43 protein-coding genes (1 of these 43 running past the window's edge) are annotated in these 57671 nt (G+C 45.6%); 12 read left to right on the top strand and 31 right to left on the bottom strand.

All coding sequences use genetic code 11. The annotated features are described in order from the left end of the window. Positions 1-1638, bottom strand: the 5' portion of a protein-coding gene (locus tag Q1V85_RS16000; RefSeq protein WP_300601492.1) for a histidine kinase. Its footprint begins 99 nt before the window's first position; only the first 1638 of its 1737 coding nucleotides appear in the window; the start codon lies at positions 1636-1638; the stop codon falls past the left edge of the window. Between the two features lie 156 nt (positions 1639-1794). Next, entirely contained in the window at positions 1795-2352 is a 558-nt protein-coding gene (gene ruvC, locus Q1V85_RS15995) for a crossover junction endodeoxyribonuclease RuvC (protein WP_300601490.1), read from the bottom strand. Between the two features lie 26 nt (positions 2353-2378). On the opposite strand from ruvC, the gene Q1V85_RS15990 reads away from it, so the two are divergent. Beyond that, positions 2379-3380: a lysylphosphatidylglycerol synthase domain-containing protein gene (locus tag Q1V85_RS15990; protein ID WP_300601489.1), complete on the top strand. Its 1002-nt coding sequence runs from the start codon at positions 2379-2381 to the stop codon at positions 3378-3380. Beyond that, positions 3367-4194 carry a DUF3108 domain-containing protein gene (locus tag Q1V85_RS15985; RefSeq protein WP_300601487.1) on the top strand — a complete coding sequence of 276 codons (828 nt, stop codon included), beginning with the start codon at positions 3367-3369 and terminating at the stop codon, positions 4192-4194. The genes Q1V85_RS15990 and Q1V85_RS15985 overlap by 14 nt, the downstream gene beginning before the upstream one ends. Positions 4195-4393: 199 nt before the next feature. Here Q1V85_RS15985 and Q1V85_RS15980 read toward each other — a convergent pair whose 3' ends face one another. The 10 genes from Q1V85_RS15980 to hemA form a co-directional block, all read right to left on the bottom strand. Beyond that, positions 4394-5254: an MBL fold metallo-hydrolase gene (locus tag Q1V85_RS15980; RefSeq protein WP_300601486.1), complete on the bottom strand. Its 861-nt coding sequence runs from the start codon at positions 5252-5254 to the stop codon at positions 4394-4396. 85 nt (positions 5255-5339) lie between these two features. Then, entirely contained in the window at positions 5340-6641 is a 1302-nt protein-coding gene (locus Q1V85_RS15975; RefSeq protein ID WP_300601485.1) for an MFS transporter, read from the bottom strand. Between the two features lie 120 nt (positions 6642-6761). Continuing rightward, complete coding sequence (locus Q1V85_RS15970) at positions 6762-7289, bottom strand: STM3941 family protein (RefSeq protein WP_300601484.1); 528 nt, start codon at positions 7287-7289, stop codon at positions 6762-6764. A 4-nt stretch (positions 7290-7293) separates the two neighbouring features. Next, a complete protein-coding gene (gene hemB, locus Q1V85_RS15965; protein WP_300601483.1) occupies positions 7294-8277 on the bottom strand; it encodes a porphobilinogen synthase in 984 nt (327 codons plus the stop codon). A gap of 153 nt (positions 8278-8430) precedes the next feature. Further along, entirely contained in the window at positions 8431-9390 is a 960-nt protein-coding gene (hemF, locus tag Q1V85_RS15960; protein ID WP_300601482.1) for an oxygen-dependent coproporphyrinogen oxidase, read from the bottom strand. Positions 9391-9469: 79 nt separating this feature from the next. Continuing rightward, entirely contained in the window at positions 9470-11347 is a 1878-nt protein-coding gene (locus Q1V85_RS15955; RefSeq protein ID WP_300601480.1) for a M1 family metallopeptidase, read from the bottom strand. Positions 11348-11367: 20 nt separating this feature from the next. Then, a complete protein-coding gene (hemE, locus tag Q1V85_RS15950) occupies positions 11368-12402 on the bottom strand; it encodes a uroporphyrinogen decarboxylase (protein ID WP_300601479.1) in 1035 nt (344 codons plus the stop codon). A gap of 25 nt (positions 12403-12427) precedes the next feature. After that, positions 12428-13117, bottom strand: coding sequence for a uroporphyrinogen-III synthase (locus tag Q1V85_RS15945; RefSeq protein WP_300601478.1), 690 nt, complete (start codon positions 13115-13117; stop codon positions 12428-12430). Beyond that, positions 13107-14102, bottom strand: a complete 996-nt coding sequence (locus Q1V85_RS15940; protein ID WP_300601477.1) for a hydroxymethylbilane synthase — start codon at positions 14100-14102, stop codon at positions 13107-13109. Before Q1V85_RS15940 ends, Q1V85_RS15945 begins: the two co-directional genes overlap by 11 nt. A 13-nt stretch (positions 14103-14115) precedes the next feature. Beyond that, positions 14116-15366 carry a glutamyl-tRNA reductase gene (gene hemA / locus Q1V85_RS15935; protein WP_300601476.1) on the bottom strand — a complete coding sequence of 417 codons (1251 nt, stop codon included), beginning with the start codon at positions 15364-15366 and terminating at the stop codon, positions 14116-14118. A 379-nt stretch (positions 15367-15745) separates the two neighbouring features. Here hemA and hemH point away from each other — a divergent pair, with 379 nt between their 5' ends. Beyond that, the gene (gene hemH, locus Q1V85_RS15930) at positions 15746-16771 is read left to right on the top strand and encodes a ferrochelatase (RefSeq protein WP_300601475.1); all 1026 of its coding nucleotides are present in this window, start codon (positions 15746-15748) and stop codon (positions 16769-16771) included. 13 nt (positions 16772-16784) lie between these two features. Here hemH and Q1V85_RS15925 read toward each other — a convergent pair whose 3' ends face one another. The 3 genes from Q1V85_RS15925 to Q1V85_RS15915 are packed head-to-tail and all read right to left on the bottom strand — an operon-like array spanning position 16785 to position 20297. Further along, on the bottom strand, positions 16785-17696 hold the full coding sequence (locus Q1V85_RS15925; RefSeq protein WP_300601474.1) for a hypothetical protein: 912 nt from the start codon (positions 17694-17696) through the stop codon (positions 16785-16787). A 6-nt stretch (positions 17697-17702) separates the two neighbouring features. Next, entirely contained in the window at positions 17703-18122 is a 420-nt protein-coding gene (locus Q1V85_RS15920; RefSeq protein ID WP_300601473.1) for a hypothetical protein, read from the bottom strand. A 12-nt stretch (positions 18123-18134) separates the two neighbouring features. Beyond that, complete coding sequence (locus Q1V85_RS15915; protein WP_300601472.1) at positions 18135-20297, bottom strand: ATP-binding protein; 2163 nt, start codon at positions 20295-20297, stop codon at positions 18135-18137. Between the two features lie 409 nt (positions 20298-20706). Between Q1V85_RS15915 and Q1V85_RS15910 the strand changes: the two genes are divergently transcribed. Beyond that, entirely contained in the window at positions 20707-21261 is a 555-nt protein-coding gene (locus Q1V85_RS15910; protein WP_300601471.1) for a CopD family protein, read from the top strand. 491 nt (positions 21262-21752) lie between these two features. Here the strand turns inward: Q1V85_RS15910 and Q1V85_RS15905 are convergent, their stop codons facing one another. From Q1V85_RS15905 to Q1V85_RS15850, 12 genes are all read right to left on the bottom strand, one after another. Then, positions 21753-22247, bottom strand: a complete 495-nt coding sequence (locus tag Q1V85_RS15905; protein WP_300601470.1) for a cytochrome C oxidase subunit IV family protein — start codon at positions 22245-22247, stop codon at positions 21753-21755. Positions 22248-22333: 86 nt separating this feature from the next. Then, positions 22334-23206 carry a cytochrome c oxidase subunit 3 gene (locus tag Q1V85_RS15900; RefSeq protein WP_300601468.1) on the bottom strand — a complete coding sequence of 291 codons (873 nt, stop codon included), beginning with the start codon at positions 23204-23206 and terminating at the stop codon, positions 22334-22336. Positions 23207-23236: 30 nt separating this feature from the next. Beyond that, positions 23237-23812, bottom strand: a complete 576-nt coding sequence (locus Q1V85_RS15895; RefSeq protein ID WP_300601467.1) for a heme-copper oxidase subunit III — start codon at positions 23810-23812, stop codon at positions 23237-23239. Between the two features lie 39 nt (positions 23813-23851). Then, positions 23852-24751 carry a heme o synthase gene (gene cyoE, locus Q1V85_RS15890; RefSeq protein ID WP_300601466.1) on the bottom strand — a complete coding sequence of 300 codons (900 nt, stop codon included), beginning with the start codon at positions 24749-24751 and terminating at the stop codon, positions 23852-23854. A gap of 72 nt (positions 24752-24823) precedes the next feature. Next, complete coding sequence (locus tag Q1V85_RS15885; protein ID WP_300601465.1) at positions 24824-26629, bottom strand: cbb3-type cytochrome c oxidase subunit I; 1806 nt, start codon at positions 26627-26629, stop codon at positions 24824-24826. A 41-nt stretch (positions 26630-26670) separates the two neighbouring features. Beyond that, positions 26671-27765, bottom strand: coding sequence for a cytochrome c oxidase subunit II (locus Q1V85_RS15880; protein WP_300601464.1), 1095 nt, complete (start codon positions 27763-27765; stop codon positions 26671-26673). Positions 27766-27821: 56 nt separating this feature from the next. After that, complete coding sequence (locus Q1V85_RS15875) at positions 27822-29060, bottom strand: quinol:cytochrome C oxidoreductase (protein WP_300601463.1); 1239 nt, start codon at positions 29058-29060, stop codon at positions 27822-27824. 35 nt (positions 29061-29095) lie between these two features. Further along, positions 29096-29752, bottom strand: a complete 657-nt coding sequence (locus Q1V85_RS15870; RefSeq protein WP_300601462.1) for a cytochrome c — start codon at positions 29750-29752, stop codon at positions 29096-29098. An 88-nt stretch (positions 29753-29840) separates the two neighbouring features. Next, positions 29841-30428 (bottom strand): DUF3341 domain-containing protein, encoded by a 588-nt coding sequence (locus Q1V85_RS15865; protein ID WP_300601461.1) that lies wholly within the window; start codon positions 30426-30428, stop codon positions 29841-29843. A 133-nt stretch (positions 30429-30561) separates the two neighbouring features. After that, positions 30562-32007: an NrfD/PsrC family molybdoenzyme membrane anchor subunit gene (nrfD, locus tag Q1V85_RS15860; protein ID WP_300601460.1), complete on the bottom strand. Its 1446-nt coding sequence runs from the start codon at positions 32005-32007 to the stop codon at positions 30562-30564. Positions 32008-32096: 89 nt separating this feature from the next. Continuing rightward, positions 32097-35261 carry a TAT-variant-translocated molybdopterin oxidoreductase gene (locus Q1V85_RS15855; protein ID WP_300601458.1) on the bottom strand — a complete coding sequence of 1055 codons (3165 nt, stop codon included), beginning with the start codon at positions 35259-35261 and terminating at the stop codon, positions 32097-32099. Between the two features lie 71 nt (positions 35262-35332). Continuing rightward, positions 35333-36628: a c-type cytochrome gene (locus tag Q1V85_RS15850; RefSeq protein WP_300601457.1), complete on the bottom strand. Its 1296-nt coding sequence runs from the start codon at positions 36626-36628 to the stop codon at positions 35333-35335. 524 nt (positions 36629-37152) lie between these two features. Here Q1V85_RS15850 and Q1V85_RS15845 point away from each other — a divergent pair. Together Q1V85_RS15845 and Q1V85_RS15840 are read left to right on the top strand one after the other, a co-directional pair. After that, complete coding sequence (locus Q1V85_RS15845) at positions 37153-37725, top strand: phosphoribosylglycinamide formyltransferase (protein WP_300601456.1); 573 nt, start codon at positions 37153-37155, stop codon at positions 37723-37725. A gap of 197 nt (positions 37726-37922) precedes the next feature. Beyond that, positions 37923-38696, top strand: a complete 774-nt coding sequence (locus tag Q1V85_RS15840; RefSeq protein WP_300601455.1) for a hypothetical protein — start codon at positions 37923-37925, stop codon at positions 38694-38696. Positions 38697-38702: 6 nt separating this feature from the next. Here Q1V85_RS15840 and Q1V85_RS15835 read toward each other — a convergent pair whose 3' ends face one another. Genes Q1V85_RS15835 through Q1V85_RS15820 form a run of 4 tightly spaced genes read right to left on the bottom strand, consistent with a single transcriptional unit; the run spans position 38703 to position 45753 of the window. Continuing rightward, positions 38703-39401 carry a DUF4998 domain-containing protein gene (locus Q1V85_RS15835; RefSeq protein ID WP_300601454.1) on the bottom strand — a complete coding sequence of 233 codons (699 nt, stop codon included), beginning with the start codon at positions 39399-39401 and terminating at the stop codon, positions 38703-38705. Between the two features lie 12 nt (positions 39402-39413). Then, positions 39414-40625: a DUF5000 domain-containing lipoprotein gene (locus Q1V85_RS15830; protein ID WP_300601453.1), complete on the bottom strand. Its 1212-nt coding sequence runs from the start codon at positions 40623-40625 to the stop codon at positions 39414-39416. Between the two features lie 46 nt (positions 40626-40671). After that, positions 40672-42579 (bottom strand): RagB/SusD family nutrient uptake outer membrane protein, encoded by a 1908-nt coding sequence (locus Q1V85_RS15825; RefSeq protein ID WP_300601452.1) that lies wholly within the window; start codon positions 42577-42579, stop codon positions 40672-40674. A 24-nt stretch (positions 42580-42603) separates the two neighbouring features. Then, positions 42604-45753 carry a TonB-dependent receptor gene (locus Q1V85_RS15820; protein WP_300601451.1) on the bottom strand — a complete coding sequence of 1050 codons (3150 nt, stop codon included), beginning with the start codon at positions 45751-45753 and terminating at the stop codon, positions 42604-42606. Positions 45754-46284: 531 nt separating this feature from the next. On the opposite strand from Q1V85_RS15820, the gene Q1V85_RS15815 reads away from it, so the two are divergent. From Q1V85_RS15815 to Q1V85_RS15790, 6 genes are all read left to right on the top strand, one after another. Further along, positions 46285-46818 carry a sigma-70 family RNA polymerase sigma factor gene (locus Q1V85_RS15815; RefSeq protein ID WP_300601450.1) on the top strand — a complete coding sequence of 178 codons (534 nt, stop codon included), beginning with the start codon at positions 46285-46287 and terminating at the stop codon, positions 46816-46818. Between the two features lie 67 nt (positions 46819-46885). After that, complete coding sequence (locus Q1V85_RS15810) at positions 46886-47986, top strand: FecR domain-containing protein (RefSeq protein ID WP_300601449.1); 1101 nt, start codon at positions 46886-46888, stop codon at positions 47984-47986. 182 nt (positions 47987-48168) lie between these two features. After that, positions 48169-51513 (top strand): SusC/RagA family TonB-linked outer membrane protein, encoded by a 3345-nt coding sequence (locus Q1V85_RS15805; RefSeq protein WP_300601448.1) that lies wholly within the window; start codon positions 48169-48171, stop codon positions 51511-51513. A 36-nt stretch (positions 51514-51549) separates the two neighbouring features. Beyond that, a complete protein-coding gene (locus Q1V85_RS15800) occupies positions 51550-53103 on the top strand; it encodes a SusD/RagB family nutrient-binding outer membrane lipoprotein (protein WP_300601447.1) in 1554 nt (517 codons plus the stop codon). Positions 53104-53241: 138 nt separating this feature from the next. Continuing rightward, entirely contained in the window at positions 53242-55779 is a 2538-nt protein-coding gene (locus Q1V85_RS15795) for a phosphocholine-specific phospholipase C (protein ID WP_300601446.1), read from the top strand. Between the two features lie 115 nt (positions 55780-55894). Further along, entirely contained in the window at positions 55895-57475 is a 1581-nt protein-coding gene (locus Q1V85_RS15790; RefSeq protein WP_300601444.1) for a D-aminoacylase, read from the top strand. The last annotated feature ends 196 nt before the right edge of the window (positions 57476-57671 follow it).

Genomic DNA, 57671 nt, shown 5'->3' with positions numbered 1-57671 from the left:
TAAAGATATCCTGTTTTTGGACAGTGCCGATCCGGTGCCCAGGGCGGTGTTTACATTAAAACCTTTTCCATTATCCCCGATTGTAACCAGGACGCTTTTACCTGCTTTTTCAAATTTTATTTTAATCCTTCCGCTGTCAACTGCCTGCATGGCATGTTTTACTGCATTTTCTACAAAAGGCTGTAAAAGCATTGTTGGGATTTCCGTATTTGTCTGATCAATGTCTTCTTCCACAGAGATGGAATAGGCAAACCCGAAGCGCATTTGCTCCATCTGTAAATAATCGTTCAGCAATTTAACCTCATCTTCAATCGTGACCAGGTCTTTTTCCGCATCCTCCAGCACTTTCCGGGATAAACGGGAAAATTTTGTTAGATAACTATTTGCCGCGGCATTATCATTTTTGTTTACGAGATTTTGAATTCCGGACAAAGCATTGTATACAAAATGCGGATTGAGCTGAGCGCGAATCGATTCAAGTTTCAGTCGTGCCTCTTTTGTCAATTGCTCCTGCCTTTGTAATTTCTTTTTTTGTCGTTTCTTTTTGATCAGTATATAGGCTATTACCGGAAGCGCCAAAACACCAAACCCACTTAATAATATGAGTATCTCTAAAATATTGTTTTCCGGAGGCAAGACACGGTATTCGATGGTTGTAACTTTATCAGGAAAGGAACGAACTGATTTGCTAGAGCCCGCAGACTGCATAAACCCTGGAACCACAAGTATTTTATACGTTCCCACGGTATTAATAAATTCAATCGGCAGCGAGGTTTGATAGGCATCGCCTTTGCTCCAGTTAATGGCACCTTTCTCAAAAAGATGATCAAAAAATCCAGTCAAGGGCTTAAACTTTTTCCATTTTGTCTTAAGAGCAATAGTATCCACCCGCCCACGTATATCGCGAATAATATACGTTTCAAAAATCAGGGGGGTGTTATTGGTAATGAGAAACAGGTTGCCCCCTGTTATGTCTGCTTTCTGATCCTTCTCCTTTCTATAAAGCGTAATATATCGGAGGCCAACGGTTGCACCGGAAACCGTTGAAACAGCAGATCCATCGCTGGCCGTTTCTTTTCGCTCAAATCGTTCTTCGTATACACCAAAAATCGAAGGTGCTTCAATAGCTTTTGTACTAACATCTTGGGTCAAAATATTTTCCGGATCTTCCACATTATAAAGCTGAATAGTAACAACGTCGTTATTACAAATAACCGGGCCCATAAAAATATTGGTTGTGAAAGTACCGTCGGGCTCATTTTGCTTTGTCATTTTTCCGTTAACCGGGCTCCATTGTGTTGAATCGGATGAATTTTTTCGCAAAACCCGGTACCGCATATTAGAAACCGGTATTGAAGACGCTACAAAAAAAGACAGGTTAACATTTTGCGTATTGGGGAAATAGCTGAAATTTTTTTGTTCTTCAACCGGGTGCAGCGGATAGTAATGAGTAGCATTTGTGTCTGCAGGTAAGATTGATATCCGGAATAAGCATTTACCGGTTTTATTAAAGGCAGCTACGCCCCCTTCCGTTTGCGTTTGTTTATAAGTAAGCCCGGAAGGGAATTGGATGTTTATCTGGGAATTTGCCCCACAGCACAGGAAACTGCTCATTCCTGTGGCAATTATGATCAACATTTTATTTCTCATAAAAAAATTTCCAGCTAAACTATTTTGTTTACGCTCCTTTAAAAAGCAGCAACTAGTATTTGGAAGGTATAAAACAGGAATTGATCTATTTTTAATAGCTAACCTCAACCTGCATTATAGCAGTCACTAAAACCGGGTACTTTATCATTTTATCCGTCCCGGGTTCTTCTTTATAAAATCTTCCCAGCCTTTAAAGCCGGCGGCGATTTTTATGGGACTGCTGATCTGGTAATGATGACAGAGGGCTACGGCCAGTGCATCGGTAGCATCAAAATGTTCCGGGGCCTCTTTGAGCGAAAGGATCTGTTGCAACATTTTCCATACCTGTTCTTTGGCCGCGTTCCCGTTGCCGGTTACGGCCTGCTTTATTTTCCGGGGCGAATATTCCGTAACGGGAATATTAAAATGCATGGCGGCGGCAATAGCCACCCCCTGCGCCCGTCCCAGCTTGAGCATACTTTGTACGTTCTTGCCAAAAAACGGGGCTTCAATCGCAAATTCATGGGGCTGGTAGGCCCGGATCAGTTCGGTTACTTTTTCATGGATCCGGCTGAGCCGTGCATAACTATCCAGCCGGGCGGGAAATTTTATGGCATGCATTTCGCGCATCTGTATTTTTTGACCAGTACAGGCAATAACACTGTAGCCCATTATGAGTGTACCGGGATCAATACCCAGGATTATTTTGGCGGCTGTTTGCAAAGGGGATGCTATTTTTACCAGGATTCATGAAGATCAACAAAAATATCAAAATATTCTTCAATTATTTCCTAGGGCCGCTGCTGTTTATCTGGCTGTGCTGGTCTATTTATAACCAGGTGAGCCTGCAGGAAGGGTTAAGCGAATCCTGGGCGCAGATCAGGGCCTCTCTTACCAGCTCAAAGATCCTGTACCTGGTGGCCGTAATCATTTTAATGGCCGTTAACTGGACGGTGGAAGCCTGTAAATGGCGCATTGCGATTAAAAGTGTGCAGCATCTGTCTTTTTTACGTGCGCTGAAAGCTACCTTGTCGGGTGTATCATTTTCCGTTTCTACTCCCAATAGTATTGGCGATTACGTGGGACGGATCCTTTATATAGATGAGGGTAAGCGTATTAAGGCTGCAACGCTTACGGTGGTAAGCAACCTCAGCCAGTTGCTTGTTACCATATGGATGGGGCTCTTTTCCCTTTATTTCTTAAAAGAACCGATCGTTACCGCCGGGATCATTTCAGTTTTGTGGTTTGATGCCCTTTTTTATATTGTGGCATTCTGCGCGGTGCTGCTGCTGCTTTTTTACTTCCGCATTTCCTGGATGGCCAAATGGATCAGCCGCATACCCTCGGGGAAAAAATTTTCATGGTCCATAGAAGCCCTGGAACATTTTAATGCAACGGTACTGCTCCGATTATTGTCTTTATCTGTAACACGGTTTTTTATTTTTATATTGCAATATTTCTTATTATTTCAGTTATTTGAAGTAACGGTTTCTTTTTGGCAGGCCTGGACGGGCGTAAGTGTATTGTTTCTGATCCTGGCCATTATTCCCACCATTGCACTTTTTACAGATCTGAGTGTAAGGGGGAGCCTGAGCCTGACAATATTAGGATTATTTAACGCTAATCAATTGGGTATTAGCTTAACTTCGGCAAGCATTTGGTTAATTAACCTGGTTATACCCGCACTCATCGGAAGTGTGCTGGTATTGGGTATTAAAAGCATATTTAAAAGCAAAAATGAAAACGCTTAGTTTATTTCTGGTTCCGTTCTTTATGTTGGTTGCAGATGGCAATAAAAAGGCGGTTGCTCCCGCAGCCCCGGAGGTTTTCGCTGCGCCGGCATGTTCGATCCCCAATACGGCCTTCCAGGCTGGTGAAAAAGTGGGATTTACAGTGGGCTATAGTGTGGCCGGAGCCTTTGTACCGGCAGGTTCGGGATCTTTTTTTACGACCATGGAAAGGCTGAACGGCCGCTCCGTATACCATATTACGGGAACCGGACGCACACTTTCCTCTTACGAATGGGCGTATAAGGCTTACGACACCTACGAAACGTATGTAGATGTGGAAACCTTTCAGCCGCTGCAATTTGTGCGCAATATCAATGAAGGGGGCTATAAAAAATATCAGAAGGTCAGCTTTATTAAATCGGCCAATACCGCTGTCAGCAATGAAGGTACTTTTAATGTACCGGCCTGCGTGCATGATGTGGTAAGCTCTGTATTTTATGCCCGTAATGTAGACTACAACAGTCTGAAACCCGGCGATAAAGTACCCTTTAGCGTGTTTTTAGATAATGAGATTTTTGGTATGTATATCCGGTACATGGGTAAAGAAACCATCACCACTAAATACGGGAAATTTAAGGCGATAAAGATCAAACCGCTTACCATTAAGGGAACCATTTTTGAGGGTGGGGAGAAGATGACCGTATGGGTAACCGATGATGCCAACCGCGTTCCCATCCGCGTGGAAAGTCCGATTATCGTAGGTAAGGTGAAGATTGAAATGACCAGCTTTGAAGGACTTAAAAACCCGATGACGGCGCTGATCAAGAAAAGCTGATCAGGCTTCGGCAGTTACAGGGAGCAGTTCCAGGTTTCTGGTTTCACGTTTAAAGTTTCAGGTTGAGTTTCGTTTCTGCTTGATATGAAATGCTCAATTTCCGGATCTTATAATCTTTACAGGAGTGAAATTATTGAACAGGAACGGAATCTTCATTTTCAAATTTCCACACCTTCAAATTTTCAAATTCCAAAATTTCCTATAGCTCGCTCAGCTTAAAGAACTGATCCGGACGGATGCCTCTTTCCGTATTCTTCAGCGTACAACATTCCTGTTGCGGATCGTGCTCAAAAAACAGGATGTATTCCTTGTTTACGGCTTCCTGCAAAAACGCTTCTTTTTCGGTCATGGTCATTAGCGGGCGGGTATCGTAAGCCATTACATACGGCAGGGGAATATGCCCCGGGGAAGGCAGCAGATCCGCCATAAATACGATGGTCTTTCCTTTATACTGAACCTGGGGCAACATCATCGCTTCCGTATGTCCATTCGCAAACCGGATATCAACCTGTTCCAGGAACGGTGCTGATGCGAGGTCTTTTCCATCACCTTCCTTATCCAGGATAAATTTCAACTGACCACTTTCCTGTATGGGCAGGATATTCTCTTTCAGGAAGGAGGCTTTCTCTCTTGGATTGGGGTTTGTAGCCCATTCCCAATGCGCCTCGTTGCTCCAGTAAACGGCATTCTTAAAGGCCGGCACCAGCCGGTCTCCTTCTTTTTCTATGGCACCGCCGCAGTGATCAAAATGCAGGTGTGTTAAAAATACATCGGTAATATCATCCCGGTGAAAACCATATTGCGCCAGCGACTTATCGAGGTTGTCGTCTCCATGCAGGTAATAATAGCCAAAGAACTTTTCGCTCTGTTTATCGCCCATACCGCAATCTACCAGCACCAGCCGGTTACCCGTTTCTACCAGCAGGCTACGGGTGGCCCAGCTGCACATATTATTTTCATCGGCAGGATTTAACCCGTTCCAGATGCTTTTAGGCACTACACCAAACATGGCACCACCATCCAGCTTGAAATGACCGCAATTGATTGTATATAGGTTCATGTTTTTTTAGTGAGAAGTGAACTGTTTTTAGTTTATAGCCTTCAGCAACGGACTTAACTGAAAACTGATCGCTGATGGCTGACGGCTAATTCCCCGCCTTCCGTTGTTTTACCAGTGCGGAGTACAGCCAGAAAAAGCCAATCGCAAAGAAAAGGATCAAAGACAATACCGAATTTTTCATGCTGCCGGTTTGTTCTTCAATAAAACCAAAAGCAAAGATACCAATTACAATGGCCAGCTTTTCGGTGAAGTCATAATAACTGAAAAAAGAGGCGGTGTCCTTTGTATCGGGCATCAATTTAGCATAAGTGGATCTGCTGAGCGATTGAATGCCGCCCATCACCAGGCCCACAGCAACCGCCAGTCCATAAAACAGGTACTCCCCATTACCGCCGCCTTCCGCTACCATCGCAGTAAGGTATGCCGCAATACAGATCAATATCCAAAAAATGACCACACCCATCAATACCCTGATATTTCCATACCGGGCCGAAAGCCGGGACATATACCAGGCGCCGGCTACGGCCACCAGCTGTATCATTACAACGGATATGATCAGCCGGTCGTCCGGCAGCCCCAGGAGTTTGCTGCCAAACAGCGTGGCGGCCAGCATTACCGTTTGTACGCCCATGCTGTAAAAAAAGAAACCACGCAAGTACCGTTTCAGCACCGGCATTTGTTTTACCTGCAGGTACACTTTTTTTATTTCGATAAATCCATCCTGCAAAACCCTGCCACCGATCTTAGCCGGTTGCGCCGATTGCGGGAGCCGGGCAAAAGTGATTTGTGCAAAGCCGAACCACCAGATACCCACCAGCAAAAAAGTAAGCCGGGTAGCCAGGCCTTTGTCGGGCATCAACACAATGAGTAAAAAACCTACCAATTGCATAATGACACTTCCTACATACCCATAAGAAAATCCGCGCGCGCTCACCCGGTCCTGGTCTTCAGGCGCTGCTATTTCCGGCAGATACGCATTATAAAACACCAGGCTGCCCACATAGCCCATCGCCGCCAGCATAAAGGCGGCCACGCCCAAACCCAGTGTATCACTTGTAAAAAAGAACAGCACCGCAGAGCCCAATGCGCCCATGTAACAGAAAAACCGCATAAAGTTTTTCTTGTTCCCCCGGGTATCTGCAATAGAGGTAAGTATGGGATAAAGAATGGCTACAAACAGGTAAGCAGCAGCCAGCACATAATCATACAGGGAGGAATTTACAAACTGTCTTCCCAGGAAATGTACCTTATGATCATTGGAATTATTGCCGGTAACCGCTAAAAAATAAATCGGAAAAAAAGTAGTGGTAATAACCAGGTTGTACACAGAGTTGGCCCAATCGTACATGGCCCACCCGTTGATCACTTTCTTAGAAGCCGTTTGCATGGAATTTGTTTGTATAAAAATACGGGATTTGAAGCGATCGGCGGATCCTGGTTAACAGGAAATAGCAGGAGAAAATGTGCGAATTTGAAAATGGTTGAAGAACTCCCAGGGGAAAACAGCCTATTTGTTACGCCCCTCTTTAAATGCGTTTTCCAGTAACTGCAACAGTTCTTCAAACCCGATGTTTAAAAACTGTGCTGAAATGCCTACCGGTGTTTTGTATAGCTGGTAATTTAGTTCCATGGCCCGCTTCTTAACCGGGTTTTTCTGTTGCTGAAGATATGCTTCTGGATTCTTAATCTCCAGCATAATAAATGGCTGATCCGTTACCCGCTCTGTCCGGATGTTTTTTATATCCTTCCATAATACCCTTCCGGCTGCGATCCCGCTCGAGTTATCGGTAATGCCTTCTTCATCAATGATCAACCCGGCCTTTTTATCCTGTAGCTTTTGAACAAACAGGATAATCGCCACCCCAAAAAAACCGGTGCAGATATAACCGATGATCCGGATCATTGTGGGATCGTCGCTTCTGATAAATAAAAAGGGCTTTATCACAAAAAGAATCCCAAGCAATACGAACACTGCCGCACCCACCAGGTTGCGTATGATCTTTTTTTTATTTACCGGTATGGTTATCGTTTGCATCTTATCAGGACTGTAATAAACGAACGGCGTCTTTGGCAAAATAAGTGGCGATCAGGTCGGCACCGGCTCTTTTTATAGACGTTAAGCTTTCCAGGATAGCCTTCTCTTCATCGAGCCAGCCGCGCTCTGCCGCCGCCTTAATCATGGCATACTCACCACTTACATGATAAGCACTTACCGGAACTGTTACGGCATTTTTTATTTCCCGGATAATATCCAGGTAGGACATGGCGGGTTTTACCATTACAATATCGGCTCCTTCCGCTACATCTTTCAGCGTTTCATTAATCGCCTCTGTACGGTTGGCATAATTCATCTGGTAGGTTTTCTTATCTCCAAAACCCGGCGCACTGTCCAACGCATCCCGGAAAGGGCCATAAAAACAGCTGGCATATTTTGCGGAGTAGCTCATGATACCCACACCGGAAAACCCGTTTTCTTCCAGCGCGTTGCGAAAGGCACCAATTCGTCCGTCCATCATATCGCTGGGCGCAATGAAATCGGCACCTGCCACTGCATGTGAAAGACTCATTTTTGTAAGCGCTTCCACCGTTTCATCATTCAGGATATAGCCATTCTTTACATCCACAATACCATCATGTCCGTATTCCGAATAAGGATCCAGTGCCACATCGGTCATGACCACCATTTCCGGAACCGCATCTTTTATTGCTTTTACTGCCTGCTGCATCAGCCCATCCGGGTTCCAGCTTTCCTTACCCGTGTTGTCTTTCAATGCATCATCGCATTTTACAAACAGCAATACGGAACGGATGCCCAGGCTCCACAACTCCTTTACTTCTTCTACGGTCTTATCAAGAGAGCGTCGAAAATAGCCCTGCATAGAACTGATGGCTTCCACCACATCTTTACCCTCTGTAACAAAGACAGGTAAAATAAAATCACTCGCCCGTAATTGTGTTTCTGCAACCATCTCCCGGATGGCAGCGGTTCTTCTTAAAATCCTGTTTCTATGTTGTAGTATCATAATTTATGATTTATGATCTATGATGTCTGATTTATGATCTTTTATATGCCGCGTACTCATATTTATACAACGGGGTCACTATCATTAATCAGCATAAAAAATCATTTTTTAATTTTTGCTTTGTTTGTTTTATCTGTACAGCCATCACACATCTCAAACCCATTCCCTCGGATGTTTACAGGCCTGTAATAATTTATCTTCCAGGCTTCCGGGCTCCGGCTCGTAGTTATAGATAAACCGTACCGTAGGGGGTAAACTCATTAAAATGCTTTCTGTACGGCCGTTTGTTTTCAGTCCGAAGATCGTTCCCCGGTCGTGGATCAGGTTAAATTCTACATAACGGCCCCGCCGGATCTCCTGCCATTTTTTATTTTCAGCATTCCAGGAAGTGTTCTTTCTTTTTTGCACCAGGGGCAAATAGGCATCCAGGAATGCGTCTCCATTGGCTTTTTGAAAGACCAGCAGCTGTGCCGCTTCCTCCTCACTGTTCAGATAGAGATGGTCATAAAATACACCGCCAACACCGCGCATTTCATTTTCCCGGTGTTTGTTGGAAAAGTATTCATCGCATTGCTGCTTATATTTCGGGTACAACTCCAATCCAAACGGGTCCATCGCATGCTTTAACGTGGAATGGAAATGGGTCACATCTTCTTCAAACAAATAATAAGGCGTCAGATCCGCACCGCCGCCAAACCAGCGATGGGTAACCGTACCTTCCCCGTCATGGGCTTCAAAATAGCGCCAGTTGGCATGGGTAGTAGGTACAAACGGATTTTCGGGATGCAATACCAGGCTGATGCCACAGGCAAACCAGGTTCCTTCAGCCTCACGCTGGGTAGAGGGGGAAATAGAAAGTACTTTTTGCATTTTTTCAGTAATATGTCCATATACCACCGAAACATTTACACCTGCTTTTTCAAAAACGGCTCCATTTTCCATGACGCGGGAATGCCCCCCACCGCCCTTTCCGTTTTCACCGCGCTGCCAGTTATCCTCTTTAAAAGCGGCCCGGCCATCCTCCGCTTCCAGCGCTTTGCAGATACGATCCTGCAGACCGTATACATATTCGATCCACTGCTGGCGAAATGCGTTTGTTGCTTCTTTTTTCATCCGTATATTTTTATTTACCCCCCATTTTGCAGAACGATCTTTATCGATCGGATAATATGTATCCGTTATACGGATCATTTCATAACCGATAAGTATTGTCTGCCGGAGTTGCATCCATAAAAATGCCTCCGTCAATGGTAACCTGCTCTATTTTGCCATTACTGGGCACCGAAAACGTGACCGTCTTTTCTTTATTCTTCCAGATTGCCGGTGTATAATGAAAGCTTTTTTCCTTTCCATTTTCCAGTTTCAGGATCACATCAAAAGGTACTGCAAAGCCGCCTGTATTTTCCAGAGTAATGGTCGTATTATGGGTGCCCTGCCGGGCTTCTTTTATTTTAAGATCGATGTAATTATTGCTAAAGAACCAGTTTTGCCAAAACCAGGTAAGATCCTGTTTTGCGGCGGCATTGATGGAATAAAAATAATCCCACGGCACGGGATGTTTCCCGTTCCAGTTATTGATATAACTGATCAGTGCTTTCTTGAAAGGCATATCGCCCAGCAGGTCTTTTAAAGCCAGGTAAGAAAGGGAGGCCTTTCCATAGGAATTTCTTCCGTACCCGGCTCCTGATAACTGGGACGACATGGTGATCAGGGGCTGATCCATTTCTGTTGCAGGGTTATTGATCCAGTTCTTTATCCGGAAACTTTTAAACGCACTGTCTGCCGTATGTTTTCCATTCTCGGAAATACCAATCAGGTATTCGAAGGTGGTGGCCCAGCCTTCATCCATAAACGCATAGCGGGTTTCATTAATGCCCATATAAAAAGGGAAGTAGGTATGCGCCACTTCATGATCCACCGTTAGCCGGGAATCCATCAGATCTCTTAAGGACGCATCATTTACCATCATGGGATATTCCATATCTGCGTATCCCTGGATGGCCGTCATTGTCGGATAAGGATAGTTTATACCCGGCAGGTTATCCGAATACCACCGGATGGCGTATTTGGTCCACTCTACATAATTTCTAAAATCACCGGCGGTATCCTTATAGGCCGCCTGAACACTTACCCTTTTTAACCCGTTACCATCGGCCAGGGCCACACTTCCTGCATCCCATACAAAATGGTTGCTGGTGGCAAAGGTGAAGTCGGTCACATTCCTGGCTGTAAATTTCCATTCATTCCATTCACTGAAATTGGTCACCGCCCCCTGTTCCATATCTTTGGCTGTGGCCACATGAATGACTTTATTACTGTTCATCGATTCCCGGAAACGCTTAAACGCCGCCGGCTGTAATACTTCTTTTGCGTTCTCCAGAGTGCCTGTTGCCCAAACCACATAGTTGGTCGGCACTTTAACGGAAACGGTATAATCATTAAAATCATTATAAAACTCACCGCCATCGGTATGTGGCAGCAGGTCCCACCCGTTATAATCATCATACACCGAGATCCGCGGATAGAAATAGGCACAGAAAAACGTATTCGGATCAATCTGACCTTCGCGACCGCTGAGCTTTGATAACGGGTAGGACCATTCGATCTCGAATTCCGCAGTTGAACGGGGTAATAACGGGGTATAAAGTTTTACAGGATTAGCGGTTCCCCAATCATCACTATTTATTGTATAGCGTTCCCCGTTTACCACAAACCCAAGGATCTTTAACCCGAAGGTTAAAAAATCCGCCGGCACCTGCCCGGCCCTTGGCGCTTCCGGCTTGTGAATATTATTTATAAAACGGATCACTACCGATTTTAGTGTATCCGGACTGTTATTGGAATAGCTGATCTTTTCACTGCCCGAAACGGATTTCTCTGCCGTATTTACCGTAGCGTTTATAACATACACGCCCCGGTTCTGCCAGTAATTTGCACCGGGCAAACCATTGGTGGTACGGGTTCCTTTTTTAACGGCATTCTGAATGTTCCGGGGCATATAAAGCTCCTGTGCCGCAACAGCCGTGCATTGCAACACAAAAGCCGCTATTAAAAAAGGTAGTTTATTCAAGGCGATTATTTTTAATGCTCTTAAAATCTAAATTCTTTCACCGTATTTACAAATGCCTTTGCATGATCTACCGGCACATTGGGCAGGATGCCATGTCCCAGGTTGGCAATATGGCGGCCCGGGCCAAAAGCGCGCAGCATTTCTTTTGTTTCTTTTTCAATCCGGGAAATGGGCGCCAGTAATTTTGCCGGATCAAAGTTCCCTTGCAGGGTAATATGATCACCGGCAAGATTCCGGGCCACCTGCGGCTCAATACACCAGTCAATGCCTAACCCGGCAGCGCCGGTTGCCGCCATTTCTGCCAGCGAGCCCCATGCACCCTTTGCAAAAACGATCACCGGTACGCTTTCTTTTAATGCGGCCACAATCTGACGGATATAGCGGAGTGAAAACTCCTCGAAATCATGCTTGCTTAATAATCCACCCCAGCTGTCAAACACCTGCAATACATCCGCACCGGCGGCCACCTGCCCTTTCAGGTATGCAATGGTGGTATCGGTGATCATCTGCAACAGCGCATGCGCGGTTTCTGGTTGCTGATAACAAAAAGCCTTGGCTTCATCAAAGGTTTTACTGCCTTTTCCCTGAACCATATAGCATAACAGCGTCCAGGGAGCTCCTGCAAACCCGATCAGGGGTACGCGTCCGTTCAGTTCCTGTTTGATCAGCTTTATCGCTTCAAATACGTAATTCAATGTTTCGTTTACATCCGGTATCCGGATACGCTGCAGGTCGCTCTGGTTTTTTATAGGCTGGGGTAATAGCGGACCCAGCTTTTCTACCAGCTGCACCTCCATTCCCATAGCCTGCGGCACTACCAGGATATCTGAAAACAGGATGGCTGCATCCACGCCCACAATATCTACCGGCTGCAGGGTTATTTCGCAAGCCAGTTCGGGATTCTGGCACCGCTCAAAAAAAGAATACTTTTCTCTTAACTGTATGTATTCCGGCAGGTATCTTCCTGCCTGGCGCATCATCCAAACCGGGGTACGTTCTGTAGCTTCTCCGCGAAGCGTTCTTAAGATCAAGTCGTTTTTTATTTCCTGTTGCATATTTAAAATTCTTTAGATCGATACTTTACCAGTTATGGTCTGCAATCAATCTGATCATCTGTTCCACATCGGGCTGCATTGCTTCCACAATGTTTGACGTATATTCTTTTAAGGCCCTGGTTGTGGAAGGGCCGATAGAAAATGCCCTTGTTGCCGGGTTGATCTCATTTAAAGAAAAAAAACTTTCTACTCCGCTCGGGCTATAAAAGAGAATTCCGTCATAGTGCCGGTTAATTGGCACAGGCGTTTTTATGGTTTCATAGACTATTTTCTCCCTGCAAGGGATGCCGTTCTTTTTTAATCCATCCGGAATGGTATCCAGGCGCAGGTTTCCGCAAAAAAAAACGACCTGGTCCGGAGCCTGTTCAATGATCTTTTTAACCAGCTGTGCTCCATTGGGAGCAGACGCCGCGATTGTTGTTCCGGGAAATAACTCCTGTACTTTTTTACGGGTAGCGGCTTCAATACAAAACACCTTCCATTCCGGGCTGTCTGTAAGTGCCGCCGCCACTGCTTTTACCGCATTGGCGCTGGTAAAAATTACGGTTTGCTCCGAAAGCGAAACATCGGCCATCAACATCGCAACCTGTTCCGGAGCTACCGGCTGCGTTTGCAGAAAGGAGCTGCAATCGAGCTGTACCCGGGTTCCTGCCTGCCGGATGAGCACCTCATCCAATAGCTTTGTACTTAAAATATGAAGCGGTTTATTGCTCATTGTTCATCTTCGCAATTAACGGGCGGGCACCTTTTTCAAGGATCTTTGTTGCCGCAGCTTTTCCAGCCGCTACGGTTGAATTGATCGCATATACTTCATCCACCTCAATCTTTTCGGCCCCTTCGGGTGAAACAATACTTCCCCTGAAATGCAGGTTGTTTTGATGAACGGTTGCCAGCGCGCTGATGGGCGTAGCACAGCCTCCCATGAGTGCGCTTAAAAAATCTCTTTCGGCTTTTACACAGTATGCGGTTTCAGTATGATTGATGCGGCTACAGGCACGCAGTACCGCAAGATCTCCTTTCCGGGCGGTGATCATAATGGCGCCCTGCGCAGGAGCCGGCAACATCCAGTTAAGATCGATGCTATTATCGGGCTTAAGCCCAATGCGTTCCAGACCTGCTGCGGCAAAGATGGCTCCGAACCAATTACTTTCGGAAAGTTTGCGCAACCTTGTATTTACATTTCCGCGGATATTTTCGATGGTATGACCCGGGAACCGGTTCAGCCACTGGGCCTTACGACGCACACTGCTGGTGGCGATGGTCAGGGGAAATGTTTCAGGTTTCAGTCCTGAAGCTTCGGGGGAAGTTCCAGGTTCCGGATTTGAGATCTGAAAGCTGAGATCTGAAAGCTGAAAGCTGTTATCCGGCGCCTGCCAGTTGGGATTTAATACCAAAATATCCCTATAGGAAGCACGTTCCAGAACAGCGGCTTCCACAATGCCTTCGGGCAATTGCACCGGCACATCTTTCATGCTGTGTACTGCCACATCAATCCTGTTATTGAGCAACGCTGTATCTAATACTCTTGTAAAAACGCCCTGTACCCCCATGGAATAAAGAGGGGTTACCAGGTCAAGATCTCCCTCGCTTTTAACCAGCTCCAGCTGCGCGGGGGTGCCTAAACTTTCCAGGAGATTTTTTACCTGTGTGGCCTGCCAAACGGCCAGCTGACTGTCTCGGGTACCAATACGGATCATCATAAAATATCCGGGGTCAGAGAAGCTGCAGGTAATCGTTGATGCTGCTGATAAACTGGCAGCCTTTGTCGTGCCGCACTTTGAGGTTTACCGCCAGCTGCTTTACCGCCTTTTGGGCGCGCATTACCCGCTCTGTTTCACTGATTAGTTCTTTATCCTTATAAAATTCGCAAACACCGGTTTGCATTAAATCAATTTCACGTAGTTTGTCCTTCCAGGTTTTCAGGTGCAGGGCATAATGGTGATCTCTTAACCAGCTCAGAAATTCCTTTTTGAAATACTCAATCATGGTGAGCGCCCTGGGCACTTCCGCTTTGCGTTTTGCCAGCGTTTTGTCCAGAATGGTATTGGAGATCTCATCCACATCAATGACCGTAACCTGTTCCATTTTTCTTATGGCCGGATGTACATTTACCGGTACGGACAGATCCAGGAATAATTTCCTGGTGCCTGGTGCAACATGTTCCGGTACCACCATGGGCTCGCCGGCATTGGTACATACAATTACAATATCGGATGCGTGGATGGCAGTGGCTTTATCCGCATATGAAGCAAACTTGATCCCATGATCAGCAGCGATCTGCCGCGCCACCGCATCCGTACGGTTCATAATTGTAACGGAGGTATGGGGCAAATAGGTATTCAGATTTTTGCAAACATTTACTCCAAATTTCCCGGCGCCGATGATCAGCACGTTCTTTTGCGCGATCTCTTTTATATTCTGCAGCAATTCAATTGCGGCAAATGAAACAGAAACAGTTCCATCGCTGAGATTGGTTTCTGTTTTTATTTTTTTGGAAGCCTGGAATGCAAAATTCAGCATCCGGTCCATAACAGGGCCAATCAGCTGTTGGCTGCGCGCTGTATCCACCGCTCTTTTCAACTGCCCCAGTATCTCATAGTCACCCAGTATCTGCGAGTCGAGCCCGGCAGCTACATTAAACAGGTGCTGCAGTGCTTCTTCTCCATTTTTAAAATAGCCGCATTCATAAAAAGCCGCTTTATCACCATTAGTATGGGGCACCAGCAGCTCCACCAGCTGCATTACTGATTCTGCAAATCCATAGATCTCCGTCCGGTTGCAGGTAGATACTACAAAGACGCTTTTCAGCCCTGCCGCCTTTGCACTTTTTCCCAATGTGACAAATGCCTCATTTGTAATGGAAAACAGTCCTCTGGTTGCTGCATCTGCTTTATGATAGTTGATGCCCGCAATGCAAAAACGATCTAAAACCTGCTTTGAAATATGAAATTCTTCTAACGACATAATTCAGGCGCAAATGTATAAAGGATAAGTGGTAGTATCGTCATACTTTTGTCACCGGGCCTTAAAAAAAACATGATTTTTATCATGATTTTTCATTACTACAGACCGTATGATTTGTCTTGCTGTAACCTGTATCTTTGCCGGTTGTTATACGTTTGTACCACCGGTGTAAAACCCGGTCCGCACAAGTGTGTACAACAATTTTTATATAAATCGAAGTGATCAGGTGAAGCGGAGGTTATGTGGAGCAGTGATCGTACAGCGATGCAACACTTCGGCGGACGCTTTATTCAGCGGTAAAAGGCAGATGATAAAAATGTTATGTACTCCCCGAAAATAACTGTTGTAAACAGGAGTACAAATTTTATACAACAAAAAAATGCGTAAAACAGGAATCATATTAATGAATCTGGGTTCACCGGATTCAACGGCGGTAAAAGATGTAAAGCGGTATCTGGATGAGTTTTTGATGGATAAGCGGGTGATTGATAAGCCCTGGTTGTTGCGATTCCTGCTCATCAAGGGTATCATTGTTCCGTTCCGGGCACCAAAGTCGGCAGAAGCCTATAAAACCATCTGGTGGAAGGAAGGCTCCCCACTTATTGTATTATCGAAACAATTGCAGGAAGCCGTTCAGAAAAAGACGGATCTCCCTGTTGAACTCTCTATGCGTTATGGCAACCCCACACCGGAGGCTGCCTATGATGCATTGCTGAAGCGCATGCCGGATGTAGAAGATGTGATCCTGGTTCCTTTGTACCCACACTATGCCATGAGCAGTTTTGAAACAGCCGTGGAACATATGAAAGAGGCCCATAGAAAAAACAACTATGCATTTAAACTGAAAGTGGTTCCACCGTTTTATAAACATCCTTCCTATATCAATGCATTGGCCGAAAGCATGCGGCCTTACCTGCAGGACGATTTTGATCAGTTGTTGTTCAGTTATCATGGTATACCAGAGCATCATGTACTGAAAAGTGATCCTACTAAAAAGCATTGTATGCAGGTAGAGAACTGCTGCTTCAAATCGAGCCCTTCCCATCCTACCTGTTACCGGCACCAGGTTACCATTACCAGCGAGCTGGTGGCAAAAAAGCTGGGATTGCGTAAAGATCAGTGGCAGCAAAGTTATCAAAGCCGCCTGGGACGCGATCCCTGGCTGCTGCCCAATACACAGGTACGTTTACCGGAACTGCCGAAAGAGCAGATCAAAAAACTGGTAGTGGTATGTCCCTCATTTGTTAGCGACTGCCTGGAAACCCTTGAGGAAATTGAAATGCGCGGAAAGGAAGAATTTATCGAAAACGGGGGAGAACGTTATACCTATATTCCCTGTATGAATACCAACGAACTTTGGGTGGATACGGTACTGCAATTAGTGGAAGAAACCCAGGCCCAGTAAGGAGTTAACAACCTTACAGGCCTTCCAGTTGAGGAAGTACCGTCCAATAGCTGAGTACAATACGCCTGCGCTCGTCGGTGGATTTATAATCGGCGATCCGTGGTGAAGGATACTCTTCTCCTTTTCCATAGGCCACATATCCAATTTTAAGCGTATTAAAATTTTTGAACTTTTCGGTATTGCTTCCCAGCACTATTTTCATATTGCGTACCATTTCCTTTGCACGCAAATCCGATAATAACTGGTTCATCAGCTTTTGAGATGGATTGCCATTGCCCAGGATCGTTGTCAGTTCTTTATAAAGTTGTCCGTTGCGGGCCACCGGCGTAGAATCTGAATAGCCTACAAATACGATCCGCGCTTCGCGTGCAATGCCGGCATACTTATTTGAAAGATAAGATAAGGAGTCGATGACCGGTGTAAAATACTCACGTATAGACGGCATGGCCGACTCCGGGATCCGGTATACACCCGGATCAAAGAACGCCGCATAATGAAACATCTGGTATTTAGCAGTGCTTACCGATTCACGCAACATGCTGTACACCTCTTCGCGCCGTTTTTGCGATGTATTAAAGGAATCCAGTACAATGAGTTTTGCCAGGATATCAGAGAAATTGATCCCTTTCTTAAACGAGGCCCTGCTTTTGGTGGCTGCGTCCATAATTAGCGCCAGTTCCTGAACGCTGTTCAACCGGCCATTGAGTTTATCCAGGATCTGCTGAACATCATTGTTTAAAACACTGTCGATGGTATGGTTACCAGCTTTAACATCGAGTATTTTTTTTATAGAATCCAGTTTAACGGATTCTGCGTTTACCATCTTCTTGGCTTTTTCATTGGTGGCTCTGGCGGTTGTCAGCTGTTTTTGTGAACCACAGGACAACAGTATCAGCATGGTGAAGACAAAAGGATAAAACTTCATAGTCAATTATTGAGGTACCGGCTTAATCGTAAAGCCATCTTGTTTGACGGGCTGCCGGGTCTTTATTTTTTCTTCCAGCATCCGGTCATAAATTTTCTTTCGGTAATCAGCTATTATTTCTTTGTTGGTTGTATCTGCGTTGGCTTTTTTCTGGGAGATCTGGGCAATTTCTTTTAATTGTAAATTGATCAGTGTAGTGTTGTTGCCTAGCTTTAGTTCACTGAACGACAATAGCATTTCATCTAAAGAAGGCTGCCGGTACATATCTGCACTATGTTCCGGATCATCCTGAATGCGCCAGTTTGCCACCAGCCCAAGAATCAGTGCAAGTGAAATTACCCACAACCCCACAAGCATCAACCAGATGGTTTTATGCGGGCGTTCCTGTTTTAAAGTGTCTTTTATGCGTTGTTGAAGTACCATCACATTGGGTCATTTTTATAATATAAGCACGGATCCGGCTGTATCTATCTGTTGAATCAGCATCTCACAATCCTTAACCATTGTTTCGGCACCGCCCTCTGAAGTGATTGTATGCTTCCTTAACAATTCAAGGATCGGATGGTTGGGACCAAATGCTGAAAATGTAGACTTTATGCGATGCAGGATGCGCGCCGCTTCCCGGGCATCACCGGTTGCCGCAGATGCGCGCAGCGCCTCTTTATCAAGGATCCATTGTTTCCGTATTTCCAACAGCAATTCATTCATCACTGCTTCATCACCTCCTACCAGTTCCCTGAAAAATTCCAACCCGGTTGTGATATCCGCAACAGATGCCGGTTGGACGCCACCGGACCGGAGCGGCATCCATTTTAAAATTTTACTGATGATATCGGATTCCTCAATGGGTTTTGATATATAGTCATTAAATCCCGCAGCAAAGCACCGCTTGATTTCATTTTCCATAACGTAGGCCGTCATCGCAATAGCGGGTGTGTTGATGTGCAACTCTTCACGAATGATGGATATTGCCTTGTAGCCATTCATATGTGGCATCTGAATGTCCATCAGGATCAGGTCATAGTGCTGCGCCTGTATCCGTTCCAGGGCTTCCAGGCCATTTTCGGCCACCTCTATATTGAGCTGGTATTTACTTAGAAGGTGCTTAAGCAGCACCCGGTTGGCGGCATTGTCCTCTACTACTAATGCGGTATGACCCGAAAAATCGGCGGTTGGCTTACCTACTTTTTTACTGATTACAACCGGGGCATCCGCCACTTTTTCAAAAATAGCCGTAAATGAGAACTTGGATCCAAGGCCGATTTCGCTGTTTACCGAAACCGATCCTCCCATATTTTCAACCAGGCTTTTTACAATACTTAATCCCAGGCCGGTACCTCCATGCTGGCGGGTGGTCATTTGCTCCAACTGTTCAAAGCGGTCAAAAATCAGGTCTACCTTTTCCTTTGGAATGCCCTCCCCCGTGTCCTTTACGCTAAACACCAGTTTATGAACATCGGCGTTTTCATAGGGTAATACCCCCACGTGAATATGAACCCCGCCATAAGATGTAAATTTAATGGCGTTGTTGATCAGGTTAACCAGTACCTGCTTCAGCCGTTCCGGATCTCCTTTTATAAACGGTGGTGTTTGCGGATCGATATCCCAGTGATAGGTCAGCTTTTTTTCATTGACCAACGCCGAAAACATACGCTTCAAATCTTCAAACAACTCCGGAAGATTAAAAGGAATGCGCTTGATGCGAAGCTTTCCCGCTTCAATGGAAGAAAAATCCAGTATATCATTTACAATATGCAAAAGATTGTACCCGTTTGAGATGATGGTATTCGTGTATTCCTTCTGAGTATGGTTAAGGGCTGTATCCGATAACAGGTTTCCAAAACCGATCAGCGAGTTTAAAGGCGTCCGTAGCTCATGACTCATATTGGCCAGGAATTCGTCCTTGGCATTTTTGCTTTTGACGGCAGCTTCCCGTGCCAGGCTCAGCTCTTTTATAAGTACCAGCTGTTGCCACTGGCGGATTACAATAATGGTGGTAAAGATCAGTACGGCAATTACAGCTGCTATGGACAATATCCGGTTGTATACTGAAAGCTGGCTGGCATGTGTTGAATTTTTAACCAGGGTATGCTGTAACTGGTTTTCCAGGAATTTTTCAACCAGTACTCCATAGCGGTATACATCTTCTGCCGGTTTGGATTTCCGGAGGGAATCTGTCAGGCTGCCAAGTAAACGGGTGTCGCTCTGTTGCCGGGCATCTAAAACCGCATAAGAAAGATTCAGCTGGGCATTAACGGCGTCCATCAAACTCTTCAAATTGGGTATATGTCCTTTCCGGCCAATAGCTTCGTTGAGAATATTTGCATTGTATCCAAACAACGTGAGCGAATCACCCAGTACATCAAATGCATTTGCCTGGGTATTCGCATTCATCAGACTGAACCGGGATTGAAGGGTAAACGACATGTTTACCAGGTGTTGCATTTCATTATTGGTCTTAAAGGTTTCAACAGCCTCTACGTTTCCCTTCTGCAACGCCTGTGTAGCTTTGTCGGTAAGTGTTTGCGTGAAAATGATGCTAGCAACGAGTAAAAAAGCAAAGAAAATAAGCAAAAAATAGTTATAGTTTCTTTTTTGCATAATTACATATAATATTAATTAAGTGCCGGGCACTGATTTTACAAAAGGTCCCATGGTGCTGCATCAACCCGTGATGCCTGTTCTTCCCAACGATAAGGTTCTTAATTTCGAGAGGCCAAAATTATATATATTATCATTCTAATACAAAAAGAAAGCAGGTATTTCCTTTTTTACATTTTCATACCGGGATTTTGTGCGGTAATAACCGGCTTTTTAGTCGATATTTTTCAGCCGTATAAAGCCTTATCTTGCTGACAGCAAAGCCATTGCGCTCTCCTCAATCCGGTAAAACACCGAAAATCCTTCTGCAAAAAATCGGCCATTTTTATGGAAACTGTTTTCCGGTTTACAGAAAGCTGGTATCTTAGTTGTTTCAAAAGCGGGTTCATATCCTTTAAATACACTTCCATTGGCTTATTTATATTTAAAAGCAGTTCATATCATTTTTGTGGTTACCTGGTTCGCAGGGCTCTTCTACATGCCGCGTTTGTTTATTTACAATGTAGAGGCCAATGAACAGCCGCAGCCGGCGCAGGATGTCTTACATCGTCAGTTTGCTAAAATGATGAAGCCCCTTTGGTATGGTATTACCTGGCCCTCCGCCGTCATTACGCTCATCATGGGACTTTCTGTGCTATTTAAAGGCTCCTGGGCACAAATACTATTAACACCCGCCGGGTTCTGGCTCCTGCTTAAGCTGGTATTGGTGCTGTTTTTATACGCCTATCACTATTCATTGCACCGGATCTTTAAACAACAAATGGCCGGTATTTATAAATACAGTTCCGATCAACTGCGGATGTGGAACGAAGTTGCTACTATTTTCCTGGTGGCCATTGTAATGCTGGTTGTGGTAAAAAAAGAAATCAGTGTTATATGGGGCCTGGTAGGCATGATTTTGCTGATTTTTATCCTGATGCTGGTCATCCGCATTTATAAGCGGGTGCGCAATAAAGGGAAGTAAAAGAACATTCCAGGTTTAAAGTTCAATGTTCCAGATCAGGCCCTGTTTTACACTTGATGTAACGTCTCGATTCGGGGCGCCCTTATCAAGTTCCGGGTTCGATCGCCCATGGCACTCCATACCCGGTCGCCGATCCCGGACATAATTAACTGATGACTGAAAACTGATAGCTAACGGCTGATTCCAGATTTAAGGTTCCAGATTCCAGGTTGGGGCCATTGAATACCCGAAGCTCTATTCCCTATTGGCTATTCAATGTCGTTTCCTTAAAGCCGCAGATGCGCAGATTTGGTATCGGCTTTAACGGCAACAATATCGCAGAAAAGCGCCGCAGGCGCAATCAGCGTATCTGCGGCAACCATAAAAATCGCGAAGGAAACAGCATTGATTGGCTATTGCCCACTAACTATTGCCTATTTCTGCATTTTCACAAAATGAAAAGAGGGTGTCTCAAAAATTTGAAACACCCTCTTTTATGTAACGTCTTTTTGTTATTGTCTTTGTCCTTTCTGGCTGTTGAATTTGTGTACGTCAGAAGGAATCACCGGATGACCGGAAGGCGTTGTGCTTTCCTTGAAATAAGGATCGTACTTATTCCGCATATTCTTGTAAGAATGTCCGTCTGACAGGAAGGCGATGATAAACCAGATGAACAGCATCAATGGAACAACAATCGTCATGATGAAGTTCCGTATTTCATCGCCCAGGTGCATAAACACAGACACAATGTAATATGCCTTAGCCAGGGTTAAGATACAAACCACCCCTTTTATGAACAGCAACAGCGCGTGGCTGGGCTCTCCTTTGTGCAGGGCATAAATCGTAAACCCAAGGGCCAGCTCCGCCAGCGTTAAAAATGTAAGAATGAGGGTCGTTTTCTTAACCCGGTGTTTAAACGTGGCATCGTCTGTATGATGTGCAAAGCTTACTTCAGGGTAGGCGGCAGACGGTGATATATCTTTTGTTGGATCGTAATGTTGTGACATAATTTCTTTAAATTTCAAATATCAAATTCCAAATATAAGGTCTGTTTAATCTCTCCGTTCTCTTCCGGAAAGCGGTTGGGTAGCCTTTATACCAGGTAAAAGCAAAGGAATACGAATACCCAAACCAGGTCTACAAAGTGCCAGTACAACCCGATTTTTTCAATCATCAGGTAGTGTCCTCTGCGATCATACACTCCCATTTTGGTTTGGATGAGCATAATGATCAGCAGGATCACCCCAACAGATACGTGAAAACCGTGGAACCCGGTAATGCCATAGAAAAATCCACCAAATGCAGCAGGTCCGGGTTTACGCACTACCATTTCACTATTGGAAAGTAACTGGATCAACTGATCTTTGGGCGTTTGCAGCAATTCAGCATGGCTCGCATGAGAAAGATGCTGCTCATGTACCAGGGTGGCCAGTGTTTCCGGAGAAGTTTTTGCCAGTGCCGGAGTTACATCCTGCGGCAACACGATCTCTCCCCAGGGATTAAAGCCGTTCCGCTGTGCCATTACTTCAATATGATCCCCAACTAAAACCGGGTTCTTAGCGGTCAACAGGTGGGTCCACTCCCAGGCCTGGCAACTTAAGAAGATCAATCCCCCGATGATCGTCAGCAAGAGGTATTTTTCCACACCCTTCCGATCACGGTTATGTCCTGCATGCACCGCCAGCACCATGGTAACAGAACTGATAATTAACACAAAGGTCATCACACTCACAAATGCCAGTGGCAGGTTTGCGTGTCCTGCAAAAGGAAATGTATTAAATACGATGCTGGGCTCCGGCCAGTAGTTCAGTCCGAAACGTACGGTACCCAATGAGATCAGGAAAGCTCCGAACGTAAAGGAGTCACTCAGCAGGAAATACCACATCATTATCTTTCCATACTCTATGTTAAACGGACTTTTTCCCCCGCTCCACCACTTGGTATTATGTGTTACTGTCTGTTCCATATTTGATTCGATCAATTTTGTAAAAGTTGTTTATCCCAGAATTATGAAAAATAGCATTAAATACAGCCAAAGCAAATCCACAAAATGCCAGTACATCCCCATTACTTCAACAGGCACGGCATCATAAGATTTTGTTTTCCCGGCAATCGATTTTAAAAAGATCACCAGGAGGGCAATCACCCCACCGATCACGTGCACGGCATGCAGGCCCGCAATGGCATAAAAGAACTGTCCGGCCCCTGAAGCGCCTTTAAACTGAACATTATTGTTCCAGAGCTGATAAAAACCAATGATCTGGCAGATGACAAAGGCTGCACCTAACAGGAAGGTGATCCCCAGCAATCCGCGATACTGCTGCATCCCCCGGGTTTTAAAAGCCTTTGTAGCCATCAGCATTGTAAGGCTGCTGGCCAGGATGAGTACCGTAGACACCCAGAAAATATTGGGCAGCGAGAAGGTTCTCCAACCGGCCTGATTGCTTTTTACAATAAAAGCACTGGTGAGCCCGGCAAACATCATCAGTATACTCGCAATAGCCACCCACAGCGCAAACTTATGCGGATGTAGTTTTCTATGTTGCTGTTCACTCACGATTGTTGTGTTCATAAATAATTCCTTATCAATAACCGTCTGTCAAAAAAAAAATCAGGCTTTCGCCAATAAAAGCGCCAGCAAAACCACCGGCAGATGAATGTAACTTCCAAACATCACTTTTCTTGCAGAAGGTACATCCATTTTATTATAAAGAGCAATGGCTCTTCCAATGAGAAAAAGATTCGCCAAAATGATCAATACTGCCCCAATCATGCCTTTTACGGTTCCATACTCGCAGATCCCTACAAAAAAAGGCGCAATGGTTATGGGCAGCATCAGCAATGAATACACTACTGTTTGCAAGGCCGTAAACCGGGTAGGTCCCTTATCGCTGGGCAGTAGCTTAAAACCTACACTGCTGTAGTCTTTATGCGCCACCCAGGCAATGGCCCAAAAATGGGGAAACTGCCACAGGAACTGGATCCCAAATAGAACAATGCCACCCAACCAGTTGATCTGCTGACCGGGAACAAAGCCGGCCACCCACCCGATCAAACAAGGAAACGCACCGGGAAATGCACCCACCAACACGGCCACAGAGTTTACCTTTTTTAAAGGGGTATATACAAAGGCATACAGGAAGAGGCTAAATGCTGCCAATGCTCCTGCTGTCCAGTTAAAATAATACCCCAAAATAAAGATCCCTACCGCACCGCTGAAAATGGCAAATCCCCAACCCTGCTCCGGGGTTAACCGGCCGGCAGCGATCGGACGTTTTGCCGTCCGTTTCATTTGTGCGTCCGTATCCTTTTCTACAACCTGGTTGATGGTGTTGGCACTACCCGTTACCAGCAATCCACCTACAAAGAGCAAAACGATCCTCCACCAATCATACATCACATCTGGCACCAGCAGGTAACTGATTACGCTGCTGAAAACGACCATGATACTTAATGAGGGCTTCATCAACTGGAGAAAATCCCTTACTCCGCCCTCTGCTGATTTTTTCAATTTTTTATATTTAGTCAATAGTCAACGGTCAATGGTCAACGGCATTTCCTATTGACTACTCACCATTCATCTCTAATGTGTACTTTCATTCTCACCAACCGGCTCTGTCTGCGGAATGAAGTCTCTTCCGTCTTTACCATAATCATATGCCCAACGGTGTACTTCAGGAATTTCTCCGTCCCAGTTACCGTGTCCGGGATGAATCGGCGTTGTCCATTCCAGGGTTGTTGCCTCCCAGGGATTCTGCGTACGTACCCTTCTTCCTTTATATATCGAGTAGAAATAGTTGAAGACAAACATCAGCTGCACCGCAAATACGATGATTGTTACAACTGTGATCATTGCATCCAGGCCATGGAACTGGCTAAAGCTTACCCAGCTGCTCTTGTCGAGGTAACGCCGGGGCATGCCCGCAAACCCCTGATAGTGCATGGGCCAGAAGATGAGGTATGCGCAAGCGATGGTTACCCAGAAGTGGATATATCCCAGCGTATTATTCATATACCGCCCGAACATTTTGGGGAACCAGTGATAAATACCCGCAAACATTCCAAAGAAGGCCGATACACCCATTACAATGTGGAAGTGGGCAATTACAAACATGGTATCATGCAGGTGAATATCGATGGTTGAGTTACCCAGGAAGATACCGGTAAGACCACCAGAAATGAAGATGCTCACAAAACCAATGGCGAAGAGCATGCCCGGGGTAAACCGGATATTTCCTCTCCAGATCGTAGTGATCCAGTTAAATACTTTAATAGCCGAAGGGATCGCGATCAGCAATGTAAGTAATACGAATACCGATCCAAGGAATGGATTCAGACCTGTTACAAACATGTGGTGCGCCCAAACCAGGAAGGCCAGTACGCAGATCGCCATCAGTGAAGCGATCATGGCCATATAACCAAAGATCGGCTTACGGGAATTGATCGCCAGGATCTCCGATGCCAATCCCATCGTTGGCATAATAATAATGTATACCTCAGGGTGCCCCAGGAACCAGAACAAATGCTGGTACAGGATGGCGCTACCTCCTTCGTTGGGCAGGGCCTGACCCGCTACAAAAATATCGCTAAGGTAGAAGCTGGTACCCAGGTGACGGTCGAACATTAACAGCACCAAACCAGACAGCAGTACCGGGAAGGATAGTACACCCAGGATAGCCGTAAACAACAGCGCCCAGATGGTGAGCGGTAACCGCGTCATAGACATACCCTTGGTACGCATGTTCAGAATGGTAGAAATATAGTTCAACCCACCCAGCAGCTGTGAGGCCACAAACAGGGTCATGGCAATGATCCAGAGATCCATACCACTTTTAGAGCCCTGAGAGGCCAGTCCTAATGCACTCAGCGGAGGATAAACTGTCCAACCGCCGGCAGCAGGGCCTGTTTGGGTGAATAAAGAAGACAACATTACAATGCTGGCGGCGAAGAACATCCAGTATGAAAGCATGTTCATAAACGGAGACGCCATATCCCGGGCACCTACCTGCAAAGGAATCAGCAGGTTGGCAAAGGTTCCGCTCAATCCCGCTGTTAATACAAAGAAGATCAGCACGGTTCCGTGCATGGTAGTAAGCGCGTAATAAAATTCAGGTTTGATCTTTCCACCTTCAGCCCAACGACCGAAAAACGTTTCCAGGATAGGGAAAGACTGATCAGGAAAACCCAGTTGCAAACGAAACAGTACCGAAAATAAGCCGCCGATAATCGCCCAGATAATACCTGTTACAAGAAATTGCTTGGCAATCATCTTGTGATCCATACTGAAGATATACTTCGATATGAATGTTTCTTTGTGATGATGAACATGCGGCTCTCCGGAATGACCATGACTCGCAACCCCATGCTGAATATGTAAAGTATCGCTCATAATTAACTTTTAAAAACTAACCTTCTTTCTTTATCAAAAAATTACTTGCCTGCGGAATCTTTTTTAACTGCAACAGTATCTGTTGCTACTTTAGCGGCCGGTGCGGCAACCGAATCTTTGGGAGCAGTTGCTGCGGCTGCCGGCGCTGCTGATTCTTTCGCTTTTGCATATTGAGATTTCTGAGAAGCCATCCACTGATCAAACTCCTCCTGAGTTTCTACTACGATTTCGCCCCGCATTCCGGTGTGACCCGCGCCACACATCTGATCACAGGCAATTTCGTATACAAATTTACTATTTCCGGTTTCTTTAATCATGTCCTTTGTGGTTTTTATTGGTGTAAACCACAAGGTAGTGGGAGTACCCGGAACCGCATCCATTTTCAACCGGAAATGCGGCAATCCCACACTGTGTATCACATCTTTAGCTCCAATAATGAGCTTTACCGGTTTACCTACTACAAGGTGCATCGGAGCAGAAACTACGTAAATATCATCGTGGTTGGCAGCGTCATCCCAGATCTGTCCCAGCGGATTGTCATGCGCCTCATCAATGTTCTTATAATATTTTTTTCCAAAAACACCATCCTTACCCGGGTAACGGAACTCCCATTTGAACTGGCTGCCGGTAATTTCGATCTGCATGGCATTTTCCGGTGCTGCACCCGTAATACGATACCAGTACACAAGTCCAAACCCGATCAAAACCGTCAGCGCGATAGCGGGAATTACAGTCCAGATCAATTCCAGCTTATTGTTATGCGGGAAATAATAAACCGAACGGTTTTCAGATTCCTGGTATTTGTACGAATACCAGAACAACAATATTTGTGTTATAAAAAATACGACCCCGGTGGCGATGATGGTATACAACATCATATTGTCTACCAAAATACCATGATCCGACGCTGATGATCCAAACTTCAGGATCTTATCGCCAAGTGTATGATGCGCCCAGTATACTCCAAACAATCCAACAATCAGAAATACCAGCAACAGGGTGGCATTGATCTTATTGGTTTGCTTCCTGGTTTTTTCCTCCCCCCGGATCACAGAAACAAATTCGCTTGCCCTTGCAATCTGAAAGGTTATAATAAAACCTAATATTAAAATGGCGAATATTAAAAAGTTTTGCATACGATGTTGTTCTAATATTTATTTCAACTACTATATTTAAATTTCTGTTTCCCGGATTAAGTATGGTGAATGACTGCTTCTTTTACAAACGGATGGTTCCGCGCGGTTAAAGAATATTTACTTAATGTTTTACCGGTCACAAACATGATGATACCGATAAAGCCCAGGCCAATTCCCATATCAAACAGGATCATCGGTACTTTATTGGGAGATACGGCAGGGAATACCATTTGGAAGAAATCCAGCCAGTGCCCGAAAATCACCAGTACCGATACAATGGTAACCACGGTATAATTTCTTTTGGAATCCCGGCTCATAAAGATCAGGATCGGAGCCACGAAGTTGATGATCAGCATCATCCAGAAAATAGCGCTGTAAATACCTTCTGCTCTTGGTTTAAAGTATACGGTTTCTTCAGGAATGTTTGCATACCAGATCAGCATGAACTGGGCAAACCACAAATAAGTCCAGAAGATCGAAAAGGCAAAAATGAACTTACCCAGATCATGCAGGTGCTCCTTATTTACCAGGGGCAGGTAGCCATTGTTCTTTAAGAATACCACGTACAGGGCGATGAGCGACATACCAGCTACAAAGGTACTGGCGAAGTTATACCAGCTGAACATGGTACTATACCAGTGCGCATCAATGCTCATGATCCACAGCCAGGGAACAGAAGACATTACAGTTAATGCAAATACAACGATGTACAGGGCCGCCATTACGGTATTGTTCCAAACAAATTTCTTTCTTTTCTCCAGGGTGCTTACAACGTCTCCTTCGTCTGTTTTCAAAGACATCTGGCGCATCTTCCAACCCAGGAACGACCACAACACCACAGTAAGGATGGTAACGGTGGCAAAAAAGCCCTTGCTCAAAAAGCCACTTTTATGCTGTAAAACCGGATCATGTGCTACGTGTTCAGCATCCGTCCAGTGATAAATCGTATGATGGTCTCCAAAGCACAACGCCAGCAAAATTACCAGTGCAATAACACCTATTACCGGCACACAGGAGGCAATCGCTTCGGTAACACGGGTAAAGGCAATCTGCCATCCGCCCCAGGCCAAAGTAGTAGCACACATAAAGAACATAGCCGCATTTACTACCAGCAGGAAGTATACGCTGTTCTGAAGCAAACTGGCCCAAAAGCGCGCACGATTATCGTGATCCCCCTCTCCTCCAGTTGTCACAAACAGGGAAATAGCTGCGATGACACCGACCACCATTAACGCGAACGCTATCGTGTTATATCTTTTTGCAGGTATGAATTTTTCCGTAGTTGACGTTGACATTCGAATCTTATATTAATAGTTCTGTGAATTAGTTATTATTTTTTTGCTGTTGCATCTGCTGCCACTGCTGCCCCGGCCGTTTTAGTACTGTCCGTAGCTGCACCGGAAGCTGCTGCACCACCACCCTGTTTAGACTTGATAAAGGCGATGATCTCCCATCTTTGTTTGGGGCTTAGCTGGGAGGCATAGCTTCCCATCTGTCCTTTACCATAAGTAACTGAATAAAACATCGTACCGGCAGGCAGGGCCTTCATATCTGCAGCCATAAAATCTTTAGGAGCCGCGGTAAAAGGTCCTTCACCACCGTTAAACAGCGGACCATTGCCATCCAGTTTTGCTCCGTGGCAAATACCACAGTTGATCAGGTATAAACGCTCCGATTCTTTCATGTCGATTTTTGCACCGGCGGAATCCAGGGGATTTTTTATTTGAGCCGATTGGGCATAGCCCGCAGAATCATGCGGCAGGTTAAACGCAAACTCAACATCTTCTCCTCTTGCTACTGTACCAGGTACCGGTTTGCGGTTATAGAAAACACCTTCGTTTTCCAGATCGGTAGTTGGCGCATAGGTTTCATAAGCTCTGCTATAGGTCATATCCGGCATATATGAACGACCCGGATTACTGTCTGCTCCGCAACCAGCCGCCATTGCGCTAAACGTCACCGTTGCTATAAATATATATTTATTCATGTTTCCTATTATCATTTATTTGAGGTTTGAAGTCTGAGGTTTAACGTTTGATGATCTTATCAAACAAGAAACGTCAAACGATAAACTTTTATACTGCAGCTACTTTTTTACCAAAACGAACTGTTTCCCGGTCGTAACGGCCAAACCACCAACCGGTTTCCCGGCTTTGAACCTGTACATCCTGCGCACCGGTTTCTTTCAGAAAAGCGATGGCTTCTTCTTCATTTGTTTTATCGGTACACTCAATTGCCATTACAAATGTATCGTCTGTGCTGCGCGGGTTAAAATGATCCTTCTTTACAAAAGGCGCCAATTGGCAAAGCCAGCAAAAAGTAAGCACCATCCCAACAGCGGAGAAGAGAACGGTCAACTCAAACATGATCGGAATCCACGCCGGCAGTGAAAAGAAGGGTTTACCTCCAAAATTGATCTGCCAGTCGCGCGCCAGCGCCCAGCCAATAAAGCTGATCGCCGTAGTAGTTCCCGTAATACCATATATAAAACCAGCAATGTGCAGGTCTGTATCCTTCATCCCCAGTTCCTTGTCTAAACCATGGATGGGGAAGGGTGTATACACATCTTGTATCTTATAACCGGCGCGACGTACTTTCTTCACCGCAGGAAAAAGCACCGCTTCTTCGTAAAAATTGCCTGTAATAAACTTCTTGATGGCCATATTTTCTATTTGTTTCAGGTTCCAGGTTTAACGTTTCATGTTTATCCCTCTTACCTTATTATTTTTTTCAATTTTACTACTTCAGGTTACGGATATCAACGTGAAACATTGAACGTGAAACCTGAAACTATTCCTAATGGTGTGCATTCGCATGCTCAAATGCTTCCAGTGACTCGTTCTCGTCATGCCCCATCTGCTCTTTGAAATTATCCCCGCTGCGCTTCAGGATATGCTTGATTTCCGCAATTGCAATAACCGGGAAGAACTTGGAGAAGAGGAAGTAACAGGTAAAGAACAATCCGAATGTACCCATATAGAACCCGATCTCCCAGATAGTAGGCGTATAATAGGTACTCCAGGAACTGGGCAGGTAATCGCGGTAGATAGAGGTAACGATGATCACAAAACGCTCGAACCACATACCGATATTTACCAGGATACTCATAAAGAAGGTTACCAGCAGGTTACGGCGCATTTTCTTGAACCAGAAGATCTGGGGAGATAATACGTTACAACCCATCATCAGGTAATAGCTCCAGCCGTAAGGGCTGCTGAGGTTTACCCGGTTTTCGCGGAAGGCGAACCACTCATATTCCACATGGCTGTACCATGCAATAAATAACTCAGTTAAATAAGCGATCCCCACAATCGATCCGGTCAGTACAATTACCTTGTTCATTACATCGATATGCTCCATGGTAATGTATTCTTCCAGACCCAATACCTTCCGGGTAATCAGCAGCAGGGTTTGTACCATTGCAAAACCGGAGAATACCGCACCCGCAACGAAGTAGGGAGGGAAGATGGTTGTATGCCATCCGGGAATTACGGAAGTGGCAAAGTCAAAAGATACGATGGTGTGCACCGAAAGTACCAGGGGGGTACTTAAACCGGCCAGTACCAGTGATAATGCTTCATGGCGCTGCCAGTGTTTGGTGCTTCCCGTCCATCCAAAAGAAGCCAGACCATAAAAGAATTTACGCCATTTCAATTTTGCCCGGTCTCTCAATGTGGCCAGGTCAGGTAACAGACCGCAATACCAGAAGAGTAACGAAACGGTAAAATAAGTAGAGATTGCAAATACGTCCCAAAGCAGCGGGGAGTTAAAGTTTACCCACAGCGGACCACGGGTATTGGGGTAAGGCATTACGAAGAAGGCATTCCACACACGCCCCATGTGCCAGATGGGAAACTGCCCCGCGCACATTACCGCAAAGATGGTCATTGCCTCCGCAGCACGGTTTACGCCCGTTCTCCATCCCTGGCGGAACAGCAAGAGGATCGCCGAGATCAGGGTTCCTGCGTGACCGATACCTACCCACCATACGAAGTTGGTAATATCCCAACCCCAACCGATGGTTTTATTCAGGTTCCACTGGCCGGTACCATACATAACCTCCATTGTAACGGAAACAATACCAAAGATCAATAACCCAATGGAAATGATAAACCCAACCCACCAGAGTTTACTTGGAGTGGCCTCTACAGGACGACATATATCTTCTGTAATCTGGTGATAGTCCTTGCTTCCTTCCACCAATGGTCCCCGTACTTGCGATTCGTATCTGTTTAGTGACATACTTTTATTTTGTTTGAGGTCTGAAGTTTAAAGTCTGAAGTTATTTCCTCTAAACTTTTCCACCCTTTAACTTTAATACTTTTCTACTATTAATGATGTGCCGCTTCTTCATGCTTTTCTGCTGCCGGTACTGCCGCTCCATGATTTTCACCATGACCACCTTCTGCTCCGTGCTCACCGCCTCCGATAATTTCATCTGTATTCCGGATCTTGGAGAAGTAGCTTACGTTTGGCAACACGTGCAATTGCTCCAGTGAATAGAACAAACGCTGCGGGTTGTTTAACCGCACCTGGCTGATAGCACTGTGCATATCTCTTGCATCTCCAAATACAATGGCATTGGTAGCACAAGCCTGCTGGCAAGCAGTTTTTGCTTCGCCATCTTTCAGCGGACGGTTTTCTTTCTTCGCGTCCAGTTTTGCGTGCTGCAAACGCTGGATACAGAAAGAACATTTTTCCATTACCCCTCTGGAACGTACTGTAACATCCGGGTTCAGCACCATACGGCTTACCGCGTCGTTCATCTGGTGTACCACCGGATCCAGTACGCCTACCAGTTTCTGATCCTGGTTGTTCGGGAAGGAATCCGCACCGGTATAATCAGCCCAGTTAAAGCGACGTACTTTAAACGGACAGTTATTCGCGCAGTAACGGGTACCGATACAACGGTTATATGCCATCTGGTTGATCCCTTCTGCACTGTGGTTGGTAGCAGCAACCGGACAAACGTTCTCACAGGGAGCATTGTCGCAATGCTGACACAGCATCGGCTGGAATACCACGCCTTTCAGGTTATCCGGATCTTTTTCATCACTTACAAAATAACGGTCGATCCGCAGCCAGTGCATATCGTGATAGCGCAATACCTCGCTCTTTCCTACTACAGGTACGTTATTTTCTGCATGACATGCTACCACACAAGCGCTACAGCCGGTGCAGGCATTCATGTCGATATTCATTCCCCACTTAATACCGGGCTTCTCATGATCACCGTAAAGGGTAGCCTCTTTTCTGAAATCACCGGTATTTTTTGCATAATTCTCTACCAGCTTATTGCGGAAATCCAGGATCTCGTTGGGCTTCTGGCGATAAGTAGCCAGGCTGGTTTCGCGTACCACTTCCACACGGCCTTCATAAGAATTGTGGATCTGTGTTTGTGCGATCTTTTCTTTTCTGCCGGTATTGGAAACCGTTACATTCGAAACAAAGTAGCTGATGCCGCTTCCGTCTTTTGCCATGGATGCAAAGGGGAACATATTCACCCCAACACCCGCGGCAGTTCTGCCCAGTTTTTCACCACGGCCATAACCATAAGCTACCGCAATGGTATTTGCCTGCATACCGGGTGTTACCAGGATCGGCAATTCGACGGTGTTTTTGCCATCGCTTATTTTGATTACCGGCTTATCCGGGTAATATTCATAATCTACATCGGTTACAATACCCAGTTCTTTAGCCTTAGGAATGGAAATCAGCGCATAGCTGCCCCAGTTTGCCTTGGAAACCGCATCCGGTAATTCCTGCAACCAGGGGTTTACGGCGCCATAGCCAGGCCCGATGGATACTTTCTCATACAACACCAGCTCATCTTTTCCACCAGCCGGATGCGCTGCAATGGCTGTAGCAGCTGCGGCCAATGCGCTTCCGTTAAAAGCCCCCGAACCACTGGCGGCTTCTTCCACCACTCCATTTTCCAGTGCTTTATGATATGCCGCTTCGCTGCCAGCTTTCTGATGCCAGTAATTCTTTACATAGGTATCATAATCTTCAGCACTGCCACTCCATTTTAACAAGGAAGTCTGGAAGGGACGTGTTTTGAACAGCGGGAAAATTGTTGGCTGAATAAAGCTGTAAACGCCTGTTTTGGGTTCTGCATCGCCCCAGCTTTCTAAATAATGGGGAGAAGGCAGGATATATTTACACAGTTCTGTGGTTTCGTCCATCCGATATCCGAAAGAAACTGTGGTTTTAATTTTTGATAACGCGCTGGCAAAGCGTTTGCCGTCGAAATAATCGAAAACAGGATTGGCTTCGTGAATCAGCAGGACATCAACCTGTCCGCCTTCCATCTGGGCCAGCAGATCTGCAAATTCTTTATCGGTTCCTTTACGGGACTGATCGGCCCTGGACCAATCAATAGTAGTACCATAAGCGCCGATGGCGTTGTTGATGGCGTTTACCACCAGCTGGATGTTTACATCGTTACTGCCGGAAACCACCAGGGCTTTACCTGCAGCGGCCTTCAGTTCGCCCGCCACCTTTGCAATACCCGCATTCAGTTTGGCATCAGCGATTGCGGGAGCTGCTACACCGCCGCCTACTGCCGCCAACAATGCCAGTGCCACTGCACCGGTTTGAGATGGGCGATGGGTAAAGCGCTCGTCAGCATTGGAACCTGTTAAACTCAGGAACGATTCAAACTGGTAATGTTTGCTCATTACCGGGTTCTTTTCGTCGATTCTTCTTCCTTTTGCATAACCCGCTGCATTTTCTTCGCTGCTCAGCCAGGTACCCAGGAAATCTGCACCCAGGCTCACAATAACGGAGGCCTGGTCAAATTTATAAGAAGGTATTTTCCGTCCGAAGCCTGATGCTTCATTGGCCAGGAGGATACCATTATAGCTTACCGCATCATATTGAACAAGGCGGATCTTGGGATTTTTTGCAATCAGGTCCAGTGTAGAAGGAGAGTTGATGGTGCTTGTAAGCAGTACAACCGAACCGGCGGCAGCCAGGTCCGCTGCAATTGCCTTGTCCAGTACGTCATACATGCTTTCTTCAAACTTATCGCCTACTTTACGCTGGGGAAAACGCAGCCGGTGCATATCATAAAGATCCAGCACCGAAGCCTGTACCCGGGCAGAAGTACCGCCGTTGGTTGCAGACAGATAATCGTTTCCTTCTATTTTGATGGGGCGGCCATCACGCACTTTTGCAATAACCGGAACCGCATCCCCACCCTGTGTATAGGTGGTTGCATAATATTTTGCCTCACCGGGAATCAGGTTATCGGGTTTATTGCCATAAGGAATGGCTTCCCGAACCTTGGTTTTACAGCTTGCCGCTAATGTTGCCGCAGCAGTACTGAAACCCAGATATTTTAAGAAATCTCTCCTGGGTGCTTTTGCATCCATTAAACCTTTACTGTCAAAATCTTCAAAAGGAAGTTCATCACGAAACTCATCCTGAACCCGCTTTTGAAACTTTTCGGAATCATTTAATTCGCCGAAACCCTGCCAGTATTTATTGCTCATTTATCTCTGTTTGAATATTTGAAAATTTACGCATACGTTGGGAGTGGTATCAAACGCGCTCCCGCACTCTGTTAATAGTGACACTTCTGACACTCCAGACCACCAATATCTTTCACGGTCACGCTGTCCATTTTACCTGATTTGATGTCATTATGGAACTTCTCGTAAATACTGTAAAACTGGTTGCCGCTGGTAGAATCCACATTAAAGTTTACTTTGGTCTGACGGTGACAGTTAACGCACCATCCCATGCTCAGCTCTGCAAACTGGTGTACCTCATCCATCTGGGTAATTTCACCATGACAGGTCTGGCACTGAACATTGCCCACTCTTATGTGCTGGCTGTGGTTAAAGTAAACATGGTCAGGAAGGTTATGGATCTTTATCCAATCGATCGGTTTTGCTTTATTGGGATCCCATGCATCCGGATTTTGAGGGTTAAAGCCGGCATATTCGTACAGTTTTGCAATTTCTGCAGAACCATCGATCGAATTACCATTTTTATCTTTCAGCTCAGGACCATTGTATTTCTGGATCGTTTTATGACAGTTCATACAAACGTTTACAGAAGGCACGGCGGCTGTTTTGCTTTCCCATGCATTGCCATGACAGTACAAACAGTTGATCTGGTTGATGCCCGCATGTACTTTGTGCGAGTAGAAGATCGGCTGCCTGGGCTCGTAATCTTTCTGGCGGTTCATGTTGATCATTGCCTTTGTGGTAAAGTAACCGCCGATGATGAACAGCAGGATGGCAGCAGTGGCCATGTAGATCTTGTTCTGCAGGAACGGAACGGCCGCCGGCGATTTTTTACCTTCAGTATCGTCAGAAATTTTTCTCAGGTTCTTGTTTACAAAGATCAGGATCAGTGCCGCCAGGGCCAGGATCAGGGTAATGATACCATATAATAAGGGGTGCTGGCTGGAATCACCTTCTCCGGCTGCCGCACCTTTTGCAGCATCAGCTGCTGCACCTTTCCCTGCATCCAGCTTGCCGCTTCCTTTTTCATCAATGTATTTTAAGATCGCATCTATCTGAGGATCAGTAAGATCAGGGAAGGTCTGCATCGCTGTCGGCTTCAGTTTTGAAACCTCTACAGCCTGGGGATAACCGGAAGCGATCAGTTTCTGGTTATTCCGGATCCATTCATGCAATTTGCCTTTATCTTCCCACTGGCCTTCTACTCCAAACAGCGGTGGACCGGTCATATCGGTTTTCATATCACCGGAGTGACAGCTTTGACATTTGCTGATAAACAACTGTTTACCATCAGCGTCCTGTGCAATAGCAGAATTAAACCAGGAAAGAGTGAAAAGCGTTATTATAATTAAGGAGAATCGGTTAATTATATACTTAGAAATAGTCATAAACGCATTAAATCTAAAAATGTGGATAAATGTCTCTGATCAACTGCAAAAATAAGGGTCGGGCTTAACAAAACAGCAACATTTTATAAATTTTTTAAACCCGCTACCAGCCTGTGTTTCAGCCGATTTTCAGGTGTATTTTTTCTAATTGAAAAAATCTTTGTCATTAAAAAGTCATCGGTTTCGCATTTATATGAGTTGTTCACATCCCGCCCGGCCAGCACTATTCTTGATTTATATCAATTTTTATCCGCATACATACAAACGACAGTAATTAAATTGCGGATTTTGAGGTGTTTAGAGGCTTAAACACGGCCACAGAGCGCCGGGCACTGAATATTCTTACGCGCAGTATTTTGAACATCCGGACGAAAGGACCTGCATATATTTTTTACCCGGAAGATGGAAAACCAGTCCTTCTGTGTTTTTCGTGCTTTTTGATGGTAACCGGTTAGCAGAAACCTTTGTGTTCAGCGCTTCAATAGCAATATCTCAACAAATTGTAAGATATTTGATCCTTTAATATGAAAAAGAAGATCGCCATTTTTGCCAGCGGGGCCGGTTCCAATGCCCAAAAGCTGATCGATTATTTCCGGAATCATGAATTTGCTGAGGTTACCTTAATTGTTTGCAATAAACCCGGGGCAGGTGTTACCAATATTGCCGGAACTGAGGACATTGAGCTGCTCCTGACGGACCGTTTATCGCTTCAATCAGCCGAATTTGTGCAAAAACTGCTGGAAAAAGGCATTGATTTTGTCGTTTTAGCCGGTTTTTTGCTAAAAATACCCGCATCGCTCATTGAAGCTTTTCCACAGCATATTATTAATATTCACCCGGCGCTCTTACCCAAATATGGGGGAAAGGGAATGTACGGACATTTTGTACATAAAGCGGTTATTGCTGCCGGGGAAAAAGAAAGTGGGATAACCATTCATTTTGTAGACGAGCATTATGATCATGGAGCTACCATTTTCCAAACCACCTGCCCGATATCCGGGTCCGATACCCCTGATTCGCTGGCTCAAAAGATCCATTTCCTGGAGCATCAGCATTTTGCGCCAGTAGTGGAGCGATTGATTTTAAAAGAGTTATAAAAACCCAGGAATATGGAAATGTGAAAATGGACTTTGCGTCAAACATGAAGCCAGGATACAGCGTTAAATATCAATTCCTCCCATTAATTACCGAATACCGGTTATTGATTAAATACACTTTACCATAGTTTTTGCAAATTCTTTCCTTGTTTTGCCGTCCAACCAACCCGTAGACAGTGTTGTCTTAATTGTAAAAATTGAATGTACTAAGAGCCATACTTGTATTGGGACTGCTCCCTGCATTTCTTCACTCAGAAGCACAGGTACAGATCAAGGGAAACGTTTATGACAGCCTGGGCCGTACCCCCGTACCACTGGTTTCTGTGCTTACCAGCTCGGGATCCGGTACCACAACGGGCGCAGACGGAAGTTACAGCATCCTGGTGCACCCGAGGGATTCGATCTGGTTCAGTTATTTAAATAAACCAACCCGTAAGTTTCCTGTGGCAAATATTGCAACACCCTATGCTTTTGATATTTCGCTGCGCATCAGCATCCCGGACCTGCCCGAAGTAAAGGTCCGTAACCGCGATTATCGCCAGGATTCTATCGAAAACCGGGAAACCTACCAGAAGTACTTTGATTTTCAGAAACCGGGGCTCTCTACCATGACCGTAACCGATGGGTTTGGCGCCGCCTTTGACCTGGACGGAATCATCAATGCCTTCCGCTTCGGAAGAACCCGGAAATTAACCCGGTTCCGCGATAAACTGATTACCGATGAACAGAATGCTTATATACGCTACCGGTTCAGTAAGGCCCTCATTCGGCGTATTACGGGTATGACTGAAGACAGCATTATCAATGATTTTATGGCAATGTACCAGCCCAGTTATCTTTTTACCAACCGGGTTAATGATTATACTTTCCACGAATACATTAAAAAATCCTATGAACGGTTTAAGCTGGGGTTACTGCCGCCCCCTATGTGGAAAGAAGGATTAACCGGGGATGAAAACATGGAATATTAAGAAGTTTTACCTTGGATATTTCCCAGACGGAGCATAGAACGTATCTAAACAATTTATTACGGGTTTATACATTGTAACATAGGTAAAAGCGGTATCCTTGTTCATATTGGGCAACCGCAAGGTCTGAGCTTTCTGGTCTACAAGTGTATCTACCCTGGCACCATTTTTATTTGTATAGCTAAACTTTGTGCCCAGGGAAGTGGCATCTACAGAAAGCAAGGTAAGAATAGCAGTATCAGAACCCTTCTTGATATCTGTAATAACCCTGTTCAGCAAAGACTTTTCATATACCATACCATAAGAAACGCCAAGCGCATCTACCTGAATAGAACTGTTTTTGGCATTGTCATAGGTAAAGATCTGGAAGACGTATGAGCCTTCATTCAGATTATTAATGATCACAGAAATCGTGTCTTTCGGCCGGGTAGCAGTAATAGGAACGTTCAGTGAATCGGCCCGGTTATTCCAGTAGATTCTTGCCATCGTGGCCTTTTGATCGGTGCCTCTCAGCCAACTTACTTTTATTCTTTGTTTGCCGGAATTGATGGAAACCGGATCGGCTTTCCCCACATATACCAGGCCATCCGGCACCACAAAGCCCTTGTAGGTGTCATCCATTTTTGCACAGGAAAAGAGCAAAAAGAATAACCCGGAGGCAATAACACAGTTCCGTACGATTTCAAATCTATGCTTCGTTTTCATCATCTTGTCATTTTATTATTGAGGAGACCCCCAGAAAGTAAGTTCAGAAATATAAAACATCTGCGCAATGCCCCATACCTGGAGAATCTTAAAACGCAGGTAGCGGTACCCATCAGCCATCGGTGGCATATCAAAATCTTCTCCATCCACCCGGGCAAACTGAATATCCTCATTATTTACCTGTCCAAGCGGGAGACCGGAGGGTTTTCTCGAAGCAAAGGTTCCAAGAGAGTCCCAACTGGCCCAGGTACCATCCGGGTTGGGGTTATTACTGCCCCATATTTCAAATAGCTTTACATCGGCATTATTATACAGGTCATTGTTGTTACCGGCACGATGATAAAATTTAAACCGGCTCAACGCATACTTAACCCCCATATCAAATGTAAACCAGGCGGGGATTCCTGAATTGGGAACAGTATGAAACACATTATTTCCATCGTTCCATTTGTTATCCCACAGGAATGGCATAGAACGAAGGCTTAGTCCTGACCAGGTATGCCCCTGCCAATTATCCGTAGGCAGCCTCAGTTCCTTAAACTTGCCTTTATCCAGTAATGATTCCGCCAGCGGCACCAGGGCTTTTGCAAGAGTATCGGATCTATTCTGCCAGCGGTCGCGCACATAAACAGCAAATTTCCGCTCCTCCGGTCTAAACCCCCGGATGGTCAGGTTGCCGGAATCTGCTTTTGTATAAAAAGTATTCACCGTGTACCAGTCGCCCCGGCCCGTGGAATCAGACATCAGGACAAAGGATAAGTTAGCCCTTGCCTCATTATAAAATTTAACCAAGGCCCCACCAAATGTTTCTTTTAGTACCACAGAAGAAAAAGTCTTTTGTACGGGTGGGGTTAGCGGTTTTATGGTAACGGATTGCGCCGCGGACAGCTTTTCATTTTTTCCTACGGAATAGATGCTTACCTCGTGCTCATCTGTATCACCATACCCTTCAATTCTCAGGGTGTCTGAAAAATAAGAAGATTTGGTTGTTATTTCTTCCCCCGAGCGGAACTTATAAACAGCCTTTACATATAAGAGGTTGGGGTCATTAGGCAGCTGATAGGTGATAACAGCGCCCCCCGGCCGGTTTTCTACCTTAATATTTGCAACAGTTGCGGGTGCCATCGTTGACTGGTTCGTATAGGTCAGCATGTCTTCTCTTTTACACCCGGTATTTACCAGCAGCGCCAGTAGGTATATAGATGCGAATATAGTTTTCAGTTTCATCGTTCGTTCATTTTAGAGTCTGTATGTTCGTAGTTATCTGAATATACTACCATCCCGGGTTTTGCACCAGGTTACGGTTAATATTGATACTGCCTTCGCGAACCGGCCAGAAATAATCTTTAAGGCCAAAGGTTTGGGTAAAGATCGTTCGCGGCTGGTAATAGCCTTGCGCAGTAGACTGGTCCAATGTCCATCCCATTATAGGTGTATTTAAAGCACCGCTTGCTTCTTTCCAACGTTTAAGATCCCAAAACCGGCTACCTTCAAATGCCAGTTCTACCGTGCGCTCCCGGTGAATGATATTCCTGAGCCCCTCTTTAGTCGTATATGCGGAAGGATTGATGGAATACTGGCTCCAGGCTTCTTCAACAGTAGGAATACCAGCTCTTGTACGCAACTGGTTTAAATAATTTAACGCTTCGCCAACCGGCCCCTGCGATTCGTTCAATGCCTCTGCATACATCAGGTAAAGATCAGCCAGCCGCATCTCCGGCCAGGGGTAGTTTTGAATAGACAGCGTATTATTTGAACTGCCAATAACATCCTGGTAATGCACATACTTTTTGGTCCAGTAGCCGGTTGTAGAGTAGGCCGATACCGTTACACCCGCAGCAGCCTGCCCCGCCTTTGCCTGTAAAATAAACGGGTTTTTATCATCCGTTTTTCCCTGTCCAAACCATACACCACCGTCAAAACCCATACTGGCGTAAAACCGCGGCTCCCGGTCAAAGTTCAGCTGCGCTGTAACATAGTTCAATCCTATATAGTAACGCTCAGCATCCGTTCCCGTTCTTAAAGTATAGCGGTTGGCATAGTTCCAGGTTTTGTCTTCTGTAATGGGCAGCCCGTTTTTAGAATAGAACAATTCCACCATATTTAATGTAGGAGAAATAAGACCAGCAGGAGAAGTATTAGAAATTAGTGCCGGATCCAGTCCTCGGGGAATAGAATTGGTTTGCAGCGCGCTTGTCATGCTATTGGTATTACCCCAAATGATCTCCGGGTTCCATTTTTCATTAACGGCATTGCGCAGGTTCATTTGTGTACGGGTTTGGGTAGACAATCCTGTTTGGCTGGCATCCGGTGTAAAGTAATACAGGTTGTTTCCCGCGTTGGTGCAAATGTCAAGTGCCTCCTTACAAGCCAGGGTTGCCTTTTCCCATTTTGAAGGATCGGCGGTGGAATTAAAAAGCGCTATACCCCGGTTATCTTTAAAATTCACATAATCCGGGTTGCCGTTAAACAAAGGGCTGGCGGCGGTAACCAGGATCCTTGCTTTTAACATATAGGCAGCACCTTGTGTTATTCTGCCCAGTTCGTTAACAGGGTCTGCCACTATCAGGGGCAAATCGTTCTTTGCCTCGTCCAGCAGCTGCACCATATAATTAACACAACTATCTACCGGCTCCCTGTATATTTTGGCATCGCTTGCAGGCGCATCTACCGGAAGGTTTACCTTTATTAATGGAACAGGACCGTACATCCGGAACAGGTAAAAATGATAATATGCTTTTAAAAACTTTGCCTCCGCGATCCACCGGTTGCGCTCCTGCTCGGTAATATCCGGAACACGATAAATGTTCTCAAGGAAAATATTACAGTCCCTGATCCCGCCAAACAGGTCCTTACTGGTTCCCCCGGCTCCATCCCACAGGTTTAAGATCGGGTTTACTACACTCTGGTTGCCACGGGCAATTCCGTATGCCGGCGCGGTTATGGTGAGCGGGTAGATCAATGAAATTTCGTCTGCAGCACTAAACGCCGGGTTACCCGCCATACTACCGTTTGCAGGAATGTAGGAATAACAGGTAAACAGGTATTTTTCTGCTTCATTTCTTAATGCAAACGCGTTTTCGATGGTGGCAATATTATCCGGGATAATGTCCAGGAATTTTTTACAGGAAGAAAGTCCTATAAAAACCAGGGCCACTGATATGTAAAATCTTCTTTTCATTTCTTTTGTTTGAATTCGGGGTTCTTAATCAAAGGTGATGCGCACACCAATATTAAATACTCTTTGCAAGGGATAGTTAAAGCCGTTGCCTGCCTGTTCCACGTCCCATAATTTGAATTTAGAAAAACTAAATAAGTTGGAACCGTTTATATAAAACCGGCAGGAATTGCTGTGAATCCGTCTTAAAATACCTGCTGGCAGGGTATAGCCGATCTCCGCCTGTTTGAGCCGAAGAAAAGCTCCATCCCGCATAAACCAGGTATTTCGCTGTGCATTGCTTGAAATAACGGTGGTGCTTAACCGGGGCCAAAGCGCATATACATTTTGATTGGCCTCCGACCAATGATCATCCGCATAAGTCTGAAGCATGGCGCCCTGATCTATAAAGGGCAACGTAGATCCTTTATTGGAAACCGGATTATAACGTGCCGTGTTCAGCCAGAAAGATTCCTGTGCTAACCCCTGGAAAAAGGCAGAAATATCAAAGGCTTTATACCCTAAAGAAAAACCAAAGCCATATACGATCTGCGGACTGGTAGGATAGCCTATGGGCACCTGGTCGGCTTCTGTAATGCGCCCATCCCGGTTTACATCCAGGTATTTGATATCGCCACCACCATAAGGGCCTCCAAAGTTTTGAGAAGGCGAATTGGCTGCCTCATTATCATCTACAAACAGGCGCTCTGCTATGTAACCCCATTGCTGACCAATAGGATAACCGGTATGATACCGGTAATATTCCAGGTATTCCGGTTCTTCATATGCCAGGAACCGGCTTTTCGCATAAGTAAAGTTGGCCCTTCCAGAAGCCCAGAAGTTCTTGCCGAAATGATCTGAATAATCTAAGGAAAGATCTACGCCCCTGCTTTTAGCGCGGCCTACATTTGCTCTTGTGGAGGCAGACAATCCCATGGTAGAAAACTCATTCCGGGTCATCAATATGTTCTTCCGGTCGTTGGTATAATACTCCCCGATAAAGTTTAGTTTATTCAGCAACCCAACTTCAACAGCCAGGTTCATCTGGTAGGATTTTTCCCAGGTGATATTAGCATTAGGATACCGGGTTACCAGGTAACCGGGCCTGCCATAGGTATTATCTTTTCCAAAAACGGCACCCCTGCTGGCATCATTCGGATTGGTTTCTGAAAGATAGAAAAAGCGGTCACCGGCTTCACCAATCGCATCATTACCCACCATACCATAGGTGCCTCTTAATTTGAGATTACTGATCACTTTATGAAACCGCTCCATAAACCGCTCGTTAGAAACCTGCCAGGCCGCTCCCACTGAAGGGAAGAAACCAAAGCGTTTTGCTGCATAGAACCGTTCTGTTCCATTATAACCAAAATCAAACTCCAGAAGGTATTTGCTATCATAACCATACGTGGTTCTTCCGGAGAGGCTCAGGTTCCTGTACGGCAGCGACTGCTGCAGGGAAGCCAGTACATCGTTATTCTGATCTACCTTATGCCGCAGGGTGTAAATAAGCATCTGGCCAACACTGTGCTTGGCTCCGAAAGTGCGGCTATAGTTTAATGCAGACTCCATATAAAAGGACGCCGACAGTTTGCGCTCTCCCGGAATGTAGTTTAAATACTCTGTACTTAGCTCGGGGTTCAGGCCCATGAGCGAATAGGTATTTGATGCCTTGTCATAGTTAGAAACCTGGTACCAAAACGGGAAGAACTGCCGTGTGGTACTGAAGTTAGAGGTACGGTTCACGTTGGCCATGATCCGGAAATTGAGCCCCTGGGTTAAAACATTCAGGTTCTGTTTCACCTCCATCTGTGCTGACATAAAAGATCTCGATTCTTCCTTATATCCTCTAACCATATCCGCATAAGGATTTGCAAGCAGCGGGGACGTTTCAGACTCCCTGTAGTTCCCAAACAACGTATGCTTCAGGTAAGATAGTTCCGGCGGCGTGGGATAATAGGCGGGGAAGCGCACGGGGTTGGAGTGCATTACCCGTTCATACATGGCAGATCCTCCTGCAAGAGGACCATTATAATCATCAAAGTTTCCGGCCAGGTTCACTTTGATCTGGGTCGTTTTTGTAAGATCAATATCTACATTAGAACGCAGGGTATAGCTTTTGAGATTAATGTTGTTATTAAAATTATTTAATTTATCCACCTTCAATACTCCATTATCCTGGGTAAAAGAAGTAGAAACAAAGTACCGGGCCACGGTTCCTCCCCCGCTTACATTGAGGTTGGCCCGCTGGTTAATCGTTTGCTTTTTGAACAAGGCATTCAGCCAGTCGTTGGCCGGGTAAACATAAGGATTAATTCCGGCGGCTGTATTCGCAATTTTCTCATCGGAGTAAATGGTATTATCACCGATGGGATTACGGGTATAAACAGCTTCATTGTACAGTTTCATATAATCCACCGGGTTCACCAGTTTCAGGTTTTGTGTAGGCTGAGAAACGGAGGTTTCATAGTTTGCGGCAATTTTTGCAGCACCGGTTTTACCACGTTTGGTGTTTACAAGGATCACCCCGTTGGCTCCTCTGGCACCGTATAACGAAGTAGAAGCCGCATCCTTCATGATCGAAAAACTTTCAATATCATCAGGACGCAGACGCGCCAGGTCGGTTGTGGTCAGCTCCACTCCGTCAATTAAGATCAGCGGATCCTTTTTATATCCGAATGTGGTTACTCCACGTATAAAAAAGTCGGCGTTATCCTGGCCCGGCTCACCTGTACGCTGGTAAGCAATAAGGCCAGCTACCCTTCCAGCCAGGGCCGTGGTAAGGTTACTAGTGGGCACTTTCTGAAGATCTTCTACAGATACGGAGGTTACAGACCCCACTAATTCTTTCTTCTTTTGGGTACCATATGCCACGATCACCACTTCATCCTGGCTGGCGCCTTTTGAATACAGCGTTACATTGATCACTTTGGAGGTGTCTGCAACCCGCCGTTCTTCTTCCCCGAAACCAACAAACGAATAGACCAGGGTAGTTCCTGCCGGTACTTCAAAAATATACTGGCCATCCACATTTGTTATTGTTCCGGATGAGGCATTGGTTTTAATGCCTACAGACACCCCGTTTAACGGAGCTCCGGCAGAATCGGTAACCAAACCGGTGATCTGGATCTTTTTCCGTCCCGGCTCCACCTGTGCATTCCCCGTAAAAGAAAATAATAGACCTATGGCAAAAAACAAGAACGCTGCAATTTTTCGGTTTTGGTGATGAAGCATATGAAATCTTTGATATTTTGAGCAGCCATTAAAAAATAAGTTCTACATGTGGCAGCATGTTATTTTCTGCCAGTATAAATCCACTGCCCCGCTATGGCGCAAGCCCGGCAACTGGTTATCTACAATTGGAATAATACAAGCCTATCGTTGATGTTCTATAAAAACAAAGCAATTTTCCCAAATAAATTTTGTTATTTTTATGCTAAATAACAACCTAAGGTAAGGCTCGAAGCATTAATCCATTTCCAATGTCCTGAAAATTTTTACGAAAACGTTTTAAGCAACCGTTTGCACAAACCAAAGGGACATTTTTCCTACACATATATAGTTGTTTGTTTCATATTAAATGTACAAACGCGCGCTAGTCTAGGGATTGTTTGATTTATGGCCTGTTCCAACGTATCGCATCCAGCATAATCAAATCATTATCAAACAATTAATAATAACTTAAAAGCGCCCGCATTCTTTTATCAATTATTCGCGTAAGTTTGACTTATGCTTCTGATCGATTCCTGGTATACTGCGTTTAAGGCCAAGCTACAAGCAATCGCCTGCCATTTTGGGTATAGTATTCAGGAAGCCGAAGACATTGTACACCAGTTTTTCCTGGACCTCCTGCAAAAAAACATACCCGATGCCATTCAAAACCCCGAAGCCTGGCTGGTAACTGCTTTTAAACGGCGGCTTATCGATCTGCACCGGAGCCAGCAGCGAAAGGGAAATTATATGGAGATCGAATCCTTTAACTTACCCTCCACCCAGGAGATTATTGAAAAACTGGAAACAGACGCCGCCCTCATCAACCATATCGCGTCTGCCTATAAAAAATTACCGGCCCGGTTCCGGCGGGTGATCTATATGAAATATTACCAGGGTCATTCTACCGAAAAAATTGTTGCATTAACCGGCCTTACACACCAAACGGTTTACAACAACCTTTCAAAAGGGATCCAGCATTTAAGACAGCATCTTAAAAAAGATGCCGTGCTGGAACGACTGGTAAATTTTATGCTTTGCCTGCTTCCATAAAAAAGTTAAAAAAAGCGGTTAGATTTTGTAAAGGCTGTCGTCTGTAATAGAAACCGGCCTTACAAATATGACATATACTGTAGAAGAACTTGTCATCGATGATTCCTTTATCGCTTATTGTACACGGAGTAATTCCCAGGACATTGCGCGATGGGATAATTATCTGTTGAAGCACCCGGAAGCACTGATAACCATTGAAGAGGCCCGAAAACTGGTACTGGGATTACGATACATGCTGCAAAAAAAGCAAAATGAATTGTCTGCTACCGACGAATCGCCTGAACATGCGTTATATGTTGCTTCCGGCAAAAGCATGCATGCGCTCAATGAACAACCGCCTCCGCCGGTACGCATCGGGTGGAAAAAATGGACAGCCATTGCGGCCTGCCTCCTGCTCCTCGTTATGGCAGGTATTTATTTGCAAAACCGGCCCAAAACACTGGTAACCTCATCTTCGTTAGCCGCTAAAACCAATACCGGCTCCGGCGAAACGGCCCAGTCGCAACCCGGTGAGCGCAAAACGATTTTTTTGCCAGACAGTACAAAGGTCTTTCTGAATGCCGGCTCCCGCCTGCAGGTATCGTCCGCTTTTGGAAAACAGAACCGGAATGTATACCTGACCGGGGAAGCCCTGTTTGAGGTGGCCCATAATAAGACGCTTCCGTTTATTGTGCACGTGGCAACTTATAAGATTAAGGCGGTTGGTACGCGGTTCAATGTAAAGGCGTATAACAATGACCTGTATAGTGAAACTTCGCTACTGGAAGGAAAAGTACAGATCCTCCTTCCACAGGGAAATAACGATATTGTTTATAAAACCTTAGAGGTAAACCAGAAATTTGTAATGAACGTTCCGGACAGCCTTACAGCGAAGATTGCAGCAAAACCCGAAGTGCTGCCCCTTTCTTATCATGACTCCAACCAAAACATCGAAACAGCCTGGGTCAGCAATCTCCTGATTTTTGAAAACCAGCCGCTGTCGGAAATCAAGAATATCCTGGAACGGGAATATAATGTAACGATCACCATTACGAACGGCGATGTAGCGCATTATCACTATACCGCTACGTTTCAGCACGAAGCCATTGAAGAAGTGTTGAAAGCTTTACAGCTTTCTTATTCTTTTTCTTATAAAAAGGAAGGAAATCAAATTACCATATATAAATAAGAGCAATGCAACATTAAAAATCAGCCAGCAAAAAAGGGAGAAACGGATTGCGGCCATTTCCCCCCAGGAAAATGGAAGGAACAAGACCTTCCACTCGTTTAATAAAAAACTAAAATAAAAGTATGAAAAAATGTGCTTACGCGAATGAGTGGCCCCGGCGGTTGCTCAAAAAACTGTTGTTTATGAAATTATGTCTTGCCCTGATGCTGGCGACGGCATCACAGGTTGCGGCTTATACAGGCTACGGCCAGGAATCTGTTTCACTGCAGCTGGAAAATGCCCGGCTGTCTACTATTTTAAAAACCATCCAGAAAAAAACCGACTACCGGTTCGTGTTCAGCAATAAACTGGTAGATGAAACCGGCATGGTAAATATTAAAGTACAAAACACCCCTGTTTTATCATTATTGCCAACGATCCTCAATGGAACCGGGCTGGAATACCAGCAAATGAGCAACAATTTGATCGTGATCCGCGAAAAAGCGGTCATTAAAAAAAACATCCTGGTAAAAGGCGTCGTAACCAATCAAAAGGGCGAAGCTGTTGCAGGTGCTACGGTTTCCTCCAATAAGGGAAAGGCTACTATTACCAACGACAAGGGAGAATACAGCATTGAAGTAGACGAATATGATGAGCTTACATTTAGCTATGTGGGTTATACCTCCCAGGTGGTTCGGGTCAACAGCCAGCAGACCATCAACATCGTTTTTGAAGAAGCCAACCGTGCGTTGGAAGAAGTTGTAGTAACGGCGCTGGGTATCACACGCGAAACAAAGGCCCTGGGTTATGCAGTACAAAAAGTAGGTGGTAACCAGATCCAAACCGTAAAAGGAGTAGATGCCGCTACCTCGCTTACCGGAAAAATATCGGGTTTGGTTATAAAAAATTCTACCGAATTTAACACAAGCCCAACCATTGAGTTACGCGGGGAGAAACCGATGCTGGTTATTGATGGTGTACCTTATGAAAATATGACCCTGCGTGATATTCCGTCGGATAATATTGAAGACATCAGCGTATTGAAAGGCCCAACCGCTGCAGCCTTATACGGCTATAAAGGAGCGAATGGTGCCATTATGATTACGACCAAAAAAGGAAAAGGCGGCGGCCTGTCTATCGACATCAACAGCAACACCATGGTGGCATCGGGCTTCCTGGCCATACCCAAAATACAAACCTCCTACGGTCACGGCCTCGATGGAAAGATCGCTACCGACTATGTATGGGGTCCAAAATTAGATATCGGAGACAGCGCTGTGCAATGGGACCCCATTAGTAAGCAGAACAAAAAAATGCCCCTGGTATCCAGCGGCAAAAATAACCTCAGGAACTTTCTGCAAACCGGCCTTATTACCAATAACAATATCACTGTTACTCAAAATGGAGAAAACGGCTTCTTCAGAGCCGGTATCAACCATATCTATAACAAAGGGCAGTTTCCCAACGAAAAGTTGAACATCATTAATTATACGATGAGCGGCGCTTTAAAAATAGGAAAGAAGCTAAGTGTAGAAAGCAGTATGGGCTATACCTGGGAGCAATCTCCCCAGATCTGGGGACAAGGTTACGGAGCCCAGGGCTATATTTACCAGCTGCAGATGTGGACAGGGCCCGATTATGATATCCGCCAGTACAGGGACTATTGGGTAACTCCCAATACAAAACAAAACTGGTTATACTCCGAATGGTATGATAATCCTTACATGATCGCCTATGAAAAATTAGATGGTATTCAAAAAAACAAGCTTAACGCTAGTCTTACTGCCAATTATAAATTTACCAGGGATCTGAACCTGATGTTCCGCACCGGGTATGATTTTTATAAAAATGAAGAAACAGTACAAAGCCCTGCCGGTATTAATTCCACACGGGGGGGATCAAGTCCAACTATTGGATCGACAGACATTAAATCTACCTTCTCCTGGAACTACGGGGGGAAAGGTATGTTTGGTATGAACCAGATGTGGGGCTTCAGTACCAACAATGACCTGATATTAACCTACAATAAAAAGATCGGAAATTTTGATATGAACCTGCTGGGTGGCGGAAGCATCACCTATTTTGTTAACAGGGAGCAGGGCGCCCAAACAGTAAATGGCCTTGCTATTCCGGGCTGGTACTCTTTGGCCAATGCGGTGGCATCTACCACGGTGGGTGTCGACAAAATTAAATCCAATTTCGGCACCTGGAGAAAACAGGTAAACAGCCTTTATGGTAAAGCCTCCCTTGGCTGGAACCGCATTATTTACCTGGATATAACCGGACGTAACGACTGGAGCTCTACGCAATCCGTTTCTCAGCGTTCCTACTTCTACCCGTCCTTTGCGGGAAGCGTTATCCTTTCCCAGTTTATCAATATGCCCCGGGTCGTAGACCTGTGGAAAGTACGCGGATCCTGGACACAAAGTAAAACACCTGCAGGCGTATATGACAACAACCGTACGTACACGCCCACTACTTCGTGGGGTTTGCCCAGCACCGGTTATCCGATTAACCTGCAGGCTTCAGACTTACTACCCTCTACCTCAAGAACCTGGGAAGCAGGTACAGAAGCGTATTTTCTTAAAGGACGTTTACATGTAGATTTAGCCTATTTCAACAAGTACTATTACCAGCAGCAGATCAGTCCCAAGATCTCCCAGGGGTCCGGCTTTAACGAAGCGTTGATCAACACCCAGGAAACTTATGTGAGAAAAGGGATTGAAGTAACGGTAGACGGATCTGTGATCAAACGGAAGCATTTTGAATGGCACTCCTTGATCAACTATTCTTTCAATCATAGGTACTACGTTCATTTAGATTCTGTGTACACACCCGATAAACTTTGGATAAAACCCGGCGCAAGAAAAGACGTATATGAATCCAAGCCCTTGTTACGGGACCCACAGGGTAACCTCATTCTTGTAGGCGGACTGGTAGCATCTGGCCCCTACCTGGCCAATATGGGTTATACAGATCCCAGGTTTTCATTTGGCTTTGTGAACAACTTTACCATTAACAACTTCATTGTGGGCATCAGCATCGACGGGCGCATCGGCGGCATCATGTATGATTATATCTGGAACAAGATGTTTGACAGCGGCACCAACCCCGAAACGGATACCAAGTGGCGCTACGACCAGGTGGTTAAAGGACTTACCAATTATGTGGGTGAAGGTGTAAAAATTGTTTCCGGTGATGTTACTTACGATAAATACGGACGCATTCTTACCGATACCCGCAAATTTGATCGCAATGACGTAGCTGTAGGATACCAGGCCTTTATGCAGGAACTGAATAACACCGACAGCTATGAACATGGATTAAAAAGCCAGTCTTTTGTTAAGCTGAGGGAAATTTCAGTAGGCTACAAGATCCCTTCCAGATTATACAGCAAGGCCGGCATTAAAAACGCTTCAGTATCCTTAACGGCACAAAATGTGGCCCTGTGGACAAAATTCACGTTCTCTGATCCCGATCTTGGAAATGAAAACTTAAATGCGCCTTCGCAGCGAATGCTGGGTTTAAACATTAAGCTGGGATTATAAAGTGAACGAGATTGTATGACTTTTAAAAATACACAAATGAAAATTATGCTGAAATATATAAGGGCTATGCTGATTATGGCCATACTATGGTCATCGTGCACCCAAAAATTTGATACCATCAATACCAACCCCGATAAATCCACCACATCTACCGATGCCTGGCTGGCTACCAATATGCTTACATCCATCACATCCGATGATATTGCAAGTACAAAAAGTTTCTGCTCGCCTTTTATGCTGTCGAAATATGTATTGTGGACGGAAAGGCAGGAAGACCTGCAGTACAATAAAATAGCCCGGACCAACTTTGGACGTTTGAGCGTATTGCGCAATGTAGCGCCCATGCTCAATTATGCAGCCAGTGAACCAGCAGGTTTAAAAAACTCTTATACGGCACTGGCATATTTTATAAGGGCCTGGCAGTTTTACCAGCTCACCATGCAGGTTGGCGATATCCCCTACTCCGATGCGCTTAAGGGCGAAAGCAACGGCATTATCAAACCGAAATATGATAGCCAGAAATCGGTATTTGTTGGCATATTAAATGAACTGGACAGTGCCAATACATTATTTGCTGCAGGCACTGATTTTTCAGGCGATTTCATATATAAGGGAAGTGCAGATAAATGGCGCCGGCTCACCAACAGTTTTGAATTGCATGTACTGATGCAGCTGTATAAAAAAACGGGCGATGCAGACCTGAATGTGGTGAACCGGTTCAAGGATATCGTAGCAAACCGGCCACTTATGCGCGATTATAATGATAACTTTGCAGTGACCTATGTTAATTCCGCTGGGTTTGCGTATCCCTGGAGCAGCACGCCTATACAGCTTAATTCCTTTTCCAGTCAGTCAATGGTGGGTGCCACTTTGATTACCCCACTAAAGACCTTAAAAGACAGGCGGCTGTTTTACTATGCAGAGCCCGCGCCCGCACAGATCACCGCAGGTAAATTGCCTTCCGACTGGGATGCCTATGCGAGTGTAGAGGCTTCCGACCTGTTTTCCGTAACCACTTCAGCAAGAAGTTCTGGTAATTTCTGTGATTTCAACAAAAGGTATAAAGAGTTGTTCAACGCAGAACCCGTTGGACTGTTAAACTACTGGGATATCCAGTTTATCCTGGCTGAGGCCACGGTAAGAGGCTGGATCACCGGAACCAGTGCGCAATCCTACTACGCGGCAGGCATACAAAGTTCCATGAACTTTTTGGCAAATTATACGCCCGCAGCATATAATCATGGCATGGCAATGGATGCGCCTTACATTGCCGCTTACCCTACAACGGCTGCAGTAGCGCTTACCGGCAGCTCGGAAAACCAGATTAAACAGATCATTACACAAAAATACCTGGCCGGATTCTTACAGGGTGTTGATTATAATGCCTGGTATGAGAACAGGCGTACCGGCTACCCCGCGTTTGTATTAAATCCAGCAACCAACCGTAACCTTCCCGCCAACCAGTTCCCGGTTCGTTGGCTTTACCCGCAGTTGGAACTGGATAACAATGGAGCTAATGTGGCTGCGGCCGTTCAATCACAGTACGGAGGTTCGGACGATGCCAACCAGGTAATGTGGCTGCTGAAATAACCATCTTTTTTCATCAATAAAAACTATTTTGCAGGTATGGGTTGTGTACGGCTCATACCTGTTTTTTTAGTTCAAAGTTTACACTCCATATTGCTTGAATATGAAACTTTGAACGGTGAACGTTAAACTGTTATAACCATGCCAATTGATTTTTCAAGAAGAAATTTCTTAAAAAAGACCAGTTTACTGGCTGGCGGCGCCGGGGTGTTCTCTGTGCTGCCTGCATCCATTCAAAAAGCGATGGCCATTAACCCGGCTAAAGGCTCCACGTTTGAAGATGCCGAACACATTGTATTGCTGATGCAGGAAAACCGCTCTTTCGACCATTGCTTTGGTGCTTTAAAAGGCGTGCGGGGTTTTAACGATCCACGTGTGTTAAAACTCGCCGACGGTAATCCCGTTTGGCTGCAAACAGACAAAGAAAAGAAGTCCTATCTTCCCTTTCGGCTGGATATGCAGCAAACCAGGATCACCTGGATGGGCGGACTTCCGCATAGCTGGGGCGACCAGGTGGATGCCCGCAATAACGGACAATATGATCAATGGCTGACGGCGAAAAGAACCGGCTATAAAGGGTTTGAAGGACAACCGATGACCCTGGGCTATTATACACGGAAAGACATTCCGTTTAACTATGCCCTGGCAGACGCCTTTACGGTATGTGACCAGCATTTTTGTTCCTCGCTTACGGGTACCACACCCAACCGTTTATACTTCTGGTCCGGCACCCTCCGAAAAGATGGGTTGGCATCCAGCCCTGCCCTGGTCCGGAACAGCGAATCGGACTACAGTGCAGAAAGCGATTGGAAGACGCTTCCGGAACTGCTGCAGGAGCACGATATTTCCTGGAAAGTGTATCAAAATGAGCTCAGCCTGCCTTCCGGACTTGATGGCGAAGCAGAAGCCTGGCTGAGTAATTTTACTGATAACCCGCTGGAATGGTTCACCCGGTTCCGGGTACGCCGCTCCCGCAAATATGAGCAATACCTGGTACAACAGATCACTACCCTGGAAAAGGAGTTGCCCGGACTGGAGCAAAAAGCCATTGAGCAGCCAGACGATCAAAAAATCAAACGGGCACTGAACAGCTTACACGGACGCAAAAAGCGCTATGATGCCGAATTGGAGCGTTGCCGCAAAGAGCTTGCCGAACCATTAAGCAGCGATCAGCAGGCCTTGCACGACAAAGCCTTTGCAACCAATGCATTTGATCCGGACTATCATCAAACCGAAACCATCGAATACGACGATCATGGCACCAAACGGAAGATGCAGGTGCCAAAGTCAGATGTACTGGCCAATTTCCGGAAAGATGTAAAAAACGGAAAGCTCCCCGCGGTTTCCTGGCTGGTAGCTCCGCAGTATTTTTCAGACCATCCTTCTGCCCCCTGGTTTGGCGCCTGGTATGTTTCGGAAGTACTGGACATTCTTACGCACAATGAAGAAATCTGGAAAAAGACTGTTTTCATCCTTACCTACGATGAAAACGATGGTTACTTTGACCATGTGCCACCCTTTACCGCTCCGGATTTCCGGAACCCCGCTACCGGGGCTGTATCCGCCAGTATCACCAATATTGATAAAGAATTTGTAACGCTGGATGATGAGATCCGCCAGAAAGGGGTCAGCAAGGCCAATGCCCGGGAAGGTTCCATTGGTCTGGGTTACCGGGTACCCTTTGTGGTGGCCAGTCCCTGGTCGCGGGGCGGTTATGTAAACTCCCAGGTATTTGACCATACTTCGGTGGTACAGTTCATCGAGCAATTTGCATCGCGCAAAACCGGAAAAAAGCTGCAGCTTCCCCATCTTTCCGAATGGCGGAGGGCTGTATGCGGTAATCTTTCGTCCGTATTCCGTCCTTATAACGGCGAACCGGTAAAACAACCGGAGTTCCTGGAGCGGAATGCTTATCTGCAACGGATTGATGAGGCCCGTTACCGTCCCATTCCGCAAGGCGTATCGCCCTTATCGGCAGATGAGATCCAGGCCATACGCAGCAACTTTGGCAAAACCCGCCATTATTTTATGCAGGAAAAGGGATTAAAGCCTTCCAGCGCTCTTCCTTATGAATTGTATGCCGATGCGCATTTAGACGCAGATCGCCGGCACCTGCAGCTGGTGATGAAGGCTGCCATCTCCGTTTTCAAGGAACGGGCCATGGGAAGTCCGTTCTCCTTATACGCCTACCTTCCTTACGCAGATACCAACGGGCAAAAGGTCATCAACCGCAACTGGTCCTTCGCTGTAGCCGCCGGAGAGGAATTGCAATACCAGGTGCCGCTGAACGGTTTTGCCGGAAAGGATTATCACCTGGCACTATTTGGTCCTAACGGCTTTTACCGTGAAATAAAAGGTCACAGAGATGAAGCCCGGCTTTCCGTTGAATGCGGGTACATAGTGGGACCTGGAAAACGATACGGACAGGTACAACTGGTTATCCGTAATCATTCCGACCGGCAGCAGGAGATCCTCATCCGTGATAACAGTTATGGACAACGGGAACTTTTGCATAAGCTGCCTCCTATGGGAACCCAGCGCCTGGTACTGGTACTGGAAAAAAGCTTTGGCTGGTACGACTTCTCCGTTTTTAATAAGGCTGATAAAAATTTTGAACGGAAATTTGCCGGACGTGTGGAAAGCGGCAAGGAATCATTTAGCGACCCGTTGCTTTTATGATGCAGGGGTGCCACAGAGGCACTGAAACACTGATTTGTTTGGTCTTTTGAGCCGCTAAAATATCAGCGCTTCTGTGATTCAGTGGCATTCACCCTTTTTTTGTACCTTACCTGCTATGTTCAACAAAATAGCACTGCTGACGATTTGCATATTGGGCACACTGCCGGCATTGGCCCAGTCCTCCTGCGATATACTGATCCGGAACGGAAAGATCATGAATGGTACCGGCAACAGCTGGTTTTACGGAGATATTGCCATATCCGGAGGCAAGATCCGGGCCATCGGTAAAAATCTTAACTACCAGGCAGCAACTACCATCGGCGCAGATGGGCTTATTGTTGCCCCGGGATTCATCGACGTACATACGCATATTGAAGGCGATGAGGATAAAGACCCATTGGCACAGAGCTTTATCTATGACGGGGTTACTACCGTAGTAGCCGGCAACTGTGGTGCTTCCAACCTGAATATCGGCCGGTATTTCCGTTGGCTCGATTCACTCAAACTATCCATCAACGTAGCTTCCCTCATTGGTCACAATGATGTACGGAAAGCCGTTCTGGGCCGTGCCAACCGCGCGCCATCTGCGGAAGAGCTCAAAAAAATGGAGCGGCTAACCATGCAGGCGATGAAGGACGGAGCCGTGGGACTTTCTACCGGCCTTATTTATATACCCGGCACCTATGCCCATTCGGATGAGATCATTGCGCTGGCAAAAGTCGCCGCCCAATATCACGGCGTTTATGCCTCCCATATGCGGAGCGAGGGCAACCAGGTAGCCGATGCCATCCGGGAAGCCTTGCAGATCGGGCGCGAAGCAGCGATCCCTGTAGAGATCTCGCACTTTAAACTAAGCGGTCAGCAAAACTGGGGACGTAGTAAGGAAACCGTAGCCATGGTAGAAAATGCAAGAAAGGAAGGCATTGATGTAACCATTGATCAATATCCCTATACGGCCAGCAGCACATCCATCAGCACCTTATTACCCAGCGAGGTGCTGGCAGACGGGCAGGATAGTGTACGGGCACGCCTGCAGCGTCCCGAAGTACGGAAATACGTTATAGACGATATGCTGAAGAGCCTGAAACAACGGAAATTAAAACATTTCAGTTACGCTGTAGTCGCGTATTATAAACCGGACACCAGTTATAACGGCAAAAGCATTGAGCAGATCAACCGGATGAAAGGCCGCAAACACAAGGCCCGGGAGGAAGCATTAACCGTTATCGATATCATGATGAACGGTGGTGCCAGTGCCGTTTTCCATGGTATGAGCGAAGAAGATGTAAAATACATCATGAAATATCCGTATAATATGTTTGCCAGTGATGCTTCTATCCGCATCCTGAATGAAGGCATGCCACACCCCCGCGGCTATGGTACCAATGCCCGGGTACTGGCTAAATATGTGCGGGACGAAAACGTGCTTTCACTGGAAGAAGCCATCCGCCGGATGACCTCGCTGCCGGCGCAAAAATTCAACCTTACCGATCGCGGCCTGCTTAAAGAAGGCATGGCAGCCGACATCGTTATCTTCGACCCCGAAAAAGTGCAGGACCGTGCCACTTTTGAAAAACCGCATGCTTATTCCACAGGATTTGAATATGTGCTGGTAAATGGGAAAGTAACGGTAGATGGCGGGAAGCATACAGGTGAGCGGGCCGGCAGGCCGCTGAGAAATAATGCTATAGAATAAAGCCAGCCCTGTAATTCACTGAAAAGAACTGGGCTCTCTATATTTTCCCGGAAGAGTAATACCGATTAGACATTAATTTAATATCTTTTTGTATATTTGAGTTATGGGTAAATTAAAAGAGCTATTCATTAAAGAGAGCCTTCCAGAACTCCGTCATTTACAGAAGCAAAATCCTTCTCAGTTTAAGCGTGTTCAA

The organism is Niabella sp., assembly GCF_030150205.1.
Lineage (GTDB): Bacteria > Bacteroidota > Bacteroidia > Chitinophagales > Chitinophagaceae > Niabella.
The sequence above is the reverse complement of the archived record's forward strand: the minus strand, read 5'-3'. Positions and strand labels throughout refer to the sequence as shown.

Bases quoted from the DNA above. Each gene is read 5' to 3' on its own strand.
- Q1V85_RS15970 (WP_300601484.1), bottom strand. From the start codon at position 7,289: ATGCAAACGATAACCATACCGGTAAATAAAAAAAAGATCATACGCAAC.
- Q1V85_RS15835 (WP_300601454.1), bottom strand. From the start codon at position 39,401: ATGATGAAAACGAAGCATAGATTTGAAATCGTACGGAACTGTGTTATT.
- Q1V85_RS15905 (WP_300601470.1), bottom strand. From the start codon at position 22,247: ATGTCACAACATTACGATCCAACAAAAGATATATCACCGTCTGCCGCC.
- Q1V85_RS15985 (WP_300601487.1), top strand. From the start codon at position 3,367: ATGAAAACGCTTAGTTTATTTCTGGTTCCGTTCTTTATGTTGGTTGCA.
- Q1V85_RS15855 (WP_300601458.1), bottom strand. From the start codon at position 35,261: ATGAGCAATAAATACTGGCAGGGTTTCGGCGAATTAAATGATTCCGAA.
- Q1V85_RS15830 (WP_300601453.1), bottom strand. From the start codon at position 40,625: ATGAAACTGAAAACTATATTCGCATCTATATACCTACTGGCGCTGCTG.
- Q1V85_RS15940 (WP_300601477.1), bottom strand. From the start codon at position 14,102: ATGATGATCCGTATTGGTACCCGAGACAGTCAGCTGGCCGTTTGGCAG.
- Q1V85_RS15800 (WP_300601447.1), top strand. From the start codon at position 51,550: ATGAAAATTATGCTGAAATATATAAGGGCTATGCTGATTATGGCCATA.
- Q1V85_RS15945 (WP_300601478.1), bottom strand. From the start codon at position 13,117: ATGAGCAATAAACCGCTTCATATTTTAAGTACAAAGCTATTGGATGAG.
- Q1V85_RS15865 (WP_300601461.1), bottom strand. From the start codon at position 30,428: ATGGCCATCAAGAAGTTTATTACAGGCAATTTTTACGAAGAAGCGGTG.
- Q1V85_RS15880 (WP_300601464.1), bottom strand. From the start codon at position 27,765: ATGCAAAACTTTTTAATATTCGCCATTTTAATATTAGGTTTTATTATA.
- hemE (WP_300601479.1), bottom strand. From the start codon at position 12,402: ATGCAACAGGAAATAAAAAACGACTTGATCTTAAGAACGCTTCGCGGA.
- hemA (WP_300601476.1), bottom strand. From the start codon at position 15,366: ATGTCGTTAGAAGAATTTCATATTTCAAAGCAGGTTTTAGATCGTTTT.
- Q1V85_RS15805 (WP_300601448.1), top strand. From the start codon at position 48,169: ATGAAATTATGTCTTGCCCTGATGCTGGCGACGGCATCACAGGTTGCG.
- Q1V85_RS15870 (WP_300601462.1), bottom strand. From the start codon at position 29,752: ATGAATAAATATATATTTATAGCAACGGTGACGTTTAGCGCAATGGCG.
- Q1V85_RS15790 (WP_300601444.1), top strand. From the start codon at position 55,895: ATGTTCAACAAAATAGCACTGCTGACGATTTGCATATTGGGCACACTG.
- hemH (WP_300601475.1), top strand. From the start codon at position 15,746: ATGCGTAAAACAGGAATCATATTAATGAATCTGGGTTCACCGGATTCA.
- Q1V85_RS15850 (WP_300601457.1), bottom strand. From the start codon at position 36,628: ATGACTATTTCTAAGTATATAATTAACCGATTCTCCTTAATTATAATA.
- Q1V85_RS15900 (WP_300601468.1), bottom strand. From the start codon at position 23,206: ATGGAACAGACAGTAACACATAATACCAAGTGGTGGAGCGGGGGAAAA.
- hemF (WP_300601482.1), bottom strand. From the start codon at position 9,390: ATGAAAAAAGAAGCAACAAACGCATTTCGCCAGCAGTGGATCGAATAT.
- nrfD (WP_300601460.1), bottom strand. From the start codon at position 32,007: ATGTCACTAAACAGATACGAATCGCAAGTACGGGGACCATTGGTGGAA.
- Q1V85_RS15990 (WP_300601489.1), top strand. From the start codon at position 2,379: ATGAAGATCAACAAAAATATCAAAATATTCTTCAATTATTTCCTAGGG.
- Q1V85_RS15980 (WP_300601486.1), bottom strand. From the start codon at position 5,254: ATGAACCTATATACAATCAATTGCGGTCATTTCAAGCTGGATGGTGGT.
- Q1V85_RS15795 (WP_300601446.1), top strand. From the start codon at position 53,242: ATGCCAATTGATTTTTCAAGAAGAAATTTCTTAAAAAAGACCAGTTTA.
- Q1V85_RS15845 (WP_300601456.1), top strand. From the start codon at position 37,153: ATGAAAAAGAAGATCGCCATTTTTGCCAGCGGGGCCGGTTCCAATGCC.
- Q1V85_RS15810 (WP_300601449.1), top strand. From the start codon at position 46,886: ATGACATATACTGTAGAAGAACTTGTCATCGATGATTCCTTTATCGCT.
- Q1V85_RS15825 (WP_300601452.1), bottom strand. From the start codon at position 42,579: ATGAAAAGAAGATTTTACATATCAGTGGCCCTGGTTTTTATAGGACTT.
- Q1V85_RS15885 (WP_300601465.1), bottom strand. From the start codon at position 26,629: ATGAGCGATACTTTACATATTCAGCATGGGGTTGCGAGTCATGGTCAT.
- Q1V85_RS15895 (WP_300601467.1), bottom strand. From the start codon at position 23,812: ATGAACACAACAATCGTGAGTGAACAGCAACATAGAAAACTACATCCG.
- Q1V85_RS15925 (WP_300601474.1), bottom strand. From the start codon at position 17,696: ATGAAGTTTTATCCTTTTGTCTTCACCATGCTGATACTGTTGTCCTGT.
- Q1V85_RS15875 (WP_300601463.1), bottom strand. From the start codon at position 29,060: ATGTCAACGTCAACTACGGAAAAATTCATACCTGCAAAAAGATATAAC.
- Q1V85_RS15915 (WP_300601472.1), bottom strand. From the start codon at position 20,297: ATGCAAAAAAGAAACTATAACTATTTTTTGCTTATTTTCTTTGCTTTT.
- Q1V85_RS15815 (WP_300601450.1), top strand. From the start codon at position 46,285: ATGCTTCTGATCGATTCCTGGTATACTGCGTTTAAGGCCAAGCTACAA.
- Q1V85_RS15975 (WP_300601485.1), bottom strand. From the start codon at position 6,641: ATGCAAACGGCTTCTAAGAAAGTGATCAACGGGTGGGCCATGTACGAT.
- hemB (WP_300601483.1), bottom strand. From the start codon at position 8,277: ATGATACTACAACATAGAAACAGGATTTTAAGAAGAACCGCTGCCATC.